The sequence below is a fragment of the Roseobacter sp. YIN89 genome (assembly GCF_057219365.1).
Map to the genome: position 1 here is coordinate 1 of NZ_JBXVVD010000006.1, position 49,329 is coordinate 49,329.

Annotated in this window: 65 protein-coding genes and 1 tRNA gene; 20 read left to right on the plus strand and 46 right to left on the minus strand. The window is 57.1% G+C overall.

Features of this window, described 5'->3' with window-relative positions; all coding sequences use genetic code 11:
- Nucleotides 1-190: 190 nt before the first annotated feature.
- A complete protein-coding gene (locus AC2D8V_RS19605) occupies nt 191-868 on the plus strand; it encodes a Pr6Pr family membrane protein (protein WP_484735297.1) in 678 nt (225 codons plus the stop codon).
- A gap of 141 nt (nt 869-1,009) precedes the next feature.
- Here the strand turns inward: AC2D8V_RS19605 and AC2D8V_RS19610 are convergent, their stop codons facing one another.
- The 5 genes from AC2D8V_RS19610 to AC2D8V_RS19630 all read right to left on the minus strand — a co-directional run bounded on the left by AC2D8V_RS19610 (nt 1,010) and on the right by AC2D8V_RS19630 (nt 5,622).
- Nucleotides 1,010-1,363, minus strand: coding sequence for a hypothetical protein (locus AC2D8V_RS19610; protein ID WP_484735298.1), 354 nt, complete (start codon nt 1,361-1,363; stop codon nt 1,010-1,012).
- 493 nt (nt 1,364-1,856) lie between these two features.
- Nucleotides 1,857-1,933 (minus strand) — tRNA-Arg (locus AC2D8V_RS19615).
- Between the two features lie 98 nt (nt 1,934-2,031).
- A complete protein-coding gene (locus tag AC2D8V_RS19620; protein WP_484735299.1) occupies nt 2,032-3,459 on the minus strand; it encodes a sensor histidine kinase in 1,428 nt (475 codons plus the stop codon).
- An 11-nt stretch (nt 3,460-3,470) separates the two neighbouring features.
- A complete protein-coding gene (locus AC2D8V_RS19625) occupies nt 3,471-4,889 on the minus strand; it encodes a dihydrolipoyl dehydrogenase family protein (protein ID WP_484735300.1) in 1,419 nt (472 codons plus the stop codon).
- 1 nt (nt 4,890) lies between these two features.
- Nucleotides 4,891-5,622, minus strand: coding sequence for a TVP38/TMEM64 family protein (locus AC2D8V_RS19630; RefSeq protein ID WP_484735301.1), 732 nt, complete (start codon nt 5,620-5,622; stop codon nt 4,891-4,893).
- A gap of 299 nt (nt 5,623-5,921) precedes the next feature.
- On the opposite strand from AC2D8V_RS19630, the gene rpmH reads away from it, so the two are divergent.
- From rpmH to yidD, 3 genes are read left to right on the plus strand one after another with little or no spacing between them, the layout of a single operon-like run.
- Nucleotides 5,922-6,056: a 50S ribosomal protein L34 gene (gene rpmH / locus AC2D8V_RS19635; protein WP_037911188.1), complete on the plus strand. Its 135-nt coding sequence runs from the start codon at nt 5,922-5,924 to the stop codon at nt 6,054-6,056.
- Nucleotides 6,057-6,083: 27 nt separating this feature from the next.
- Nucleotides 6,084-6,491 carry a ribonuclease P protein component gene (rnpA, locus tag AC2D8V_RS19640; RefSeq protein ID WP_484735353.1) on the plus strand — a complete coding sequence of 136 codons (408 nt, stop codon included), beginning with the start codon at nt 6,084-6,086 and terminating at the stop codon, nt 6,489-6,491.
- Entirely contained in the window at nt 6,488-6,718 is a 231-nt protein-coding gene (yidD, locus tag AC2D8V_RS19645; RefSeq protein WP_484735302.1) for a membrane protein insertion efficiency factor YidD, read from the plus strand. The genes rnpA and yidD overlap by 4 nt, the downstream gene beginning before the upstream one ends.
- Here the strand turns inward: yidD and AC2D8V_RS19650 are convergent.
- A complete protein-coding gene (locus AC2D8V_RS19650; protein ID WP_484735303.1) occupies nt 6,715-7,239 on the minus strand; it encodes a DUF3833 domain-containing protein in 525 nt (174 codons plus the stop codon). The two genes, yidD and AC2D8V_RS19650, sit on opposite strands and share 4 nt — an antisense overlap.
- 99 nt (nt 7,240-7,338) lie before the next feature.
- Between AC2D8V_RS19650 and ttcA the strand changes: the two genes are divergently transcribed.
- The 9 genes from ttcA (at nt 7,339) to AC2D8V_RS19695 (ending at nt 16,116) form a co-directional block, all read left to right on the plus strand.
- Nucleotides 7,339-8,163, plus strand: coding sequence for a tRNA 2-thiocytidine(32) synthetase TtcA (gene ttcA, locus AC2D8V_RS19655; RefSeq protein WP_484735304.1), 825 nt, complete (start codon nt 7,339-7,341; stop codon nt 8,161-8,163).
- 120 nt (nt 8,164-8,283) lie between these two features.
- Nucleotides 8,284-9,834 (plus strand): putative bifunctional diguanylate cyclase/phosphodiesterase, encoded by a 1,551-nt coding sequence (locus AC2D8V_RS19660; RefSeq protein ID WP_484735305.1) that lies wholly within the window; start codon nt 8,284-8,286, stop codon nt 9,832-9,834.
- A gap of 151 nt (nt 9,835-9,985) precedes the next feature.
- Nucleotides 9,986-11,806 carry a membrane protein insertase YidC gene (gene yidC, locus AC2D8V_RS19665; RefSeq protein ID WP_484735306.1) on the plus strand — a complete coding sequence of 607 codons (1,821 nt, stop codon included), beginning with the start codon at nt 9,986-9,988 and terminating at the stop codon, nt 11,804-11,806.
- Nucleotides 11,803-12,546, plus strand: a complete 744-nt coding sequence (locus AC2D8V_RS19670) for an MOSC domain-containing protein (protein ID WP_484735307.1) — start codon at nt 11,803-11,805, stop codon at nt 12,544-12,546. Before yidC ends, AC2D8V_RS19670 begins: the two co-directional genes overlap by 4 nt.
- Complete coding sequence (gene yihA, locus AC2D8V_RS19675; RefSeq protein WP_484735308.1) at nt 12,543-13,196, plus strand: ribosome biogenesis GTP-binding protein YihA/YsxC; 654 nt, start codon at nt 12,543-12,545, stop codon at nt 13,194-13,196. The genes AC2D8V_RS19670 and yihA overlap by 4 nt, the downstream gene beginning before the upstream one ends.
- A gap of 56 nt (nt 13,197-13,252) precedes the next feature.
- Nucleotides 13,253-14,116 carry an acetylglutamate kinase gene (gene argB, locus AC2D8V_RS19680; RefSeq protein ID WP_484735309.1) on the plus strand — a complete coding sequence of 288 codons (864 nt, stop codon included), beginning with the start codon at nt 13,253-13,255 and terminating at the stop codon, nt 14,114-14,116.
- A gap of 56 nt (nt 14,117-14,172) precedes the next feature.
- Nucleotides 14,173-14,967 carry a sterol desaturase family protein gene (locus AC2D8V_RS19685; RefSeq protein ID WP_484735310.1) on the plus strand — a complete coding sequence of 265 codons (795 nt, stop codon included), beginning with the start codon at nt 14,173-14,175 and terminating at the stop codon, nt 14,965-14,967.
- A complete protein-coding gene (locus tag AC2D8V_RS19690) occupies nt 14,964-15,617 on the plus strand; it encodes a ferredoxin (protein WP_484735311.1) in 654 nt (217 codons plus the stop codon). Before AC2D8V_RS19685 ends, AC2D8V_RS19690 begins: the two co-directional genes overlap by 4 nt.
- Nucleotides 15,618-15,621: 4 nt before the next feature.
- On the plus strand, nt 15,622-16,116 hold the full coding sequence (locus AC2D8V_RS19695) for a SixA phosphatase family protein (RefSeq protein ID WP_484735312.1): 495 nt from the start codon (nt 15,622-15,624) through the stop codon (nt 16,114-16,116).
- Nucleotides 16,117-16,119: 3 nt separating this feature from the next.
- Here AC2D8V_RS19695 and AC2D8V_RS19700 read toward each other — a convergent pair whose 3' ends face one another.
- From AC2D8V_RS19700 to rpsM, 13 genes are all read right to left on the minus strand, one after another.
- Nucleotides 16,120-16,887, minus strand: a complete 768-nt coding sequence (locus AC2D8V_RS19700; RefSeq protein ID WP_484735313.1) for an amino acid ABC transporter ATP-binding protein — start codon at nt 16,885-16,887, stop codon at nt 16,120-16,122.
- A 17-nt stretch (nt 16,888-16,904) separates the two neighbouring features.
- The gene (locus tag AC2D8V_RS19705; RefSeq protein ID WP_484735314.1) at nt 16,905-18,203 is read right to left on the minus strand and encodes an amino acid ABC transporter permease; all 1,299 of its coding nucleotides are present in this window, start codon (nt 18,201-18,203) and stop codon (nt 16,905-16,907) included.
- Nucleotides 18,204-18,206: 3 nt separating this feature from the next.
- Nucleotides 18,207-19,421, minus strand: a complete 1,215-nt coding sequence (locus AC2D8V_RS19710) for an amino acid ABC transporter permease (protein WP_484735315.1) — start codon at nt 19,419-19,421, stop codon at nt 18,207-18,209.
- A gap of 137 nt (nt 19,422-19,558) precedes the next feature.
- On the minus strand, nt 19,559-20,575 hold the full coding sequence (locus AC2D8V_RS19715; protein ID WP_484735316.1) for an amino acid ABC transporter substrate-binding protein: 1,017 nt from the start codon (nt 20,573-20,575) through the stop codon (nt 19,559-19,561).
- Between the two features lie 191 nt (nt 20,576-20,766).
- Nucleotides 20,767-21,483, minus strand: a complete 717-nt coding sequence (locus AC2D8V_RS19720) for an ATP12 family chaperone protein (RefSeq protein WP_484735317.1) — start codon at nt 21,481-21,483, stop codon at nt 20,767-20,769.
- Nucleotides 21,480-22,163 carry an HAD-IA family hydrolase gene (locus tag AC2D8V_RS19725; RefSeq protein WP_484735318.1) on the minus strand — a complete coding sequence of 228 codons (684 nt, stop codon included), beginning with the start codon at nt 22,161-22,163 and terminating at the stop codon, nt 21,480-21,482. The genes AC2D8V_RS19720 and AC2D8V_RS19725 overlap by 4 nt, the downstream gene beginning before the upstream one ends.
- Complete coding sequence (locus AC2D8V_RS19730) at nt 22,163-23,203, minus strand: RluA family pseudouridine synthase (protein WP_484735319.1); 1,041 nt, start codon at nt 23,201-23,203, stop codon at nt 22,163-22,165. The genes AC2D8V_RS19725 and AC2D8V_RS19730 overlap by 1 nt, the downstream gene beginning before the upstream one ends.
- A complete protein-coding gene (crcB, locus tag AC2D8V_RS19735) occupies nt 23,200-23,583 on the minus strand; it encodes a fluoride efflux transporter CrcB (protein WP_484735320.1) in 384 nt (127 codons plus the stop codon). The genes AC2D8V_RS19730 and crcB overlap by 4 nt, the downstream gene beginning before the upstream one ends.
- Nucleotides 23,584-23,614: 31 nt before the next feature.
- The gene (locus AC2D8V_RS19740; protein WP_484735321.1) at nt 23,615-24,922 is read right to left on the minus strand and encodes a replication-associated recombination protein A; all 1,308 of its coding nucleotides are present in this window, start codon (nt 24,920-24,922) and stop codon (nt 23,615-23,617) included.
- A gap of 145 nt (nt 24,923-25,067) precedes the next feature.
- Nucleotides 25,068-25,487, minus strand: a complete 420-nt coding sequence (gene rplQ, locus AC2D8V_RS19745) for a 50S ribosomal protein L17 (protein WP_484735322.1) — start codon at nt 25,485-25,487, stop codon at nt 25,068-25,070.
- 154 nt (nt 25,488-25,641) lie between these two features.
- Nucleotides 25,642-26,658 carry a DNA-directed RNA polymerase subunit alpha gene (locus AC2D8V_RS19750; RefSeq protein WP_484735323.1) on the minus strand — a complete coding sequence of 339 codons (1,017 nt, stop codon included), beginning with the start codon at nt 26,656-26,658 and terminating at the stop codon, nt 25,642-25,644.
- A gap of 112 nt (nt 26,659-26,770) precedes the next feature.
- The gene (gene rpsK, locus AC2D8V_RS19755; RefSeq protein WP_484735324.1) at nt 26,771-27,160 is read right to left on the minus strand and encodes a 30S ribosomal protein S11; all 390 of its coding nucleotides are present in this window, start codon (nt 27,158-27,160) and stop codon (nt 26,771-26,773) included.
- A 13-nt stretch (nt 27,161-27,173) separates the two neighbouring features.
- On the minus strand, nt 27,174-27,542 hold the full coding sequence (gene rpsM / locus AC2D8V_RS19760) for a 30S ribosomal protein S13 (protein ID WP_484735325.1): 369 nt from the start codon (nt 27,540-27,542) through the stop codon (nt 27,174-27,176).
- A gap of 364 nt (nt 27,543-27,906) precedes the next feature.
- Between rpsM and AC2D8V_RS19765 the strand changes: the two genes are divergently transcribed.
- On the plus strand, nt 27,907-28,890 hold the full coding sequence (locus AC2D8V_RS19765) for a DUF1194 domain-containing protein (RefSeq protein ID WP_484735326.1): 984 nt from the start codon (nt 27,907-27,909) through the stop codon (nt 28,888-28,890).
- A gap of 71 nt (nt 28,891-28,961) precedes the next feature.
- Here AC2D8V_RS19765 and AC2D8V_RS19770 read toward each other — a convergent pair whose 3' ends face one another.
- The 3 genes from AC2D8V_RS19770 to rplO all read right to left on the minus strand — a co-directional run bounded on the left by AC2D8V_RS19770 (nt 28,962) and on the right by rplO (nt 31,570).
- Nucleotides 28,962-29,606: an adenylate kinase gene (locus AC2D8V_RS19770; RefSeq protein ID WP_484735327.1), complete on the minus strand. Its 645-nt coding sequence runs from the start codon at nt 29,604-29,606 to the stop codon at nt 28,962-28,964.
- A complete protein-coding gene (secY, locus tag AC2D8V_RS19775; RefSeq protein WP_484735328.1) occupies nt 29,603-30,967 on the minus strand; it encodes a preprotein translocase subunit SecY in 1,365 nt (454 codons plus the stop codon). Before secY ends, AC2D8V_RS19770 begins: the two co-directional genes overlap by 4 nt.
- 120 nt (nt 30,968-31,087) lie before the next feature.
- Nucleotides 31,088-31,570: a 50S ribosomal protein L15 gene (rplO, locus tag AC2D8V_RS19780; RefSeq protein ID WP_484735329.1), complete on the minus strand. Its 483-nt coding sequence runs from the start codon at nt 31,568-31,570 to the stop codon at nt 31,088-31,090.
- Between the two features lie 238 nt (nt 31,571-31,808).
- Between rplO and AC2D8V_RS19785 the strand changes: the two genes are divergently transcribed.
- Nucleotides 31,809-32,477 (plus strand): hypothetical protein, encoded by a 669-nt coding sequence (locus AC2D8V_RS19785; protein ID WP_484735330.1) that lies wholly within the window; start codon nt 31,809-31,811, stop codon nt 32,475-32,477.
- A gap of 71 nt (nt 32,478-32,548) precedes the next feature.
- Here AC2D8V_RS19785 and rpmD read toward each other — a convergent pair whose 3' ends face one another.
- The 11 genes from rpmD to rpmC form a co-directional block, all read right to left on the minus strand.
- The gene (rpmD, locus tag AC2D8V_RS19790) at nt 32,549-32,737 is read right to left on the minus strand and encodes a 50S ribosomal protein L30 (protein WP_298844911.1); all 189 of its coding nucleotides are present in this window, start codon (nt 32,735-32,737) and stop codon (nt 32,549-32,551) included.
- 12 nt (nt 32,738-32,749) lie between these two features.
- The gene (gene rpsE / locus AC2D8V_RS19795) at nt 32,750-33,352 is read right to left on the minus strand and encodes a 30S ribosomal protein S5 (RefSeq protein WP_484735331.1); all 603 of its coding nucleotides are present in this window, start codon (nt 33,350-33,352) and stop codon (nt 32,750-32,752) included.
- 103 nt (nt 33,353-33,455) lie between these two features.
- Complete coding sequence (rplR, locus tag AC2D8V_RS19800) at nt 33,456-33,815, minus strand: 50S ribosomal protein L18 (RefSeq protein WP_484735332.1); 360 nt, start codon at nt 33,813-33,815, stop codon at nt 33,456-33,458.
- Nucleotides 33,816-33,827: 12 nt separating this feature from the next.
- Nucleotides 33,828-34,361: a 50S ribosomal protein L6 gene (rplF, locus tag AC2D8V_RS19805; RefSeq protein ID WP_484735333.1), complete on the minus strand. Its 534-nt coding sequence runs from the start codon at nt 34,359-34,361 to the stop codon at nt 33,828-33,830.
- An 11-nt stretch (nt 34,362-34,372) separates the two neighbouring features.
- Nucleotides 34,373-34,765, minus strand: coding sequence for a 30S ribosomal protein S8 (gene rpsH, locus AC2D8V_RS19810; protein ID WP_300033878.1), 393 nt, complete (start codon nt 34,763-34,765; stop codon nt 34,373-34,375).
- A gap of 12 nt (nt 34,766-34,777) precedes the next feature.
- Complete coding sequence (gene rpsN, locus AC2D8V_RS19815) at nt 34,778-35,083, minus strand: 30S ribosomal protein S14 (protein WP_159974573.1); 306 nt, start codon at nt 35,081-35,083, stop codon at nt 34,778-34,780.
- A gap of 16 nt (nt 35,084-35,099) precedes the next feature.
- Entirely contained in the window at nt 35,100-35,663 is a 564-nt protein-coding gene (gene rplE, locus AC2D8V_RS19820) for a 50S ribosomal protein L5 (RefSeq protein ID WP_484735334.1), read from the minus strand.
- Entirely contained in the window at nt 35,656-35,967 is a 312-nt protein-coding gene (gene rplX / locus AC2D8V_RS19825; protein ID WP_484735335.1) for a 50S ribosomal protein L24, read from the minus strand. The genes rplE and rplX overlap by 8 nt, the downstream gene beginning before the upstream one ends.
- A 2-nt stretch (nt 35,968-35,969) precedes the next feature.
- Nucleotides 35,970-36,338, minus strand: a complete 369-nt coding sequence (gene rplN / locus AC2D8V_RS19830) for a 50S ribosomal protein L14 (protein WP_011567679.1) — start codon at nt 36,336-36,338, stop codon at nt 35,970-35,972.
- A 71-nt stretch (nt 36,339-36,409) separates the two neighbouring features.
- Nucleotides 36,410-36,649 (minus strand): 30S ribosomal protein S17, encoded by a 240-nt coding sequence (gene rpsQ / locus AC2D8V_RS19835; RefSeq protein WP_484735336.1) that lies wholly within the window; start codon nt 36,647-36,649, stop codon nt 36,410-36,412.
- Nucleotides 36,650-36,660: 11 nt separating this feature from the next.
- Nucleotides 36,661-36,867: a 50S ribosomal protein L29 gene (gene rpmC, locus AC2D8V_RS19840; RefSeq protein ID WP_484735337.1), complete on the minus strand. Its 207-nt coding sequence runs from the start codon at nt 36,865-36,867 to the stop codon at nt 36,661-36,663.
- 222 nt (nt 36,868-37,089) lie between these two features.
- Here rpmC and AC2D8V_RS19845 point away from each other — a divergent pair, with 222 nt between their 5' ends.
- A complete protein-coding gene (locus AC2D8V_RS19845) occupies nt 37,090-37,689 on the plus strand; it encodes an NAD(P)H-dependent oxidoreductase (RefSeq protein WP_484735338.1) in 600 nt (199 codons plus the stop codon).
- Nucleotides 37,690-37,763: 74 nt separating this feature from the next.
- Here AC2D8V_RS19845 and AC2D8V_RS19850 read toward each other — a convergent pair whose 3' ends face one another.
- On the minus strand, nt 37,764-38,624 hold the full coding sequence (locus tag AC2D8V_RS19850) for an FkbM family methyltransferase (protein WP_484735339.1): 861 nt from the start codon (nt 38,622-38,624) through the stop codon (nt 37,764-37,766).
- A 196-nt stretch (nt 38,625-38,820) separates the two neighbouring features.
- Between AC2D8V_RS19850 and AC2D8V_RS19855 the strand changes: the two genes are divergently transcribed.
- From AC2D8V_RS19855 to AC2D8V_RS19865, 3 genes are all read left to right on the plus strand, one after another.
- A complete protein-coding gene (locus AC2D8V_RS19855) occupies nt 38,821-39,213 on the plus strand; it encodes a DUF805 domain-containing protein (RefSeq protein ID WP_484735340.1) in 393 nt (130 codons plus the stop codon).
- A gap of 466 nt (nt 39,214-39,679) precedes the next feature.
- Nucleotides 39,680-40,300: a TIGR02466 family protein gene (locus AC2D8V_RS19860; protein WP_484735341.1), complete on the plus strand. Its 621-nt coding sequence runs from the start codon at nt 39,680-39,682 to the stop codon at nt 40,298-40,300.
- A 144-nt stretch (nt 40,301-40,444) separates the two neighbouring features.
- A complete protein-coding gene (locus AC2D8V_RS19865; protein ID WP_484735342.1) occupies nt 40,445-40,969 on the plus strand; it encodes a hypothetical protein in 525 nt (174 codons plus the stop codon).
- Between the two features lie 17 nt (nt 40,970-40,986).
- Here the strand turns inward: AC2D8V_RS19865 and rplP are convergent, their stop codons facing one another.
- From rplP to rpsJ, 10 genes are all read right to left on the minus strand, one after another.
- Nucleotides 40,987-41,400: a 50S ribosomal protein L16 gene (rplP, locus tag AC2D8V_RS19870; protein ID WP_299146850.1), complete on the minus strand. Its 414-nt coding sequence runs from the start codon at nt 41,398-41,400 to the stop codon at nt 40,987-40,989.
- A gap of 13 nt (nt 41,401-41,413) precedes the next feature.
- Nucleotides 41,414-42,121, minus strand: a complete 708-nt coding sequence (gene rpsC, locus AC2D8V_RS19875) for a 30S ribosomal protein S3 (protein WP_484735343.1) — start codon at nt 42,119-42,121, stop codon at nt 41,414-41,416.
- The gene (gene rplV, locus AC2D8V_RS19880) at nt 42,121-42,501 is read right to left on the minus strand and encodes a 50S ribosomal protein L22 (RefSeq protein WP_484735344.1); all 381 of its coding nucleotides are present in this window, start codon (nt 42,499-42,501) and stop codon (nt 42,121-42,123) included. Before rplV ends, rpsC begins: the two co-directional genes overlap by 1 nt.
- Before the next feature lie 3 nt (nt 42,502-42,504).
- The gene (gene rpsS / locus AC2D8V_RS19885) at nt 42,505-42,783 is read right to left on the minus strand and encodes a 30S ribosomal protein S19 (RefSeq protein ID WP_067296663.1); all 279 of its coding nucleotides are present in this window, start codon (nt 42,781-42,783) and stop codon (nt 42,505-42,507) included.
- A gap of 3 nt (nt 42,784-42,786) precedes the next feature.
- Nucleotides 42,787-43,629 (minus strand): 50S ribosomal protein L2, encoded by an 843-nt coding sequence (gene rplB / locus AC2D8V_RS19890; protein ID WP_484735345.1) that lies wholly within the window; start codon nt 43,627-43,629, stop codon nt 42,787-42,789.
- Between the two features lie 207 nt (nt 43,630-43,836).
- Nucleotides 43,837-44,499 carry an FkbM family methyltransferase gene (locus AC2D8V_RS19895; protein ID WP_484735346.1) on the minus strand — a complete coding sequence of 221 codons (663 nt, stop codon included), beginning with the start codon at nt 44,497-44,499 and terminating at the stop codon, nt 43,837-43,839.
- Nucleotides 44,500-45,067: 568 nt separating this feature from the next.
- On the minus strand, nt 45,068-45,364 hold the full coding sequence (locus AC2D8V_RS19900) for a 50S ribosomal protein L23 (RefSeq protein WP_484735347.1): 297 nt from the start codon (nt 45,362-45,364) through the stop codon (nt 45,068-45,070).
- Entirely contained in the window at nt 45,361-45,978 is a 618-nt protein-coding gene (rplD, locus tag AC2D8V_RS19905) for a 50S ribosomal protein L4 (RefSeq protein WP_484735348.1), read from the minus strand. The genes AC2D8V_RS19900 and rplD overlap by 4 nt, the downstream gene beginning before the upstream one ends.
- Nucleotides 45,975-46,850: a 50S ribosomal protein L3 gene (gene rplC, locus AC2D8V_RS19910; protein WP_484735349.1), complete on the minus strand. Its 876-nt coding sequence runs from the start codon at nt 46,848-46,850 to the stop codon at nt 45,975-45,977. The genes rplD and rplC overlap by 4 nt, the downstream gene beginning before the upstream one ends.
- A 21-nt stretch (nt 46,851-46,871) precedes the next feature.
- Nucleotides 46,872-47,192, minus strand: a complete 321-nt coding sequence (rpsJ, locus tag AC2D8V_RS19915) for a 30S ribosomal protein S10 (RefSeq protein WP_195819727.1) — start codon at nt 47,190-47,192, stop codon at nt 46,872-46,874.
- Nucleotides 47,193-47,478: 286 nt separating this feature from the next.
- Between rpsJ and AC2D8V_RS19920 the strand changes: the two genes are divergently transcribed.
- Nucleotides 47,479-47,787: a hypothetical protein gene (locus AC2D8V_RS19920; protein ID WP_484735350.1), complete on the plus strand. Its 309-nt coding sequence runs from the start codon at nt 47,479-47,481 to the stop codon at nt 47,785-47,787.
- A gap of 1 nt (nt 47,788) precedes the next feature.
- Here AC2D8V_RS19920 and AC2D8V_RS19925 read toward each other — a convergent pair whose 3' ends face one another.
- Together AC2D8V_RS19925 and AC2D8V_RS19930 are read right to left on the minus strand one after the other, a co-directional pair.
- Nucleotides 47,789-48,445 (minus strand): L,D-transpeptidase, encoded by a 657-nt coding sequence (locus AC2D8V_RS19925; protein ID WP_484735351.1) that lies wholly within the window; start codon nt 48,443-48,445, stop codon nt 47,789-47,791.
- A gap of 260 nt (nt 48,446-48,705) precedes the next feature.
- Nucleotides 48,706-49,329, minus strand: a 624-nt coding sequence (locus AC2D8V_RS19930) for an EF-Tu C-terminal domain-related protein (protein ID WP_484735352.1), incomplete at its 5' end; no start/stop codon positions are given.

Sequence of the window (49,329 nt, forward strand, 5' to 3'; positions counted from 1 at the left end):
TTTTTATCAGATACTGAACACCTGCTTTGTGAGGTGTTTTGCTTGATTTGTACCTTGGCGAACGGATGCTTACCGCTACAAAGCAGCCATCTGAGAAAAACGGTCGAATGACCGCATCGAGCCCAAAGCGGCAGCTGTTAGAAAGCTTGTTGGAAGACGTTCCCAGGAGTATTTTCGGCAATGATGTGCAATGTCATTAACAGAACGCAAGTCGATGATCCGAGGTCATATTCGAACAAACAGTTATAGTTTCGCAGCCCGGGCAACTGCCGCATTCATCATGGTGATCACGGCGGTAACCCTCGTGCTGCGGGTTACAATAAAGGCAAGTGAGACATCCAATCTCAGCGACGCCCTGTCATATCTTTCTCAGTTCTTCACAATACTCACCAATGTTCTTGTTCTCGTGTCTATGGTGGCGGTGACGTTGGGTGTCAGCGTTGCGCCGCGTTTTGTCATGGCCCTTACCACTGCGATCATCGGTGCGAGTTTGGTCTACTACGTTGTGCTGTCTGATTTGGTGGAGCTTTCTCGCCTCGGCCTGATCGCCGATCACGGAGTTCACGCGATCGTGCCGGCGCTTACTGTTTTGTGGTGGTTACTGTTTTCCCCGAAGGTACAGTTGAGTTTTTCGACGGCTCTTACATGGATCGCTTGGCCGCTCGCCTACTGCGCGTACATATTGCTCAGGGCCCATTGGTCCGGTTTTTACCCATACCCGTTTGTGGACCTGCCTGAAATTGGCCTCGCTGGTCTTATCAGGAATGTTCTGACCTTGGGTGCAGTATTCATCGCAATTGGGCTTTTCTTGAGTCTGCTCGCTTCGCTATTGTCAAATCTCACGAACAAACGGCCGACATCGGCGTGACGATAGCTTGGACTTTGTCGCTATTTAGAAATCTCGCCGAAACCCAATAAGCAGTGCGTTTGAACCCCCGTCTGGCTTGAGCGTATCGTAGCCGTTCGAACGATGGTGCAGACGTGCGAACAGGTTGGTACCGGGTTTGAGTTAGGCAAACTCGATTTCAAGGTAGTAATACAGAAGATCGCGGCGCGACGTGCCATCATAGTTTTTGCGCTCAAGATCTGAAATCTCAGAGTAGCGCGAATATCCAAAGCCCAAAGCGAAACTATCAAATGCGTCCCACCAACTGTTTTCCGGATGGTACCGAAGGGAGACGGGCACGACAATTTCGTAAAATCCCTGGTCGCCAAAATGCGCGTTCGCCTGAACCTCAATACCATATGAGAAACGGCTGTCGGCAATTTGTCGGTCGTATCCGATTATAAGACCAACGAGGTAATTATCGACAAAGCGGACACTAGCTGGGTTCAAAGCTTCGGCGGTCCGGTCATCGGTCATGACGCCTGTTTGCAGAGCCCAGGACCATGTGCCATCCCGGTCCGTGTCAGCTGCAGCGGTGCCAACAGAAATGAAGATAGGCCAGAAAAATCTGGTTAGCTTTGTCAGCACATCACCCCACAAGTCTTTTGTTTTCCTCTCGGTACGGTCTCGGGATACCTTGCACAACTACGATATCACGGCTGCGGCAATCCTGACTTCGCAGGCAGCGGTTTCATGTTAACGGCACGCCTGCAACTTGTGTCAACTTCACTTCTGCGAAGAATGTCAGTTTTGTCCGCACAGCGGGAGTAGGCCGATTTTCCGCCAGCGTCCGCTTTTGACGTTAGCAGTCGTTCAAATCCGAAGAAACCAATCCACAACACGATTAAGCGAAGAACAGCATTCCGTCAAATTCCTACTAATTCCAGAGCCACATGGGGGATATGCTGGGGGATTTAAAATTAGTGAATGTAATAAAATTAATATATTACAATAATTTACGTAGCGTCAGTGGCGGACCGAGGAGGATTCGAACCCCCGACCCCTTGATTCGTAGTCAAGTACTCTATCCAGCTGAGCTATCGGTCCACTGAGGGCGGGGTTTAGTGCTGTGGCGCAGGTTATGCAAGTCAAAATAGCACGGGTCGGGTCGGAAAAGCGCGCTTATCCGTTTACGCACCCGATGGTTACCCCACAGCGACAGTCTGGGTTGGCACGGTGCCGCCTGCCGCCAGGGTCCCGTCGCCCTTTGGCAGACGGATGGAAAACTTCGTTCCCGCCGGACCCGTTTCGCTCAGCTCAAGCGTACCACCATGCCCGCGCACCAATTCAGCCGAAATGGCCAGCCCAAGGCCGGAGCCGCCTTTTCGCGCCCCTCCTTGAAATGGCGTAAACAAAAATTCCTGCGCCTTGGGCGGCAAACCGGGCCCGGTGTCAGAGACGTTGATCCACCATGCGTCATCATCCTCATCGGCCTGAATACAGATCTCGCCCGGCTTGTCATGCGCCATCAACGCCTGCCGGGCGTTCCGCAAAAGGTTGGATAAGACGCGATAGAGCTGTTCGGGATCCGCGCGCACTGTCATCGGAACCGGCACGTCGCAGCTAAAGCAGATGTCGTGATCGCCCACAGCAAGGCGCTCGCTCTCGACGACTTCCTCAATGAGGTCGTGGAGTAAAAGCATGGTCAATGTAGGGCTCGGTTCTTCTGCCTTGCCAAAAGCCAGCGTGCTTTCGCACAGATGCACAGCACGGGTAATAGACCCGACAAGCTTGGGCGCCATGCGTTTAACGGTCGGGTCCTCGCTCATTTCGATCCGGTCGGTAAACAGCTGGGCGGATGTCAGGATATTCCGCAAATCGTGGCTGATTTTGCTCACCGCGCTGCCAAGCTGTGCCAGCCGGTCTTTCTGGCGCAGCGCCTGCGTCAGGTCGGTTTCAAGCGTTTGCAGCGCTTCCTCTGCCTCGCGCAGTTCTGTCACACTGGCAGAAGGCTGGATGATCCGGCGGGCATCTTCAGGGGCTGCGGCATAGTTTTGCATCTGGCGCACGACCTCTTTGATCGGCTTTAACAGCAGTGCCCGCATGGCGAGAAACAGCAAGAACGCGGTAATGATGGAAATCACCGCAGACAGGATCAGAATCCGGATACCGTAGTCGATCATCGCCATACGCAGCGGCGCGGTGTCCATCGTGATCTCGATCAGCAGCCCAGCATCTCGCACTGGTGCGCCGATCACACGGATCAACTGATTTTCAGTGGAGACAAGACGCATCATCGCGTCGCGGATCAGCACAAGCGCGCTGTTGTCCCGCATGTCGAATGTGGCTTCTATCGGCTGCGGCATCGGCGAAGAGAGCATCAACTGCCGGACCTCGTCACGTCGCAACACGACGTTGAAAACACCTGCGTTCTCCAAAAGCTCCTGCTCAAGCTCGCTGTCGATCATATCGTCAGCCAGCAGAGCCAGCGACGCGATCTGGGCCCGTTCGAGCCGGTTCGTCATGTAGTCTTCGCGAAACCGAGCAATGGACGGTACAAATATCAGGACTTCCGCGATCATCACGAAGATGGTCGTCAGGATCAACAGCCGGCCTGAAAGCGAGTTAAACATAACTTAGGTTTTCACGGGATGAAGCGTTGAACAAGCCCAACGAGTTTTTTCACTGTCGGGTTTTCGAAAAGCCTAGGACTGAAATAGGCGCCGGCTGCACGCTTGTTGATCTCTCCGATGGTTGGATATGGCGCAACCATTGCAGCGATTTCGCTCATCTTCATCCTGTTGGCCAGTGCAAGCGCCCAAAGGTTGATCAACTCCCCGGCCTGATACCCGACAATAGAAGCACCGACCGGCCTCCCTTTCACCACCATCACCTTGATAAAGCCCTTGTCTTTGCGTTCGGCAATGGCGCGGTCATTGTGATTGAAGTGAAAGCGCACCACTTCCAGTTTGTCGCCATGCGCCTCTTTCGCCTGTGCCTCGGTGAGACCGACCTGTGCAAGTTCGGGATCGGTATAAGTCGCCCAAGGGATGTGCGCCGTCTTTGCCTTTGAGGGAAGCGCAAAAAGCATCGAACGGATGATCACACCCGCATGGTAACCCGCCACGTGAGTGAACTGCATCCCACCTGCCACGTCACCAATTGCGTACACACGCCGGTTCGTCGTGCGTAAACTGGCATCGGTTTCGATCCCCGTTTTTGTCGTGGCAATGCCGGCTTTGTCGAGGTCAAGCTTTTCGATGTTGCTTTTACGCCCGACCGCCATCAGCAAATGCGTGCCGTGAATACTGCGACCGTCTTTGGTGACGACCTCAATGGCGCCTGCCTTGCCCCTGACCTCGGCAGCTTGCGCGTTCTCTTGGATTACCACGCCTTCATCGCGCAAATGGTCCAAAACGACTGCAGCAAGTTCAGGGTCATCTTTGCCCAGCGCCCTGTCGCCTTCGATGACAGTGACCTTGCTGCCCAGTCGAATGTGCGCTTGCGCCATTTCCATACCAATTGGCCCACCGCCTACGATTAGCAGGTGCTCAGGCTTTTCCCGCAGATCGAACAAAGTCTCGTTGGTTTCGAAAGGTACCGTGTCCAACCCCGGAATTGCGGGGACAAGGGGCGATGAACCTGTCGCGATCACGATCCGGCGCGCCGAAATTACCGTGTTACCTGCTTGCACCTGGTTGGGTGAGACGAACCGGCCGAATTCGCGAATGACGTTCACGCCGAGCCCCTCGAAACGCTCTTGGCTGTCTACTGGGGCAATCTGCGCGATGACGCCCTTTACATGGTCTTTGGCGGCGGCGTAATCCGCATCGCCGGGCGCGTTAGCGATCCCGTATTTTTCTGCATGGCGCTGACCATAAGCCGCCTTGCCGCTGGCAATCAGCGCCTTGGAGGGCACACAGCCATAGTTGAGACAGTCACCCCCCATCTTATGGCCTTCAAGCAGGACGACATCCGCGCCCATCTGCGACGCGCCCGCCGCCACAGATAGCCCACCCGACCCTGCGCCGATGACGAGGATGTCCGTTTTTATGGAATTCATCTCAGAACTCTTTCTTACCGGTGATCGCCTTGACCGCCACGGGCATCAGGGACAACGCGCAAAGCGCGATGATGGGCAACAGGAACTTGGGTTCAAAGATAATGCCGAGGTTAGGTGTCTCTCCAAGCGCAAAAACTTCACCTAGTCCGGCACCCACCGACGAGTAAACGAGCGATCCGGGAATGATCCCCAGAAATGTGGAGATGACATATCGATAGAGCGGAACGGATAAGAACGCCGGTACGAGGTTCGCTACGAAAAATGGTACCGCAGGCACGAGCCGAATGAAAAAGAGCATTGACCACTGGTTCTCATCCAGACCCTTTTTGATTTTGCCGACCTTTCCCTCGGAGGCATCCATTTTCTCGCGTAGCCTGTCTCCAAGCCCGTGGCGCGCCGCCAGAAAAATCAGCGTGGCACCAATTGTGGCACCGGTCACACTCAGCAGAGAGCCACCAAATGTACCAAACAGAAACCCGCCTGTCAGGGTTGCGACCAACGCGCCGGGCAGTGAAAAAGCAACGATAACGACATAGCCCACGACGAACACAAGAACGGTGGCAGCAATATTGGCATCCCGAAAAGCGATGAGCGTCTCGCGATTGTCACGCAGCGCTTCAAAGCTGATGTAGTCTTTCAGCGTGAAAGCACCGATTGCCGCGACAACGAGGATCAGCGCCAGTGGCAACCGGCTCGCCCACGTCGGTTTGGGATTTTGCGTCATTTCGGTCATCAGTGTCGCCTTTCACAGCACGCGTTTCAATTCTTTAGTAAATGACGCCTTCGATCTGACGGCGATAGGGCGATCACGCGTGCTTGATCGTGCGTGACACCAAACTGGAGATTTGTGGGTCAACGCGCGACAAGTTGAAACATATCCCCGAATTCCGAAAGAAATGTTGCAAATACGCCGTTTTTACGTCGCGTGGGGTTTGACTTGCGTGTCGAGGGGCTTTAGAGCACAGTCCTCGAATATGACCCGGCACCGTGCGATTCCGCGCGCAAGCCGATGTTTAGATGGAGCACGGAGCGATGAAACGCACCTATCAACCTTCCAACCTCGTGCGCAAACGGCGCCACGGGTTCCGCGCGCGCATGGCCACCAAGGCAGGCCGCAAGATCATCAACGCACGTCGCGCGCAGGGCCGGAAGTCTCTCAGCGCCTGATCGCGCTTTTTCGGTTGCTATGACATGATGCCGCCGCACGCGTCCCCAGACGGTACAACCACCGACGGGAGAACGCCTGCGGCGGCTTCTTTGCGTTTGTCCGTGTTGCGCAAACGAAGCGATTTTCTGCGCGTGTCACGCGGACGACGGGTGGTCACACCCGGTTTTATTTTGCAGGCCCATCCGGCCCCCTCCCAGATTTCAGACCAGTTGCGGATAGGTTTCACCTGTTCGAAAAAGGTCGGCAAAGCCGTTGCACGCAATCGCGCAAAAAGGCGGCTGCGCGAAATCGCGCGGTTAATTCTGCCACAGCACGGTGTCCACGGCACCGATTACGTTCTGGTAGGGCGCAAAGACACAACGGGAACACTCCCTTTTACACAGCTACAAGCCGACCTGAAGCGCGCTGTCACCAAGTTGGCAAAGCGCGAATGAGCATCCTTGCACGGATTATGGCGCTGCCGGTGCACGCCTATCGCTTGTTGTTCAGCCCGTGGGTCGGGCACAACTGCAGATACCAGCCCACCTGTAGTGTCTACGCGCTCGAAGCACTCAAAGAACACGGCGGGCTCAAGGGAGGATGGTTGGCCACCAGGCGCATATGCCGGTGTCATCCTTGGGGCGGTGACGGTTATGACCCGGTGCCAGAACGGAAAGACTAACGCTTTTCAAACGTGATAATCACTTCGCCAATGTCCACACCAAATCGCTTCATATACGCTCGGTTCAGCACCCTAGTATCACTCAACTGCCACATCCAGTCATCAAAAGTGACCTGCAAAGTACCATCAGGCACCGGCAAATCGATCTTGTAGCGCCAGTTGAATGTGTCACCGCGCTCTTCTCCGGTGGCCACGCCAATTACCCCCGGCGCTGTGCCCTGCCACGTTTGAGGCCCGGTTTTCTGCAGCGTCCAGATGCGTTGCTCCGTCGTCATGTCTTCATAGATAAAATCTTCGACAAGCCGCAGCGTTTGCCCGTCCCATGACCCGTCTATTGTCACGTCAAATCGACGCCGGACAGTGCCGAAAACATCCTGAAATTGTCCCTGTGCCACGACGCGCCCATCGAAAAATTCTTCTAGGTTGAACTCGCTGTCCGAAAGCTTGGGATCATCCAGAGCCGGCTTGCCGACGCAGCCCGACAGTACACATACCAGCGCCAAGGCGAAAAAACGTAGCATCTTGCATCCTCCATTATGTTCTTTTTACGCGTAGCCAAGGCTTTTGGTTCATCGCCGCCGCCCGTATAGAGAAACAGATAAACTCTTCACGGTAGTCACATGCTCGATTCCTCGGACGATATTCATCCCCTGTTTAACGGAGCACCAAAAACGACAGAGTTCCGCAAATTGCGCAAACGCGTCGTGCGCGGCGTGCGCGAGGCGATTGAACAATACGGGATGATCGAGAAAGATGCCCGTTGGCTGGTTTGTCTCTCCGGTGGCAAGGACAGTTATACGCTACTCGCAATCCTTTACGAACTGAAATGGCGCGGCCTTTTGCCGGTCGATATTCTCGCCTGCAATCTCGATCAGGGCCAACCCGGCTTTCCGGCAACTGTGCTGCCGGCATTTCTGGAAAAAATGCAGGTGCCGCATCGGATCGAATATCAGGACACCTATTCAGTCGTGATGGATAAGATACCGCAGGGCCGCACGTTTTGCGCGCTGTGTTCGCGTCTGCGGCGCGGCCACCTATACCGGATCGCCCGCGAGGAAGGATGCTCGGCCGTGGTGCTGGGCCATCACCGCGACGATATTCTGGAAACGTTTTTTATGAACCTGTTCCATGGTGGACGGCTCGCAACAATGCCCCCAAAACTGGTCAATGAAGAAGGCGATCTGTTTGTCTACCGCCCGCTTGCTCATATCGCCGAAGAGGATTGCGAAAAATTTGCCAATGCAATGCATTACCCGATCATACCGTGCGATCTATGTGGCAGTCAGGACGGATTGCAGCGCCAGCAGGTCAAAGCGATCCTTGACGGGTGGGAAAAAAACAGCCCCGGGCGGCGTCAGGTGATGTTCCGTGCATTGATGAATGCGCGGCCCTCACATCTGCTGGACCCCAAGCTTTTTGATTTCCAAGACCTTAGCCGAAAGTAGCTCTAGTTTTAGAAAATTGCCGCGCGCTTAATCCTGCAGCATTAACCGCGAAAAAATACCCCAGAGCTAGATCAATGGTTGGTCTTTGTGATTTTGACTGGTCATTTCTGGGAATTCCTCATGCTGCCATGGATCCGCACGGCGTGCGCGCGCATAAATTCGAAGTTCGCATATGCAACCAATCACCCGGCGCTTTTGGGTAGCCTCCCGGCAATCTGCTTACTGCTGTACTGGACACTTGGCGAAACCGCGCTGATCGCCTGCGCGGTTGTGTTCCCCGTCATTGCCATGGTGATTGGCGGTCAGCGACCCAAGGTGCATGACAGCGCCATAAGCCGTGCCGCCACCGTCAGCTTGCTACAGCGCGACGCATTCAGGACGATCGCTTCGGACTATTTTGCGACCGCGCGCGAAAATGGGTTGCGCAGCGCCTGTTTCGTGTTGGAACTCGATGGCTTCGAGGAATTTCAAGAACGCCATGGACAAAGCGCATCTGACAAGGTGATCCGGACAACAGGCCAACGTCTGCTGGCGTGCATGCGGGATGATGATGCCGTGGCGCAGACGGCCGATGACAGGTTTTCGCTGTGCATCGCGCCGACCAAGAGGCTGGACCTCGAACTATGCTTGCAAGTGTGCGCGCGCGTTCAAGCTGCATTGGAAGAACCCGTTGCTATTGATGGCACATCGGTTTTCGTTTCTGCCTCAATCGGGTTTTGCCAGATTTCCAAAGTTGTGGATCAGGATGCAGCCGCGTGGACCCACGCTGCAGGTGTTGCGCTACGACACGCGCAGAGCAATGGCGCGAAATCGATACGCGCTTATTCCGAAGAGATGAGGCGCAAGTCGCAAACTCGCGCACAGGTGCGCGAAGAGGTCGGCACCGCGCTGGAAAACGGGCAAATCCAGCCGTGGTTCCAGCCGCAGATTTCAACCGACACCGGCCTTGTCACCGGGTTCGAAGCCTTGGCGCGATGGCACCACCCAGACCATGGCATGGTGCCGCCGGCGTCTTTCCTACCCGCAATTGAACAAGCCGGGATGCTTGAGCGTTTGGCCGAGATCATGATGTTCCACGCCTTTTCTGCCGTTAAGGCATGGGATGCGGCGGGGCTCGACATTCCGCAGGTCGGGGTAAACTTTGCCGGGCCGGAGTTGAACAATCCAAAACTCGTTGACAAGGTCAAATGGGAGCTTGATCGGTTTGAGCTTGCGCCAGAACGGCTTGCAGTGGAAATTTTGGAAACAGTGGTCGCCGGCGCACCCGAAGACACAACAACACGCAATATCAAAATGCTTGGCGAGATGGGCTGCCGGATTGATCTGGACGACTTTGGCACAGGGCAGGCTTCGATTGCGTCGATCAGACGCTTTGCCGTCAGCCGCATCAAAATTGACCGCTCGTTTGTGATCAAGGCGGATCGCGATCCCGAACAGCAGCGCATCATAAGCGCAATCCTGACAATGGCTGAAAGGCTGAACGTCGAGACGCTTGCCGAAGGCGTAGAGACAGTTGGCGAGCACGCACTGCTTGCTCAACTCGGGTGTTCGCATGTTCAGGGGTTTGGCATTGCCCGACCCATGCCATTCGACAAAACCATCGACTGGGTCCGCGCACATAATGCTAAGCTCGAAACGACGCCGAATATCCTCGGATCGCGATTTGGCTGAACGGCGCAAAGGCCCTGATCCTCGCATCTTCGCGCTTTCGCGCGCGACCAAGCGCTGCATACACGCCGAATTGGTTGGAATCTGCTTGACCTTTTGCCCCACACTCTGTTGAACCCTCGCTGATATTAACGACAACCGGGTGGCGGTCCATATGGACGATCAGAACAAGAACCTCATTCTTGCAACAGCACTCAGCTTTTTGGTGATCCTGATATGGTTCGTACTGTTTCCGCCGCCGGAACCTGAAACACCTTTGGGCGTCGAAACCACAAGTGACCTGACGGCTCCGGCCACAACGGAATCATTGCCATCGGTGACCGAAGAGGCCCCTGCAAGCGTGACCGCCAGCACCGATGCAGGCGAAGAGGCAATCGCGAACGCCCCGCGCGTTGACATCTCCACCGACCGCCTGCGCGGGTCAATCTCATTGCTCGGCGGACGTATCGACGATCTGGCGCTCAAGGATTACCGCGAAACGCAGGAAGACGGCGCAGAAATCGTCACAATGCTGTCCCCTGTCGGTACGGATGCACCTTATTACGCACTTTATGGCTGGGCCGCTGGTTCGGGCCTTAACCCTGCCGCAGTACCCGGCCCCAACACCGAGTGGACGCAAACAGGCGGAGATGTGCTAAGTGTGGACGCACCCGTGACGCTGACTTGGGACAATGGTGCGGGGCTTGTGTTTACGCGCCAGGTTGCCGTGGACGAAGACTACCTGTTCACGATCACGCAATCGGTCGCCAATACGTCCGACCAAGCGGTGAGCATGGCACCATACGGTATCCTTGCACGTCATGGCCAACCAGAGGACCTGAAAAACTTCTTCATCCTGCATGAAGGTGTCGTCGGGATGGCAGATGGCGAATTGGCCGAAATCGACTGGGACGATATGCCGGACTTCACCTTTCAAGAGCGCGAAGGCGCCCGCGCAGAGGTTATCCAAGTTCAGCAAAACGGCTGGATCGGGTTTACAGATCACTTCTGGATGTCGACGCTGATCCCCGCGCCTGGAAGTGCATTCAAATCGGTCGCCAAGTATGACGAGCGCCGCGACATCTATCAGACAGAGACGGTGCTGCCGGCACAAACGGTGGCACCCGGCACCAGCATTACCGCGACAACACAACTTTTTGCAGGCGCCAAAGAATGGGAAACCATCCGCAATTATCAAAGCGATGGTGTGGACCGGTTCATCGACAGCATCGACTGGGGTTGGTTCTTTTTCCTGACAAAACCGATTTTCTGGCTGCTTCACTACCTTAACGCCCTGATCGGCAACATGGGCTGGGCGATTATCGGTCTTACCCTGATCATCAAGGCGATCCTGCTGCCGCTGGCATACAAATCCTACGTATCCATGGCCAAGATGAAAGAGCTTCAGCCGCAAATGGAAAAGCTCAAGGAAGAAGCAGGCGAAGACCGCCAGAAGATGCAACAGGGCATGATGGAGCTATACAAACGGGAAAAAGTGAACCCCGCTGCCGGTTGTCTTCCCATCCTTCTGCAGATTCCGATCTTCTTCTCACTCTACAAGGTGATTTTTGTAACGATCGAACTGCGCCACGCGGCGTTCTTTGGGCCGTTTCAAGATCTCAGCGCGCCGGATCCAACATCCATCATGAACCTGTTTGGCCTGTTGCCATTCGACGGACCTGAACCGCAATCGATCATGGCGCTGATCTTTATTGGTATCTTGCCGCTTCTGCTGGGCATTTCCATGTGGCTGCAGCAAAAGCTGAACCCGGCACCAACCGATCCGACGCAACAAATGATTTTTGCGTGGATGCCATGGGTCTTTATGTTCATGCTGGGCGGCTTTGCCAGCGGCCTTGTGGTGTACTGGATTGCCAACAACACGATCACCTTTGCGCAGCAGTACGCGATCATGCGCAGCCAAGGGTATAAACCGGACGTGTTTGGAAACATCAAGACCAGCTTTACACGGAAATCCAAGTCGGAAACGGAATGACCCGCCTGACCGCGATTTTGCGTTACCCGCTGAAAAGTCACGGACGCGAAGCATTGGACAGCGTGGCGCTGCAAGCCGGCCAGTCAATTCCTTTCGACCGCCAGTGGGCCGTCGCTCACGAGGGTTCGCGCGCGACCGGTACGACATGGTCACCCTGTCAGCAATTTGTGCGCGTGGCAGGGGCGCCGCAGTTGGCTGCAATCACTTCAAAGCTTGATGAGGCTTCCAACACGCTCACCCTGCGACATCCTGCATGCCCGCCTCTGACCTTTAACCCCGATACCGAGGTAGATGCTTTTCTAAGATGGGTAAAACCATTGGTGCCGCAACATCGGGCACAGCCGGCGCGCGTTGTGCGTTTGGCGGGGCATAGAGGATTTACAGATAGCGCATTTCCGTCGGTGACCCTGTGCAATCTCGCATCACACCGCGCAGTCGAAGAAAAGGCGGGCCGAACACTGTCGACAGACCGCTGGCGCGGCAATTTCTGGTTTGACACCGGCACGGCATGGGAAGAATTTGACTGGATCGGGCGCGACATCGAAATTGGCGGGGCTAAACTGCGGGTAACCGAGCGCACTGAGCGCTGCATGACCACTGCCGCCAACCCCGAAACAGGTGAACGCGACGCTGATATTCTGGGTGTGCTGGAGCAACTGGGGCATCAGGATTTTTCTGTGCTGGCCGAAGTTGTATCGCCCGGCGTGGTCGCACCAGAGGACGAGGTCAGACTGCTGTGAGCACCCTACCATTCCCTATCGTGGACGATCCTGACCCGCAGACGCTCGAACGTGGACGGTTGTTGTTTGCAGGCGAAACAGAGTTCGTAAAGGGTGTCGTTGCCATGAGCGGTTTGCCGCCGGCGGACCGGATGGAGGTATGTTTTGCCGGACGCTCCAACGTGGGCAAGTCCAGCCTGATCAATGCGCTGACCGGGCGCAAGGGATTGGCACGCGCGTCGAATACGCCGGGGCGGACACAAGAGATCAACTATTTCACAGCTGGCGATACGCATTACCTCGTCGACCTGCCTGGGTATGGCTTTGCCAATGCGCCTGTGCCTGTGGTGGAAAAATGGCAGCGCCTGCTCAAGCAATATCTGTCCGGCAGACAGACTCTGCGAAGGGCATTTGTGCTGATTGACGCGCGTCACGGTGTGAAGACAGTTGACGAAGAAATCCTCAACCTTCTTGACGGGGCCGCCGTCACTTTTCAGGTCGTGCTGACCAAAGCCGACAAGGTCAAGGAAAACGAACGCGCCAAAATCTTGGATCAGGTGCGCGCAAAACTCTCCACGCATCCTGCGGCGTTTCCCGAACTGGTTGTAACCTCCAGTGAAAAAGGCTGGGGTATCCCGGCCTTGCGATCCATAATCGCGACACTGGAGTAACGCCCCTTGCGCCCGGGCAGGACGCACCGCATAACCTTGAAACCCTTAGGCTCAAGATGAAGACACAAGACATGAACCGCAACTGGATCGGCACCGCCAGCACCCTGAACAAGGCCCTGCCCTACTTGCAGCGGTATTCTGACGCCACTGTGGTCATCAAACTTGGCGGTCACGCCATGGGCAGTGACGAGGCGATGGACGAGTTCGCGCGCGATGTCGTGCTGATGCGGCAGGTCGGTGTGAACCCCGTCGTCGTTCACGGCGGTGGCCCCATGATTAACGCGATGCTGGACCGGTTGCAGATCAAATCAGAGTTCGTCAACGGCAAGCGGGTCACGGACGAGGCTACCATGGACGTCGTGGAAATGGTGCTCAGCGGTTTGGTGAACAAGCGGATTGTGCAGGCGATCAATGGTCAGGGCGGGCGCGCGATCGGGCTTTCAGGAAAAGACGCGCAGCTCATTACCTGCTCGCAGACAAATCCCGATCTGGGCTTTGTTGGCACGCCGGAAGAGGTAAACCCGCGGGTTTTGCGCGATCTGACGGAAAAGGAATATATCCCGGTCATTGCACCGCTTGGCACGGGGCGCGGCGGTGAGACTTTCAACATCAACGGCGATACTGCCGCCGGGGCTGTCGCAGCGGCGCTCAAGGCAGACCGGCTGCTGTTGCTCACGGACGTGGCAGGGGTGAAAAATGCGGCTGGCGATGTCGTAACAGAATTGAGCGCCACGCAAATCCGAGAGATGACAGCGGATGGCACGATCGCAGGCGGTATGATCCCCAAAACCGAAACCGCTCTGGCCGCCATCGACGGGGGCGTACGCGCAGCCGTAATCCTTGACGGACGGGCACCCAATGCCTGCCTGCTCGAATTATTTACGGAACACGGGGCAGGATCGATCATCCGCGCAGGTTAACGCAGATGTGTTACGCTACGGCTTGCTCTGGTGTGCTTGCCACCTAAATTAAGCCTATGGAAAACGAAGCTCTTATTCGTCTGGGTGTCTTTTTGGGCCTCTTTGCCGTTCTGGCAAGTCTTGAGGCATTTGCACCCAGACGCGTGCGGTCACAGCCCCGCAGAAGCCGCTGGGTGACGAACTGGGGGGTTACCCTGCTCAATACGGCAACCCTGCGCCTGATGGCCTTTGCGTTGCCTCTGCTGGCGGTAGGTGCCGCTCTGGACGCCGAAGCACAGGGATGGGGCCTTTTCAACCTGCTTGGGCTGCCCCTGTGGCTCGAAATCGTTGTGGTCGTCCTGATTTTCGATTTCGCAATCTGGTTGCAGCACCTGATTACCCACAAGATACCGATCCTGTGGCGGTTACACCGTGTACACCACGCAGACGTCGATATGGACGTGACAACGGCCATCCGCTTTCATCCGGTGGAAATTGCGCTGTCCATGCTTCTCAAGATAGGCCTGGTTTACCTGCTTGGGCCCGCCGCTGTTGCCGTCGTACTGTTCGAGATCATTCTTAACGGTACAGCGATGTTCAATCATTCGAACCTTGCCCTGCCCGGATGGCTTGACCGCCCTTTGCGCAAGGTGCTCGTCACCCCTGATATGCACCGCGTCCACCACTCGGTGCACAGACACGAACATGACAGCAACTACGGGTTTTCCCTGTCGGTCTGGGACCGCATCTTTGGCACATACATAGCACAGCCCCAAGCCGGCCACGACGACATGCAAGTCGGGCTGCAGTGGCAGGATGACCGACCCAGCAGGCTTGGCTGGTCCCTCGCACTGCCGTTCGCACGCAAGTGACCTCTTATGCTACCCTCGAAGCTGAAGCGCAGGCGCGCCACCTAACCATAGCGGGCGGATTTCACCCCAAAGAAGACGACAAGGTACCCGCAGGCTGCAGAACGCTGTTGCTGCTCAGCCCGCATGAGCCTGGCTTCTGGCAAGCCTTCACCGCCTCGCCTGAACGGCACGCGGACCAGCCGGATCCCATGGACAGGTGGTCTCGGCGTGTCATTACCGAACTGGGGCACGCCGTGAATGCCACTGCTCTGTTTCCTTTTGGCGGGCCACCCTATCTGCCGTTTTTCTCGTGGGCAACGCGCACCGGCCGTGTCCATGCCTCCCCTATCATGCTGCTGGTGCATGATACGGCAGGTATGTTTGTTTCGTTCCGCGGCGCGCTTGCGCTGTCAGAGCACATCGCTCTGCCCGATGCACCGCCCAGCCCCTGCCTGACCTGTGCGGATCAGCCATGCCGGTCGGCCTGCCCGGTAGGCGCGTTTGACGGTAACGGCTATGATGTACCAGCGTGCAAAAGCTTTCTTGGTACAGACGCCGGACAAGACTGCATGGGCAACGGCTGTCGTGCGCGACGTGTTTGTCCCGTGTCGCGCGCGTATCCCCGTCTGGCAGAGCAATCGGCATTTCATATGTCGGCATTCAAAGGGTAACACGATGCTTCGCCTGATCCTGATGCGCCATGCAAAATCCGACTGGTCCTATGCCGGTCTGGACGACCATGCCCGCCCGCTTAACAAACGCGGGCGCACCTCTGCTGCGGCTTTGGGCAACTGGTTGCGACATAACGAGTACATACCAGACCACGTCTTGTGCTCATCGGCAGAGCGCACAGGAGAGACGCTGCTAGGCCTTGGTCTCGAGCCTCAAACAGAAACACGCTTTATCCGCGGCCTATATCTGGCAACATCCGACGCGATGATGGAGATCTTGCAATCAGCGAACGGATCCTGCGTCATCATGCTCGGGCATAATCCGGGCATCTGCGATCTGGCACACAGGCTTGTGACGACAGCCCCCTCACATGACCGCTTTGAAGATTACCCTACGGGCGCGACGCTGGTGTGCGATTTCGATGCAGACAGCTGGAACGAAATCGGCTGGCACAGTGGCCAGCCGATCGATTTTGTCATTCCCAGAGAGTTGACGTAAGCGTCAGTGACCCAGAATCTGGCTCAGGAAGAGCTGTGTCCTCGGGCTTTGCGGATTGCTGAAGAACTCTTCGGGTTCATTCTGTTCAACGATTTGTCCGGCATCCATAAAGATGACGCGGTTCGCAACCTGACGGGCGAAGCCCATCTCGTGGGTCACGCAGAGCATCGTCATACCCTCTTCGGCCAGTTCGATCATGGTGTCGAGCACCTCTTTGATCATCTCAGGGTCAAGCGCCGAGGTCGGTTCGTCAAAGAGCATGATGCGTGGTTTCATGCAGAGCGAACGCGCGATGGCAACCCGCTGTTGCTGACCGCCAGAAAGCTGTCCCGGATACTTGTTCGCCTGATCGGGGATTTTTACCTTCTCAAGGAAATGCATCGCGGTTTCTTCGGCTTCCTTCTTGGGTGTCTTGCGTACCCAGATGGGTGCCAGCGTGCAGTTCTCAAGGATCGTCAAATGCGGAAAGAGATTGAAGTGCTGAAAGCACATGCCAACCTCTGACCGGATTTTGTCGATGTTCTTGAGGTCGGACGACAGCAACGTGCCGTCGACTTCGATCGTTCCCTGCTGGTGCTCTTCCAACGCATTGATGCATCGGATCAGCGTCGATTTACCCGAACCGGACGGACCACAGATAACGATCCGCTCGCCCCGGAAAACGGTCAGGTCGATGTCACGCAGCACGTGAAATGACCCGTACCACTTGTTCATCTTTGCGATTGTGATTGCGACCTCGTCAGAGACCTTCATTTGTGTAGCTTCAGCCATGTGTCAGGCCTCCTTGATTAGCGGTGGTCGGTCGCAAGGCGACGTTCGAGCCATTGTGAGTATTGCGAGATGCCGTAGCAGACGACAAAGAAGAGCAAGGCAGCAAAGCCGAGCAACTCCCAGTAAACGCCGTTCCACTCGGTCGAGGCGAGGATCGGACCACGGATCATACCAAGGATGTCGAACATCGAGATGACCGACACCAGCGTTGTATCCTTGAACAGACCCACAGCGATGTTGACGATACCCGGGATCGAGATCTTCAACGCCTGAGGCAAGATGATCAGGCGGGTCGCCTGCGCATAGTCGAGCCCTAGGCTGTCCGCCCCTTCGTACTGGCCTTTCGGCAGCGCGGCGAGGCCGCCCCGGATCACCTCAGCGATATAAGCCGCCGAGAACATCGTGATCATGATTACAACCCGCAGGAACAGGTCGACTGTCGATTCAGGCGGGAAGAAATAGGCCAGCATCACCGACGCCACGAAAAGCAGCGTGATCAGCGGCACCCCGCGGATGAATTCGATAAAGACGACACAGACCCCCTTAATCAACGGCATTGAGGACTGGCGCCCGAGCGCCAAGGCGATACCCAGAGGAACCGAAAGCGATACGCAAGTAACACCCAGCATCATGTTGAGCATGAAGCCGCCAAGATCCCGTGACGGTACCGGACCCAGCATCGCGTTCTCGTTGGCGCTCTCCGAAATCAGGAAGCCGCCAAGCCACCAAGCCACTACTGCCGCTGCGATGCCGCCAAAGAAACCTGCCGCAAAGCTTTTGGTCACAAGCCGCTGATAAACAAGTACGCCAATCGCTACACCGGCAAATGCGATCACCGGAACAAGGATGGTCCCGCCCCATATCAGGTAGTAAGCGATAAACGGATACACCGCAGTGAAGGCCAGCATCTTGCGAGGCAAGTCGAAGAACAACACAGGTGCAGCAGCAACGCCCAGCAAAACAAACGCCAGCGTTGGCCGCCAGTAGTACTCAGTTGGGTATTTAAACCCGAACAAAAGCTGGTTCCACCGCTCGGTCAGTACCGAGAAACAGGCGCCTGTCGCGCCGTCAAGAATTTCGCGGCATTCCGCAAGGCTCGACGTGCTCCAGATACCGTTGAGGATCCATGGCAGCGTACCAGCAAGGATCAGATAGATTACGTACAGGGCCGCCACGGTCAGCAAGGCATTTGCCGGCGTCGCGAACAGGTTGTCCTTGGCCCATTTTATCGGGCCGGCAGCGGACGACGGCGGCTCTTTTGGGGGGAGTTCTTCCGTGCGAACGAAGGCGACGGAGTGTGCATGAGTATCCGACATGGCTTAGCGCTCCTTCAGTTTCACAGAGTTGTTGTAAACATTCATCACGGCCGAGATGCTCAGCGAAATCGTGAGATAGAACAGCATCAGCAACAGCACGCATTCGATCGCGCGACCCGTCTGGTTCAGCGTGATCCCACCAAGCGTCGCGGTGATGTCCGCGTAGCCAACAGCAATGGCAAGCGACGAGTTCTTTGTGATGTTGAGGTACTGCGAAATCAACGGCGGAATGATCACGCGCAGCGCTTGCGGCAGGACAACGAGATTCATGATCCGGCCGGGGCGCAAACCAAGTGCACCAGCAGCTTCCGTCTGTCCCTTTGACACCGCCTGAATGCCCGCACGGACGTTCTCTGCGATGAAAGCGCCGGTATAGATCGAGAGTGCGAACCACAGCGCGATCAGGGGCGCGCCAATCTGAATGCCGCCCCGGAAGTTGAACCCGCCAAGTTCCGGCACATCAAGCCCGATAGGACGTCCCATGACAAAGAACATCACGATGGTCGGCAAAAACAGGATCGCCAGCGTGGGCCACCCCATGGGCAGCAGACGACCCGTGTCGTACAACAGTTTGGTTGCATAACGTCGATAGGCGACGGCACCGATGACAGAGGCCACAAAGGTAAGAACCACCACAATGGAACCTGGCCCCCAGACGGGTGCGGGAATGTAGACACCACGGTTGGTAAAGGCGAACAGGCCCAGCAGCATCGTCGCTTCGGGCTCATCCCCACGGAACGCCCGCGGCGCCGGCATCACAGCGGTCATGATCGTGAAAATGATAATGATCCAGATCAGCACCGGAATGTTGCGGAAGATTTCCACGTAAAAGGCCATCAGCTTTGACACCAGCCAGTTGTTCGACAAGCGCAAAACACCGGCGATAACCCCAAAGAACGTCGCCGTCACACAGGCAAGGAAGGCAACCAGCAAGGTGTTAAGGACGCCGACAATTGCGGCGCGTGCATGAGATGACTGGCTGTCGTATTCGATCAGCGTCTGATTGATGTCATACCCAGCGGGATCCCCGAGGAAATCATATGCGATGTTCAGACCCGCGGCGCGCAAGTTCTGAAGCAGGTTGTTGCCCAGATACATGATCGACAAGGCGAGCAGGATCGCGGCAATCGCCTGAAAGGTCATCGACCGGTAGCGGGTATCGTTCAGCAGCATGGATAGCCGGAACGTCTCCCGTGGTGGGTCCGTTATCGTTGTCATGGATTGTTCCCCGTGTTCCGGCCTGTTGGTTTTCTCCGGGCGCTTGCTGCGCCTCTGTTGGCCGGGTTTTTTGCTGGTGTGCGTGTTTTATGAAGAAAGGGCGCAGGAGTTACCCTGCGCCCTTCCCTCTAAGCTTCTTAGCGGAACGGAGGCGAGTAGATCAGGCCGCCGTCTGTCCACTGGGCGTTGAGCCCGCGGGACAGCGCGATCGGTGTTTCTTCACCGATGTTCTTGGCGAAGATCTCGCCGTAGTTACCTTGGCTTGCGATCGCACGCATCGCCCAGTCAGCGTCGAGGCCGAGCATCTCGCCCAGTGTGCCCTCGGTACCCAGCAGACGCTTGACCTCTGGGTTGTTGGACCCGGTGGACATTTCGGACACGTTTGCAGATGTCACGCCCAGTTCTTCGGCTGTGATCAATGCGTTCAGAGTCCAGCGTACCACGTCACCCCATTCATCGTCGCCGTGGCGTACGAGTGGGCCCAGAGGCTCTTTGGAGATGATTTCTGGCAGCAGAACGTGGTCGCCTGGTGCTTCGAACGTTGCACGTGTCGCGGCCAGACCGGACGCGTCAGTTGTGTAAACGTCACATGCGCCAGCAAGATACTGCTGCTGCGCTTCAGCGTTTGTTTCGATTGGCACGGGCTCGTAGTTGATGTTGTTCGCGCGGAAGAAGTCCGCGAGGTTCAACTCTGTTGTTGTACCTGTCTGGATGCAGACAGTCGCGCCGTCGAGGTCTTTCGCGGAGGAAACGCCTAGCCCTTTTGGCACCATGAAGCCCTGACCGTCGTAGTAGTTCACACCAACAAATGTGAACTTGAGGTCAACGTCGCGGGAGAACGTCCATGTAGTGTTACGTGCCAGCATGTCGATTTCACCGGATGCCAGCGCCGTAAAGCGTGTCTTACCGGTGGTCGGTACAAATTCGACCGCCGATGGATCGTTCAGAACCGCTGCGGCGACCGCGCGGCAGACCGACACGTCAAAGCCGTTCCATTCGCCGTTTGCATCTGGCGCAGCAAAACCGACAAGACCAGTGGTCACACCACAGTTCAGCTTGCCGCGTGCTTTGATATCATCCAGCGTACCGGCTGCCGCTGCGCCAGCCGCCAAGCCAGCAACTGTCAGCGCGCCGAGAAATACTGATTTTTTCATTTTTTACCTCTTCCTGATTGTCCACCCCGTCCTCGGGGCGGTTGGACCGGATTTTTCCGGTACTCATGAGGGGGGCGTTGTGCTCCCCAAGTGGGGCACATACTGTTAAGAAAAGCGCTCCAAGGTCAAGAGGATCAATACTGTTTCATCCTCGCCAAACCGGATGAATCGATCAAAATCTGTGCAGGCGCCTATTTTAAAACCGTAGACAGATCAAATACCTGCTTTGCATGAATAAATGCGGCACGCTTCACTTTTGCGGCGGCTTCGGCCTCTTCATCCTTGCCCCACTCTTCAGCCTGCCAGATTTCATCCAAACGCGAAATTTCCCACAAGGCCTCTGTCTGCTTTGCATTTCTGGCCGCGCAAAGTGCGAGAATCAGTGAACCGGACAGGCTGACGAGGTCGTGAAACCCCGCCATCTGGAAGTTGTTGAGCGCGTGCACTTCCTGCGATAGACGCGCCAGAGCGCTTTGGTCTTGCGGCACATGCATCACACCGTTGCGCGGCTCCAGCCGCGCTCCGTAGGTCTCTTCCGCCCATGCCAACAAAGGGTCCCATTGGTCCCGCTGCCGCGATACCAGAGCCTCCGGGTGGGTCGCCCGGTAACACAAAAGATCGCTGTCCCCATAGGCTGCAAGCATGTCTGCAACCTCTGCATGCTGTACCGCAACCTTGTCGAGCGCGGCATTGGCGCTGCGTGTGAATGGCATGCTCAGAGGATTGATACGCTCTTGCTGTTGATCCCACTCTTGCGCGATGGCATCAGCAAAGGCCTGCGTTGGCACCCGCAGCGCCCGCTTTGCCGGCGTTTTGACCGGGCGCGCATCAAGAAGAATGCCAAAGCCATCCTCTTGCTCATCAACACACACCTCTTTCCAGAACCGTTTAGCCTGCCATTCGCTCATGTTTCGATACTCCAATGTGTCGACAACAACGGCAGGAGGGCGGCGAAGCTGTCGATGATCTGACCTGCTGCGTACAACGCGTTGACCGGATGGTATCCCCAATTCACGCCGATCCCGTGTACGCCCGCAGCCTTTGCCATCTCCATGTCGAACGAGGTGTCCCCGACCATAACCGTGTCGGCAGGCTCTGTGCCCGCTTCGCGCATCGCTTCCAAAATCATGGACGGATGCGGCTTTGACGGATGGAAATCAGCCACTTGCCGGGTGACAAAAAACGGCTCTAGCGCGTGTGCCTCTATCAGCTTGTCCAGACCCCGTTTCGATTTGCCTGTTGCCACGCCGATCAGAATATCCGGTACGGCTTGCAGTGCGTGCAGCGTTTCCAACGCACCGGGGTAAAGCGGGCTGGACTGGGCAGCACCGGTCCGGGCACGCATGGCCACATAGGCGTCCTTGTAGCCTTCGACCAACCTTTTGAGCACAGCACTATCTGCCTGCGGTGCCAGACGCGCGATGGCCACATCCAATGACAAACCCACAATTCCCAATATTGCGTCACGCGACGGTGGCGCCAGACTTTCCGCCGCAAAAGCCGAGGTCATCGCCGCGAGAATATCACCTTGGCTATCGACCAAAGTGCCATCGACATCAAAAATAACCAGCCGCAGCCTGTCGCTCATCAAAGGGCCTCGAACGGGTCTTCAGCGGCAAGGTCTTCGGTCCACCCGAAGGTCTCCCAGCTTTGCGCCATATGCTCTGGCATGTCCGCTGTCACAGTGATCTCTTTACGCGTCTCTGGGTGTTCGAAACGCATCATCCGCGCATGCAGATGCAGCTTTTTCGAGATAATGCCGCCAAGCTGAGCGCCCCAACCATCACCGAGGTTTTCCTGCCCCGAGCCCCCGTATTTGCCATCACCGATAATCGGATGGCCAATCTCTGCCATATGCGCGCGCAACTGGTGCGTGCGTCCGGTAATCGGCTCCATGGCAACCCATGCGGCGCGTGCGCCAACGCGGTAGAGCGTAGCATAGAGCGTATGCGCGCGTTTGGCCCCTACCGTATCGTTCATGTCTCTCGGGTGCACGGCAATCATCTTTTCGCCCTCGCCACCGCGCCCGCGTCCTGCCGCCTTGACCAGACCAAAGCGGATTTCACCGAGGTAGGGAGTGGGCACACCGGCCACAAGCGCCCAATAAATCTTGCGGGTTTCCTTGTGCCGCATCGACGCGGTCAGCGCCTTGGCTGCCTGCCGGGTGCGCGCCAACAACAAAACCCCAGAGGTGTCCTTATCCAGCCTGTGTACCAGCCGAGGCTTGTCCTCCGCATCAAAACGCAGTGCTTCGGCCAACCCGTCAACGTGGCGTGTCTGACCAGAACCACCCTGCGTCGGTAGGCCTGCAGGTTTGTTAATCGCGATCACGTGGTCATCTTTGTAGATTACACAATCACGGATCATTTTAGCGTCCGCTGACGATACACGCACCGCCGTCCGCGGCGCCGGCGCTGCGGCATCGGGAAGCGGCGGTATCCTTACCTCTTGTCCGGCCTCAACCCGCGTCGATCCCTTGACCCGACCGCCATCTACGCGGATTTCGCCTTTTCTGCACATTTTCTCAATCCGGCCCTGAGGGATGTGCGGAAAATGCTGTCGAAACCATCGGTCAAGCCGCTGGTCCGCATCGTCAACTTTGACAGTCACTGTCTGAACTCGGCTCATGCCAGAACCCCGCGCATTAGCCAAAGGCCGGCCATCAGCCCCGCGATCGATAATCCCACTGACAGGCAAACATAAAGCGCGGCCTGCCCTACGGCACCACGCTCCATCAGGGTCACAGTCTCAAGCGAAAACGCAGAAAACGTCGTAAAACCGCCCAGCAAACCTGTCATCACAAACGGGTTGTAATGCGTCAGCCCTCGCTGTGCGGCCAGAACCACAAAAACACCCATTAAAAACGACCCCAAGACATTGGCAGACAAGATCGCCACTGGGAACGAAACAGGCGCACCGAAAAACCGGTAGAGTCCAACCCCCCACAAAAAGCGCAGGCCGGCGCCCAAGGCCCCCCCGGAGGCTACAATGATCAACGTCTTTATCATGTTCGGTCCTTTTCGCACGGCGCCGGAATTGTCAAGATTCGCGCTTGGCCCGCAGCCGCGCGAAATAGTCCAGCCGTTTGCGCAAATCGCGCTCAAAACCCCGTTCCACAGGCTGGTAGAGTTCGGGTCGCGTCATATCCTCTGGAAAATAATTCTGACCGGAAAAGCCGTCTTCGGCATCATGGTCATAGGCATATCCATCGCCATAACCCTGATCTTTCATCATCGCAGTAGGCGCGTTCAGAATATGCTTCGGTGGCGGCGACGATCCGGTTTTTTTGGCGGCACGCCGCGCGCCCTTGTAGGCCGCGTAGCCCGCGTTTGATTTGGGAGCCAATGCCAAATAGACGACAGCTTGCGCCAGCGCCAACTCTCCTTCCGGGCTCCCCAGTCGCTCAAACGTTTGCCAACTCTGCAAGCACACCGCCTGCGCCTGCGGATCAGCCAGACCGATATCTTCTACGGCCATCCGGGTCAGTCGCCGCGCCAGATAGCGTGGGTCTTCTCCACCTTCGAGCATCCGCGCAAACCAGTAGAGTGCAGCATCCGGATCAGAGCCGCGCACCGATTTGTGCAGTGCAGAAATCAGGTTGTAATGCGCATCCCCCGATTTGTCGTATTGGGCCGCGCGTTTCATCAATCGCGCGCCCAGGCCAGCCGCATCCAGCGGTGCATCAAGCTGCCATGCGGCAATCTGTTCTATCAGATTAAGCAAGGCACGCCCGTCGCCATCAGCCATCTCCAACAAGGCCGCGCGCCCCCCGGTGTCCAAAGGCAGAGACAAACCCAGTTCCGCCTCGGCACGCTGCGCAAGGAGCTCCAGTTCATCAGCGTCCAACCGCGTCAGTACCAGAACCTGCGCCCGGCTGAGCACGGCGGCATTCAGCTCGAAAGAGGGATTTTCCGTCGTAGCACCTACAAGCAGGATGGTGCCATCCTCCATATGCGGCAAAAACCCGTCCTGCTGCGCCTTGTTGAAACGGTGTATCTCGTCCACGAACAGCAGGGTTCCCTGCCCGTTCTGACGCCTGATCTTGGCCGCATCAAAAGTCTTGCGCAGTTCCGGGACACCCGAAAAAATCGCGCTGATCTGAACAAAATGCAGATCTGTTTCATGCGCCAGCAGCCGTGCGATGGTCGTCTTGCCCACACCCGGCGGCCCCCAGAAGACAAGCGAAGACAGCGCGCCGGATTTCAACATCACGCTCAATGGCGCTTGCGGACCCAGAACTCCTTGCTGCCCGATCACATCCGCCAGATGCGTTGGCCGCAATCTGTCTGCAAGAGGACGATGAGCCTCGGGCACTGGCGCGGCTTGCTCTGCAAATAAATCGCTCATTTCTTTCCCATCTTGAAACCTGACCTGCGCCTGTGGATCGGAAGGAAGCGCCAGTTTCATTGACTTCAAAATATCCCCGCCGGAGGCATAAAAAAAGGCCCCTGCCTCAAACAGAGACAGGGGCCCGCCATCCGAATGCGGATGTTTATTCTTCGGCAGCTTCCTCAGCGGCAAGGCGCGCCTTGTCTCCAGCGCCCTTGGCGTCACGATCACGATCAACAAATTCGATGATCGCCATTGGTGCCATATCGCCATAGCGGAAGCCCGCCTTCAAAACGCGTACGTACCCGCCTTGGCGGTCTTTATAGCGAGGGCCCAGAACATCAAACAGTTTGTTGACATACTGGTCCTGCTTCAGCTTTGCCGCCGCCTGACGGCGAGCGTGCAAATCTCCGCGCTTTGCCAGTGTGATCATCTTTTCGATGATCGGGCGCAGTTCTTTCGCCTTTGGCAGGGTTGTCTTGATTTGCTCATGTTCAATGAGCGAGCCGGCCATGTTCGCCCAGAGTGCCTTGCGGTGCTCATGTGTGCGGTTCAGGCGGCGGTATCCACGTGCGTGACGCATAATTTATCTCCTTTAGTGCCCTCTACGGGCGGTTTTGCTTTGTCTGTCCGGGTGATGCGTGTCACCCGGCTCTCCTTGGGGCGCGCTGGCCCATTTCGTCCCCGCAACTGCGGGCATTTTGGGCGGCGAGCGCCGCCCGACAAAGACGCCGACCTTAGAAAGCGTCTTCGAATTTCTTTGCCAGATCTTCGATGTTGTCCGGTGGCCAGTCTTCGACATCCATGCCGAGGTGCAGACCCATGCCGGAAAGCACTTCCTTGATCTCGTTCAACGACTTGCGGCCAAAGTTCGGCGTGCGCAGCATTTCTGCCTCGGTTTTCTGGATCAGATCGCCGATGTACACGATGTTGTCGTTCTTCAGGCAGTTCGCGGAACGTACAGAAAGCTCCAACTCGTCTACCTTCTTCAACAGCAGCGGGTTGAATTCCAGCCCATCGTCCTCATCCGCGCGGGATGCCGACTCAGGCTCGTCAAAGTTCACAAAGATGCCCAACTGATCCTGCAGGATGCGCGCTGCGAATGCCACCGCATCATCCGGCGTGATGGAACCGTCAGTTTCCACCTTCATGGTCAGCTTGTCATAATCCAGCACCTGGCCTTCACGGGTCGGCTGAACATCGTAGCTCACCTTTTTCACTGGCGAATAGATCGCATCGATCGGAATAAGGCCGATCGGCGCATCTTCCGGCTTGTTCTTCTCCGCAGAGACGTACCCTTTGCCCTGATTAACCGTAAGCTCCATGTAGACGTCCGCACCGTCGTCGAGGTGGCACACCACATGATCGCGGTTCAGGATTTCGATACCCGCGGATTCAGAAATGTCACCGGCTGTGACAACACCCGGACCCTTGGCCGAAATCGACAGGCGCTTTGGCCCTTCGACTTCCATGCGCAGGCTGACGCCTTTGAGGTTGAGGATGATGTCAGTAACATCTTCGCGCACACCTGCGACAGACGAAAACTCGTGCAACACGTTGTCGATCTGCACAGATGTGATCGCCGCACCTTGCAGTGAGCTCATAAGCACACGGCGCAGCGCGTTACCCATTGTCAGACCAAAGCCGCGCTCAAGCGGTTCAGCCGTGACCGTCGCCTGACGCGCGGGGTCATTGCCGGGTTTGACGTCCAGTTGCTGGGGCTTGATCAATTCGGCCCAATTCTTGTGGATCATGCGTCCCTCCATTCTTGTCTAAGCTCCATGTCCTAAAAGCAAAGACGCTCGAGGTTTCAAAAAGCGGATGGGGGCCGTGCAAGACAGCACAGCCCCGAAAGATTTTATTCGATTAAACGCGGCGGCGCTTTGGCGGGCGGCAACCGTTGTGCGCCATCGGTGTCACGTCGCGAATCGACGTGATGTTGAAGCCTGCAGCCGCGAGGGCACGCAGAGCACTTTCACGACCCGAACCTGGGCCCTGCACTTCGACTTCCAGTGTTTTTACACCGTGTTCCTGCGCCTTGCGGCCCGCATCCTCTGCAGCCATCTGTGCCGCGTAAGGAGTGGATTTCCGCGAGCCTTTGAACCCCATGGTACCGGCAGACGACCAGGAGATCGCGTTGCCTTGCACATCAGAGATCAGGATCTTGGTGTTGTTGAACGAAGAATTCACGTGGGCAACGCCCGCTGCGATATTCTTGGAGGCCTTACGTTTTGTACGCGTCTTTTCACGAGCCATTGGTCAGACCTCCTTATTTCTTCTTACCGGCAATGGCCTTTGCAGGGCCCTTGCGTGTACGTGCGTTTGTGTGCGTGCGCTGACCGCGGACCGGCAGGTTACGACGGTGGCGCAGACCGCGGTAGCAACCAAGGTCCATCAACCGCTTGACGTTCATCTGCACTTCACGGCGCAGGTCGCCTTCGACGGTGTAGTTCGCATCAATGTGCTCGCGCACAGCCAGAACTTCGGAGTCAGATAGTTCGTTGACCCGGCGGGTCGGATCAATGCCAACCGCTTCGCAGATTGCTTTTGCCGAGGTATTGCCGATACCGGTGATATATGTGAGGGCGATTGGAACCCGCTTTGCAGTCGGGATATTTACGCCGGCGATACGTGCCACGTGTACAATTCCTTTTCGTTGCGGGTCCGTAACGCCAGACCCTTTTTTCACAACGTAAGCCCGAAGCGTTTTACGGCGACGGGCGTCAGCTGATCAGGTGATCTTGCCATCCGGGTGCGACCCATCCGACAATTGATTCTCTATCGAGATGACGCTGGTTATGGGCATTTCGAGGCGACGTCAACCCATCCATGAAAGCCACCCGCGTACACGCTCAATTTTTAGGCGAATTGGCTGCTCTGCGCAATGCTGCACTGCGGCGTATTGGCGCGCAACCCAGAGACGTTATGAGGAAATGAACCAGACCCTGCCTAAGCTCAGAGATCAAAACCGTGGGAGGAGGTCGCCTTGAAAGGAGATGCCAATGTGCCTGCCCCCAACCCTGATCGTGCTGATGCGCTCGGTCACCATTTCGTTTGCCGCCCTCTGTCTCATCACTCAAACGCTGCCCGGCTTTGCAGGTGAACCGCCCGCGCCACGCTATTCGGGCATTCACTATGACGTCAGCGATCCGCTACGTGTCGATGTCGCGCTGGTTCTGGCCGTTGACGTCTCCTCTTCTATTGAACGTGGCGAACGGCTGTTCCAGCGCCGGGCCTACGCACAAGCGCTGTCTGATCCGCGCGTGGCCAACATGGCTCTGGGCGGCGGTGCGGGCCGCGTTGCCATCGCATACATGGAATGGAGCGGACACCGCTTTCAGCGCGTGCATCTCCCGATGCGGGTTCTCAGCTCGGCGGCTGAACTAAGGGCCTTTGCCGAAGACATCCTCTCTATTCCGGATCGTGACCTCGACCCGATGTACGCACAACCCACCGCAGTCGGCGATGCACTCATCGCGGCTGAAACGGTCATGGCCTCGCTCCCCGTACCCGCACGTGACTACGTAATCGACATCTCCGGCGACGGCGTGGTCAATGATGGCACCGCCGTGCGCGATGTGCGTAACCGCCTACTCGCAATGGGGCTGACACTCAACGGCCTTCCGATCGAAGTGCGCCGCACAGTGCCCGTCTTCGAAGACTTTCAGCATAACGATGTCGCACGGTTTTACGCCGATTGTGTGATCGGCGGCCCCGGCGCGTTCCACGTGGTCGCGCGCGGCTTTGCAGATGTCCGCGAAACGCTGATCATGAAACTCATGCTCGAAATGGCCGCCATGCCAGCAGGTCAGAAACACCGCATTGCCACAGCTTGGAATACCCGGGCCGCCCCCTCGCCCGCCCGGCTCCTGCCCGCAATGACGCTGGAACTGGCACCGTCACAGGCACCCGCAGCACCAGTCTCACGCAGCAACTGCGGCGAACCTCAGTACAACGCGAAAAACCCGTTTCAGATAATCCCGTAAAGGCATTCGTTTGCGCCGCAGCATCGCATTCCGGTCGCAATCGCCGTGTGACGGCGCGACCGAGCCCAAACTCACGCGTCGAGAACAGCCTTAATCTCAGCGCCGACGCCTTCCATGGTGCCCAGACCGTCAACCCGGCTAAGCATACCCTTTGCGTAATAATACCCGATCAGCGGTGACGTCTGCTTGTAGTACTCCATCAGGCGCGTCTTGAGGCTTTCCTCATTGTCATCTGCCCGGCGCTTGAACTCGGTGCCACCGCAATTGGTGCACTTGCCGTCCGCCGGGATGGGCTTGGTGTTGTCGTTATAGACCTCACCGCACATCGCACAGGTAGAGCGCGCCACGATGCGCGCGACAAGCGCACTATCGTCAACACGCATTTCAATCACCTTGTCGAGGCTCTGACCTTCGGCTTCCAACAACTCGCCCAGTGCATCTGCCTGCGCCAGCGTCCGGGGAAACCCGTCAAAAATGAAACCGTTTGCTTTGACTGTCTCCAGTTTTTCACGGATCAACCCGATGACGATCTCGTCCGTGACCAGAGCACCACGCGCCATAACATCGGCCACAACCTTGCCCATCTCGGTACCGCTGTCCTTGGCCTCGCGCAGCATATCGCCTGTGCTCAGCTGAACCATTCCGCGCTCTTCGACAAGCGTGCGCGCTTGGGTTCCTTTGCCGGCGCCCGGAGGCCCCAATAGTATAATATTCATCGCCGTACCGGGCTCCGTTTCTTGCGGGCCTTGCCACTCTTGCCGCGGAGCTGCGACTTTTCAAGAAGGCCTTCATATTGATGCGCCAGCAAATGGCTTTGAACCTGCTGGATCGTATCCATCGTCACCGAGACCACGATCAACACAGACGTGCCGCCGAAGTAGAACGGAATGGCAAACTGCCCGCGCAGGATTTCTGGCAGCAAACACACCAGGGCGAGATAGCCAGAACCGAGAACCAGAATGCGGTTGACCACATATTCGAGGTACTCGGAAGTCTTCTTGCCGGGACGGATGCCGGGAATAAAGCCGTTCTGGTTCTTCAGGTTGTCGGCAACGTCATCCGGCTTGAAGCTGACATTGAACGTATAGAAGTAGGTGAAGAACACGATCATCAGCGTAAAGAAACCAAGATAAAGCGGCTGACCCGGCCCGAAGTTGGCCAGAAGCCATGACATGATCGGGTTTGTCGAGTTGCCAGAGAAGGTGCTGATCGTAACCGGCAACAACAGCAGCGACGAGGCAAAGATCGCCGGGATAACACCCGCTGGGTTGACTTTGACCGGCAGGTGGCTCGACCCGCCGTCATAAACCTTCATACCCACCTGACGACGCGGGTACTGGATGTGGATTTTGCGCAAGGCGCGCTCCATGAACACCACAAACATGATCGTGGTAATGACCATAACGATCACACCGATAATCACCGCAGGGCTGATCGCACCCGACCGGCCGGAGGCAAAGAACTGTGCCAGAGCGGCAGGAACTTCGGCAATAATACCCACGAAGATAATCAGCGAGATACCGTTACCAATTCCGCGTGCGGTGATCTGTTCACCAAGCCACATCAGGAACATGGTGCCGCCAACAAGGGTAATTACGCAGGACGCCCGAAAGAAAAATCCAGGATCCGTAACGATGTCGCCGGCTTCAAGGCTGACCGCAAGCCCGTAGGCCTGCAGCGTCGCCAAAGCGACCGTACCAAAACGCGTATATTGGTTGATCTTTTTGCGGCCCTGTTCCCCTTCTTTTTTCAGCTGCTCCAGCTTGGGCACCATCGCTGTCAAAAGCTGAACGATGATCGATGCCGAAATGTAGGGCATAATTCCGAGGGCAAAGATGCCCATCCGCCCAAGAGCACCGCCAGTAAACATCGACACCATGCCGCCGATACCCTGACCTGCCTGCTCCATAAACTCGCGCAGCGCCAATCCATCGATCCCGGGAACCGGAATAAACGTACCCAGACGATATACGATCAGCAAGCCAAGCGTGAAAAGGATGCGATTGCGTAGATCAGTGGCCTTACCCAGTGCGGACCAACTGGTGTTGGCGGCCATGTTCTCGACAGCAGAAACCATTGAGGGCTCTCTTTCGTAACAATTACGCCGCCCGGGCCGTTTTCCGGCGGGGCGGCGTTATGGAAAACTCAATCGACTATGTAAGCGGCGTTGACGCCGCTCACAAGACCGATCTTGGGCTTACGCGTCTGACGTTTCCGCGACAGGTGCCGCAACAGTCAGGCTACCGCCCGCTTTCTCGACAGCAGCCACCGCGGATTTGGACGCGCCGGTTACTTCAATGTTCAGCTTGGCGGATACGTCACCCTTGGCAAGCACACGTACGCCATCAAGTTTGCGACGCACCAGACCGCTCTCGACGAGCACGTCTTCGGTGATTGTGTTCTTGGCGTCGATTTTCTTGGCATCCACGAATTTCTGGATCAGGCCGAGGTTCACGACAGCATAGGATTTGCGGTTCGGCTTGTTAAAGCCACGCTTTGGCAGGCGTTGGTACAGCGGCATCTGGCCGCCTTCATAGCCGTTGATCGCCACACCGGAACGGGATTTCTGACCCTTGATACCACGGCCACCCATTTTACCCATGCCAGAGCCTGGGCCACGGCCTACGCGCTTGCGCTTTTTGGTCGCGCCTTCGTTGTCGGAAAGTTCATGCAGTTTCATTGTCGCTTCTCCTTATGCCGGAAATACCCCCCAGCGACGGGAGCGGGCAAACACGGCGTTTCGATTCTTTGCATGGCTGGTGCCACCGGGCGCGGATACACGCCCTGTACAGATTATTCAAGTCCCGCCAACGCCCTTTAGGCGATTAACCATCGCGCGCGCGATTTCTTGACATAGGTTAACAAAGGGTTAATTTTTCCCCTATTGTTCACGTTTTTATAGTTTTTGGAGGGTGCCGATGCTTCGCTTCGCCGTTACTGCCCTATTCGCCCTGTTTGCGCCCATGAGCGCCGTGGCCACGACACTAACCTATTCCGGCACCGTCCTCACTGACGCCGAATACGCATGGCGCGTGCTCGACAGCGTAAGCTATGGCAGCGCGGACACTCTGGCAGAACAAGGGTTTGAGCGCCGCGATGACATAAAACTACAGATTATCATTCCCGATGCTTTGTTAGCCAACGAGCAGTATGTGTATTGGAGCGATGGCGCGTCTGACACGATCAGAGCAGGGTTCGTCAGCCCGGAAACCCCAGGCGGCATCAGCCTGCTACAACACCGATATATGGGCGGCTGGAGCTTTAGGTTCGAAACCGACAGCCACGGCGCGCTGAGCGAGTGGCAGTTCCGCTATTCGATGTACAACTCCGACACAGTGAGCTTCGCCATTTCCGATCAGGGAGATGACATCTTTGCGGAGTTGGAAAAAGCAACCTGGGAGGACGGCAAATACGTCTGCTGCGCAGGTTTCGACGAACGTATCTCGGGTAGCTACGATGCGGGAACCTGGCAAGCTGATCCGCCTGCCAAAGTGGTCAATACCCCCTTGCCGGCATCAGCGCTGCTCGTACTCGGCGGCCTGGCAGCCTTGGGCGGCCTGAAATGGCGGCGTCGTACCCGCCCCTAATGCCCCGCCTAACAAAAAACGCGCCGAGTAACTTACCCGACGCGTTTTAAGAACGATCACAAAACTCGGGCTCAGCCCTTTTCCTCGATGATCTCCACCATGTGAGGGATCGAGTTGATCATGCCGCGCACAGAAGGTGTGTCCTCCAACTCGCGGGTTTTGTGCATTTTGTTCAGGCCCAGACCGATCAGAGTCGCACGCTGCTTTGCAGGGCGGCGGATCGGAGAGCCGATTTGCTTGATGACGATTGTTTTTGCCATGTCCCGTTCTCCTTACGCGTCTGCCGCCGCCGCTTCGGACGGGCTGTTGTGCGCGACATCAGTCTGTTCTTCAACAACGTCACGCTTCGGCAGGATATCCGCCACTTTCTTGCCGCGACGCTGCGCGACGGACCGTGGGGACGCTTCTTTTCTCAGACCGTCCATAGTGGCACGGATCATGTTGTACGGGTTCTGCGAGCCGATGGACTTGGAGACAACGTCTTTGACGCCAAGCATTTCAAACACAGCACGCATCGGGCCACCTGCGATGATCCCGGTACCTTCAGGTGCGGTGCGCATCACGACCTTGCCTGCACCCCAACGACCATTCATATCGTGGTGCAGTGTGCGACCCTCGCGCAGTGGCACGCGGATCATCTGGCGCTTGGCCTGCTCTGTAGCCTTGCGGATCGCCTCAGGCACCTCTTTGGCTTTACCTTTGCCAAAGCCTACGCGGCCCTTCTGGTCACCCACAACCACGAGGGCTGCGAAACCAAAGCGCTTACCACCTTTGACGGTCTTGGAAACACGGTTGATTGCGACCAGACGGTCTGCAAATTCCGGTGCTTCGTCACGATCGCGGCGTGGGCCGCGACGATTTTCACGTTCTGCCATGAGAACTTCCTTTTCATGTTGGGCAAGCGCCCGGTTGTCTCAATCCCAGTGGGCACAGGGCCCCCGGATCATCGAGGGCGCCCGTCAAGGCGCCCTGCAGGTCTTAGATTTTCAAACCACCTTCACGCGCGGCGTCGGCAACTGCCTTGACCTTGCCATGAAAGAGGAAACCGCCACGGTCGAAATAAGCTTCTTCGACACCGGCTTTTTTCGCGCGTTCCGCAATCGCTGCACCCACTTTCGCGGCTGCCTCGACGTTGTTTTTGCCAACAACGCCCAGATCTTTCTCCAGCGTGGAGGCGGACGCGAGTGTCTTGCCCGCTACATCGTCGATCAACTGAACGCTGATGTTCTTGTTGGAGCGGTGAACCGAAAGGCGAACGCGACCTGCGTTGACCTTGCGAAGTTTGTTCCGAACGCGCAGGCGGCGTTTGATGAACAGTTGTCTTTTGCTGTTTGCCATCTTGTGCGTTCCTTACTTCTTCTTGCCTTCCTTGCGGAAGATGAACTCGCCCTTGTAGCGGATACCTTTGCCTTTGTAAGGCTCCGGCTTGCGCCACTGGCGGATATTCGCGGCAACCTGACCAACAAGCTGTTCGTCAATGCCTTCCACAATGATTTCGGTTTGCTTTGGCGCGGTAACAGTCACACCCTCTGGTGCGGTGTAATCCACGTCATGGCTGAGACCAAGGTTCAGCTTCAGCGTGTTGCCCTGCATTTGCGCACGGTAACCAACGCCCTGAATCTCAAGCTCTTTCTTGAAGCCTTCGGTCACGCCGGTCACGCAGTTCTGAATCTGCGTGCGGGACATGCCCCACTGCTGACGGGCGCGCTTGGACTTGCCGCGCGGCGTCACAGTGATCACGTTGTCCTCAACCGCGAGGTCCACATCGTCCGTTGCATTGAACGACCGCACACCCTTGGGGCCTTTGACTTCGATCGACTGACCCGAGACGGACGCTGTCACGCCAGAGGGCAGCTCAACCGGTTTTTTACCAATACGAGACATCTACAATCTCCTTAGAATACGGTGCAGAGCACTTCGCCGCCAACATTGGCGCTGCGTGCAGCCTGGTCCGACATCACACCCTTGGGGGTGGAGACAATCGACACGCCAAGGCCCTGACGGACAACGGGGATGTCATTGACGCCCATGTACACGCGGCGACCGGGCTTGGAGACCCGCTTCAGCTCGCGAATGACAGGTTCGCCTTCGTAGTACTTGAGGCTGATCTCGATAGCCGGATGGCCGTCAGCGCCCGTGGTTTTCTCGTACCCGCGGATGTAGCCTTCATCTGCCAGCACATCCAGCACCCATGCACGCAGCTTGGACGCTGGTGTCATGACGGTGGATTTGCCGCGCATCTGCGAGTTACGGATACGGGTGAGCATATCTGCGATAGGATCGTTCATCTCATACCCTCCTTACCAGCTCGACTTGACCATGCCGGGGATCTGGCCCTGAGAGCCGAGATCGCGCAGCGCGATACGAGAGATTTTCAGTTTGCGGTAGTACGCGTGTGGACGACCGGTCAACTGGCAGCGGTTGTGCAAACGCACGGCGCTGGAGTTGCGCGGCAGTTTCGCCAGCTTCAGCGAAGCGCGGAAACGCTCTTCCATCGGCTTTTCCTGGTCGTTGATGATCGCCTTCAGTTCCGCACGCTTTGCCGCGTACTTTGCCACCAGCCGTTCACGCTTCTTTTCGCGTGCAATCATGGATTTCTTAGCCATATCTCTTTCCTCCCGATCAGCTGTTGAAAGGCATGTTGAAAGCTTTCAACAGGCTCTTTGCTTCAGCGTCGGTTTTCGCCGTTGTGGCGATGATGATGTCCATTCCCCAGTTCTCGTCGATCTTGTCAAAGTCGATTTCTGGGAACACGAGGTGCTCCTTCAGGCCCATGGCATAGTTGCCACGACCGTCAAAGGATTTGCCGGAAACGCCGCGGAAGTCGCGGACGCGGGGCAGAGCAATCGTGATCAGACGATCAAGGAATTCATACATGCGGTCGCCGCGAAGGGTCACTTTTGCACCCAGTGGCATGTCCTCACGCACCCGGAAACCCGCAATGGATTTCTTGGCCGTGGTGGTCAGCGCCTTCTGGCCGGCGATCAACGTCAGATCCTCGACAGCGGATTTCGCTTTCTTGCTGTCACGGACAGCTTCGGCGCCGCAGCCGATGTTCAGGACGATCTTGTCCAGACGCGGGATCTGCATGTCGTTCTTGTAGCCGAACTCTTCTTTCAGCGCAGCGCGGATAGTTTCGCGGTAGGCTGTTTTCAGGCGCGGTGTGTAGGTTGCGGAATCAAGCATCGATCACGTCTCCCGTGGTCTTGGCAAAGCGCACTTTCTTGTCGCCATCCATCTTAAAGCCAACGCGTGTGGCTTTGCCGTTGGCATCCACATAGGCGATGTTGCTCAGATCAACAGGCATTGCCTTGGGGATACGGCCGCCTTGGGTTGTTTGGGACTGACGTGTAGCGCGGATCGAAATGTTGATACCGTCGACAATAGCTTTGCCTGCCTTCGGATCGACAGAAGTGATCGTGCCGGTCTTGCCCTTGTCCTTGCCTGCCAGAACGATGACCTTGTCACCTTTTTTCAGTTTAGCAGCCATGATTACAGCACCTCCGGAGCGAGCGAGATGATTTTCATGAAGTTCTTGGCGCGCAGCTCACGCACAACCGGGCCAAAGATACGCGTACCGATCGGCTCGTTGTTGTTGTTGAGGATAACGGCGGCGTTGCGATCAAAACGGATCGCTGTACCATCTTCGCGACGTACTTCTTTGGCAGTGCGCACAACGACGGCCTTACGGACATCGCCTTTTTTCACACGACCACGCGGAATGGCTTCCTTGACCGACACGACAATGATGTCGCCGACGGATGCGTATTTACGCTTGGAACCACCCAGTACCTTGATGCACTGAACACGGCGCGCGCCGCTATTGTCAGCAACATCCAGATTTGTCTGCATCTGGATCATTTGGTTTCTCCCGACCTATGGGGGGCCGATGCGTGGCCTTGTCCCCAGGGTTTCGAATAAAGGTTCGTACCTTAGGCCTCAGCGGCCTCCAGCACTTCCCAACGTTTGGTTTTCGACTTGGGCGCGCATTCGATGATGCGGACCGAGTCACCTACTTTGAAGGTGTTGTTCTCATCGTGCGCCCGATACTTCTTGGACTTACGAATGGTCTTTTTCAGAACCGGGTGCGTAAAGCGGCGCTCTACGTTCACGGTCACTGTTTGTGCGTTGGCATCAGATGTAACGACGCCCTGCAGGATACGCTTTGGCATAAGGGCTCTCCTTACTCGGATGCGGCAGCGGCGGCTGCCTTCTGGTTCAGTACAGTCTTGACGCGGGCCGCGTTACGGCGCGCCTTGCGCAGTTGTGCTGGGTTTTCCAGCTGGCCAGTGGCCTGTTGGAAACGCAGGTTGAACTGCTCTTTCTTCAGGTTTGCCAGCTCTTCACGCAGCTGGTCTGGCGTTTTGTCATGCAATTCTTTGGCGTTCATCGCCCTTTTCCTTTCAACATCACGAGTAGGCCGCCAGAAGCGTCACCCTGATTCCCGTGGAGTTCATGATGAGAGGGCCGTATAGGGGGCTTCTCAGCCCATGGCAACCCTTTTTCCGCGCCATCAGGCACGCCCTTAAAGGCAGAGCAGATATTTCGCTTGACCTCAACCATGCTTGAGCAGGCAACATTGCCGCGACCCTGCCCGAAAGCGGATACTCGCATGCACATACTAACAGTTCTTGACCACCCCAACCCCGCCTCATTTACCACAGCGGCAGCCCGGCGCTTTATGGCCGGTGCCGAGGCTGCAGGACATACCACCGAACTTGCTGACCTGCACGCCGAAGGCTTTGATCCAAGGTGGACCATGGCAGATGTACTAAGCAACGATGGCGCTGCCCCGGCCCCAGACATCAAAGGCGAACAGGCACGCATCGAACGCGCGGACGCCATCTGCCTTGCCTTTCCGCTGTTCTGGTGGGGCATGCCCGCCATGATGAAAGGATGGACCGACCGTGTTTGGACGTGGGGCTGGGCTTACAATCAGCTGGACGACCCCGACCGCTCGGCCCAGCGCAACCGAAGCGCTGTCTTGCTCGTCTGCGCCGGGGCGCGCTCGGATGAAATGGAAGCATCCGGCTACACCGCCGCACTAGAGACCGTCTGGACTGCCGGAACCTTTGGATATTTTGGCTTCGCACCGCGCCGGTTGGAAATCCTCCACGGCACAACCGGCTCCGAAGCACGGCGCACGGCCTTGCTCAACCGCGCCTACCAGACCGGTCAACACCTCCCGCCCCCGGACCCGGCCCGCACATAGTATATCACCTTGCTCGAAAAACTCCGGGGGAGGCCCCAACGGGGCCGGGGGCAGAGCCCCCGAATACGATCGCCCTACTGCACCGGCAAGGGAGTTGTTGTCGCAATAAAGAGAGCATGATTTTCGCCCGAAACATGCGCGCGCGGTTCCAGCTTCCGCGCTCGTTTGACATCTTCGGGCAGCAAGACGGCCATGAGCCCACTATTCAACCGCCACCCCCGTGCCGCCAACCACGCAGCCAGCGGGTGGCTGGGAACCAGCCCGTAGAAATACGCGTACCCTGCCGCACGCAACGCCTTTTCCACCACCTCACCCAATGCCGGGTCCTTCCGAAACAGCCCCTCGGTTGCCAGCACCGGGCCATGGGCCTTTAGCGTTTCGCACGCACCGCGCAGCACATTGGCCTCATGCCCTTCGACGTCAATTTTGATAAAATCGATACGGTCGATACCATGCTTCCCACAAAAGCTGTCCAGCGTGTCGACAGGAATTGAAAAATCGGCGTCCTCTTCGGTGTCCACGATTGCTGAGGCACCCAGGTTCACGTTGTCCTGTCGGAACCAAAGCGTGCCCTGCTGATCTGACAAGCCCATCTGATGCCGCTCGACAGATGTCCCCATCGTGTTGACCGCCAGCAGCGCATGCACCACCGGGTTCGGTTCAAACGCGATCACCCGTTCAAAGTGCTGCGCGAAAAAGCACGCGTGATTTCCGATATTGGCGCCGATATCAAGACAAACCGGCGCATCTTTCAGATGTCCGAACACCTCACGCGTCAATACATCCAACTGGTGCTTTTCATAGATGCCCTTGGTGATGACTTCGGTGCTCACATAGTCACCCAAAAATACGGCACGCAAATGCGGCGCATGACCTGCGCGCCGAAACCGCTTCATCCAATGCCGGACCAAAACCCGGTAAAGTCGTGATGCCATGAAACGGCCCCCTGCTCTGCCTGACGCCTTTTTTGAGGCAAGCCGTTGCGCCCCGCAAGCCCCGACCGTCTGCGAGGTCGGCGAAACCGCTCCCTCCGGTTCTTGGCAACCTGTTCTGAACCGCGATCGCCCTGAGGAAAGCAGGTTGCGCGGAAAGGCATCTTGGGTATCGTGGGCCCAGCCAAGGGAGGCGGATATGGAAAAAATGTCACTTGCCGTGCGCACGGTTCTGTCCAAATACGCAACGTTTGAAGGCCGCGCCTCGCGGGCCGAATTCTGGTGGTGGGGCCTTGCAGTGCTGCTGCTGCAACTGGCAACGCAGCTTATCGACGGTTTCCTGATCGGTCCGATGCTCGGGTTCGACGCGGGTGCCGAAAACGCAGGACAACCCCTGAGCCTTCTGGTGTCGCTTGCTCTGTTACTGCCGGCTCTCGCCGTGGCTGTCCGTCGTCTTCACGATACCGGACGCTCGGGCTGGTGGTTGCTCATCGGCCTCGTCCCCCTCATCGGTGCGCTGGTGCTGCTTTGGTTCTACATTCAGCCAAGCGACGACGCCAACGAATGGGGTCCACCCAATCCTCTCTATTAGGCGTCCGGAAACGGGGACAGGACGGAAAATGCTCCTTCAGGTGGTGGCCGTTTCACGCGCGTGTCGATACGAACACGGCCGCACTTGTTGGCAACACCCACTCCGAAGTCTGAGTGAATACGCGTCACGACTGCCGCGCAAGCGTTGGTGTTGTTGCCAATCTGCTCTGCGTTGCACGACGATCTGTCAAAGGGCCACAATCACAGCACCGGTCGAGACAGAAGACACCTGCCGCGCCGCACCGGCAAATAGCCACCGCGCCATCGCCTGCGTGACCGGTACCTAAATCGTGGTCGGGTCCTCGCAAGACGCAGACAGGGTGGGTATCCGCAAAGCCACCACACGTCTTTCACCTCAGCCGTTCAGGCACCAGGCGGACAAAGACGCCTGTTTCGGCCTCTGGCGGTGCTGCACAAAGGGCGCGGGCTCCCTTAACACCTTCGGTTGCTTGAGTTAGACAGACGCCATGAGCACCATAGAATCCCTTTTCGTAACCCCTTTGTATCGCGCCCGTCTTGATGAAGAAGGCGCGCCTGTTGACCCGTCCGAGCTTGAAGCCTCTTGCTGGTCGATTGCCGAGGATGACGAAGCGGGTCAGGACTGGTGCGACGAAAACGGCTATCCGGGCTACACCTCTTATGCGTCGCTGACCGATCTGCCCTACAGATTTCCGATCTTTGCAGATCTCGTCAAAACGCTCGACGCGCATGTCGCTGCATTTGCCAAAGAACTGCATTTCGATCTGGACGCGCGCAAGCTGGCACTGGAAGACATCTGGATCAACATCCTGCCACATGGCGGCACGCACAGCTCACATATCCACCCGCATTCTGTGATCAGCGGGACGACTTATGTCGCCGTGCCGGATGGAGCCTCCTCAATCAAATTTGAAGATCCCCGCCTGCCCATGATGATGGCGGCTCCGCCACGGCTCAAAACCGCGCCGACCGGTCTCAAGACTTTTCACTACGAAAAACCAAAGGCGGGCGACCTGCTCTTGTGGGAAAGCTGGTTGCGTCATGAAGTTCCGGTGAACATGTCCGAAGATGAACGCATCAGCGTAAGTTTCAACTATAGCTGGCAGTAAGCGGGAAACCTCCTGTCAAGATAGATTTTCCTGTTATTACATTGGCATAATATTGCCTATGGGTGCAGCACCGGATCTTTTCCCTACTTTCGGTCCTGCATTTGCGTAGCGTTGCCGAAATGACTTGAGTACGGGCGTCGGACTATGAAGACAGCGCAACCATCGGCCCGCGATATTTGCGAAAAGATGCTGGTCCTCACCGGCGCGGCATTAAAGACAGGCGATTTCGAGCTTTTCGCGCGATGTTTTACCTACCCGCAGGAACTACAGACATTTGTCGGCCGCCGGTCTTTGCTTAACGAAAACGACCTGCGCGACGTGTTTGGCGCTGTGCGCACCTTTTATCTCAAGAACGGCGTAACAGATCTCTCGCGCCGCTGCGTTGAAGCGGCGTTCAAGACTCCCGATACGATCCAAACAGTCTATGAAACGAGACTGGTGAGCGGCACGACGATTATCAGGGAGGCTTTCCCCGTCTTCAGCACACTGGTGCGTATTGATGACGAGTGGAAGATTGCCGGAACCAGCTACGCTTTGCCGAATTCGGTCAAAGCAGACGACGATTTTCTCAGCCGCCTCACGCCCAAAACGCGCGAAGCGCTTGTGTCCAACTCAGCGAAGTCACAAGAAGAAACCCCCGCCAAGAATCTTGACGGGGGTCCTGATTAATACGCTGAAGCGTCGGGTTACCAGTCTTCGCGGACAACAACCCGTGTTTTGATTGGCAGCTTCATGGCTGCCAGACGCAGCGCTTCACGCGCGATGTCATCGTTGACGCCGTCGATTTCAAACATCACACGACCCGGTTTGACCTTTGCTGCCCAACGGTCGACAGAGCCTTTACCTTTACCCATCCGAACCTCGATTGGTTTGGCTGTGACAGGCACGTCCGGGAAAATCCGGATCCAAACCCGGCCCTGACGTTTCATGTGACGTGTCATCGCGCGGCGAGCAGCCTCGATCTGACGTGCAGTGACCCGCTCGGGCTCAAGGGCTTTCAAACCATAGGTGCCAAAGTTCAGGTCGGACCCGCCCTTTGCCAGACCCTTGATGGAGCCTTTGAACTGTTTGCGGAACTTAGTGCGTTTTGGTTGAAGCATCTGTCATTCCCCCTTAACGACGACCGCCGGCACCGCGCGGTGCAGGGCCATCCTGGAGTTCTTGTGCTTTACGGTCACGCGCGGCAGGATCGTGCTCCATGATCTCACCTTTGAAGATCCAGGTCTTGATCCCGATGATGCCATAGGCAGTCGTGGCTTCCACGTGTGCGTAATCGATGTCGGCGCGCAGCGTGTGCAGCGGCACACGGCCTTCACGGTACCATTCGGTCCGTGCGATCTCTGCACCACCCAGACGGCCCGCAACGTTAACGCGGATACCAAGCGCACCCATACGCATCGCGTTCTGAACCGCGCGCTTCATCGCACGGCGGAAAGACACACGGCGTTCAAGCTGCTGTGCAATGCTCTCACCGACAAGTTGCGCGTCCAGTTCAGGCTTGCGCACTTCAACGATGTTGAGATGCAGTTCGCTGTCTGTCATCTTGGCGATCTTCTGGCGCAGACCTTCAATGTCCGCACCTTTCTTGCCGATGATAACACCGGGGCGTGCTGTGTGGATCGTAACGCGGCACTTGCGGTGCGGACGTTCGATGATCACACGGGCAACACCCGCCTGCTTGCACTCTTCCTTGATAAAATCGCGGATACGAAGGTCTTCCAGCAGAAGATCACCGTAGTCCTTGGTGTCGGCATACCAGCGGCTGTCCCAGGTGCGGTTCACCTGCAGGCGCATGCCAATCGGATTGACTTTGTTACCCATTAGGCTTGCTCCTCTACCTGACGTACCTTGATCGTGATTTCCGAAAACGGCTTGATGATCTTACCGAAACGGCCACGGGCCCGAGGGCGACCGCGCTTCATGGTCAGGTTCTTGCCTACATAGGCTTCCGCCACGATCAGCTCGTCCACGTCCAGATTGTGGTTGTTCTCGGCGTTGGCGATGGCGGACTGAAGGCATTTCTTCACGTCCTGAGCGATCCGCTTTTTGGAGAACGTCAGATCGGTCAAAGCACGATCAACTTTCTTTCCACGGATCATCGCGGCGACGAGGTTCAGTTTCTGTGGCGAAGTCCGGAGCATGCGCAGTTTTGCCATTGCTTCGTTGTCAGCCACGCGGCGGGGATTTTTATCCTTGCTCATGACTTACTTCCGCTTCGCTTTTTTGTCTGCAGCGTGACCATAATACGTCCGAGTTGGCGAGTACTCGCCAAACTTCTGACCGATCATGTCTTCAGACACGTTGACAGGGATATGCTTGTGGCCGTTGTAGACGCCAAACGTCAGGCCCACGAACTGGGGCAGGATCGTCGAGCGGCGCGACCAGATTTTGATCACTTCGTTGCGACCGCTTTCGCGGGACGCCTCGGCCTTTTTCAACACATAGCTGTCGACAAAAGGACCTTTCCAAACAGAGCGTGACATAAATTAGCGCCCCTTCTTCTTGGCGTGCCGCGAGCGCAGGATGAGCTTGCTGGACGCTTTGTTTTTGTTGCGGGTCTTGGCACCCTTGGTTGGCTTGCCCCAAGGTGTAACCGGATGGCGACCACCGGATGTCCGGCCTTCACCACCACCGTGCGGGTGGTCGATCGGGTTCATCACGACGCCACGTACAGAAGGACGGATGCCCTTGTGACGCATGCGGCCTGCTTTACCGTAGTTCTGGTTCGAGTTGTCAGGGTTCGACACGGCACCAACAGTTGCCATGCATTCCTGACGCACAAGACGCAGCTCGCCAGAGCTCAGGCGAATTTGTGCGTAGCCACCGTCACGGCCTACGAACTGGGCGTAGGTCCCCGCAGCACGGGCAATTTGCCCGCCTTTGCCAGGCTTCATTTCGATGTTGTGGACGATCGTACCGATAGGCATGCCCGCGAAAGGCATTGCGTTACCCGGTTTGATGTCTGCTTTCGCGCTTGCCACGACGCTGTCACCGACCGCGAGACGCTGTGGTGCCAGAATATACGCCTGCTCGCCGTCTTCGTATTTCACGAGGGCGATAAACGCTGTGCGGTTAGGGTCGTATTCGATGCGTTCGACCGTAGCCGTCACATCCATCTTGTTGCGCTTAAAGTCAACGATCCGGTAGAGGCGTTTCGCCCCGCCGCCTTTGCGGCGCATCGTGATCCGTCCGGTGTTGTTCCGTCCGCCGTTCTTGGTCAAGCCTTCTGTGAGGGCTTTGACCGGACGGCCTTTCCAGAGCTCCGAACGGTCGATCAGTACCAGCCCACGCTGGCCCGGCGTCGTCGGTTTGTACGACTTGAGTGCCATGTTGTCTGTCTTCCGTTTGCTAACAGCGGCGGTCAAAAGACCCCGCCTATGTGGTTGTAGGCCCCCGTAGGTGCCCGGGTTGAATAGTCGCGAACGACCAAAAGCATCGGCCCCGGACGAATCCGGGGCCTAGCCGATGCGCTTCCTTAGGGGATGCGCCAAATAGGGTCAAGGCTCAGGGCGGCAAAAAAGCAGCGCCGCGGTCTACTAAGACGCTCCGGCTGCGCGAATGAAAATATCACCGACCGGAGCAGCATCCGGCGCATCCAGCTTGGCGCGAAAAGTCTGGGGATCGAGCCAGCGGTCATGAAGCAGCACAACTTCGTCCACCACGGCAAAATTGTACTCCACAGCGCCCAGTTTCTCCACCCGATCGAGGCAGGCAAGTGCGTTGTCTTTCTCTACCGAATGATATTCGAATTCGATGAGCGGCAGCGGCTGTGACAGGCCCGCGAATACCTCTTTCTCAAACCCCTCGACGTCGATCTTGCAAAACGACGGCACACCGAATTCGGCGATGAGGTCATCAAGTGTCGTGATCTCGACCATGCGGGTTTCCATTTCTCCATCGCCGAATTTGAGCGCATGCCAGTCGCCGCGCAGGCTGCCCGTGGCAGAGGTACCGCGAAAACTCAGCTCGGCCTGCCCCGGCTCTGCTCCCACAGCTTTGGCTACGATGTCGCATGTTCCGGATTTACCGATGGTCTTGTTCAGATAGGCGACGCAATGCGGATTGGGCTCCAACGAGATCACCCGCGCCCCGTTTGCCAGGAATATTTCTGACTTCTGGCCGAGGTTCGTGCCGATGTCGAACACCAGATCACCGGACGAGATGAACTGGCCATAAAACGCCAGCTCGCGTTTTTTCATGCGGGCAACTTCCGGACTGACCGACCGAAAGACCGCCCGGGCCACGCCGAAAAGTCCAAGAGACTTCAAAATGCGTTTTGCTTGATTTTTCAAAGTGTCCGATCCCATGCGCTTGCAGAACGGCGCCGCCGCTCGCTTGTTTCCACACCCTAGCCATTTTGCGCGGCACTACGCCACTGCCGATCGGGCACAAACCGCTAAAACCTGCGTGATCCAGCCTGCGAAAGGAACGGCCGATGGTGAATTTGCCCTCGCGCAGTAAAGAATTTTGACGGGACTGTTCCCTCGGCAACGGCGCACATCCCCGCGCGGAGACAATACTGGTTTCCGCTCACGCGCCGGCTGTTTTTGGCGCGTAAAACCCGACAGCCCCGTGCTTTTCTCAAGCCGCTCTTGGCCGGTGATCCCGCGGCTACTCTGAGGTGGACGCCGACTGCTGGAGTGGAACAGAGCGGCATCTGCCATGACGGCACACATCTTTTTCGGTCGCAAAACAATAAACAGGTGCCAAAGAAAAACCCCGGCCTGTTGCCAGACCGGGGTTTTCAATTTCCAAACGTAGACCGGATCAGAGACCGGTGGATACGTCGATCGTGTTGCCTTCTTCCAGCGTCACGTAGGCCTTCTTGACGTCCTTGCGCTTGCCAAGTTGGCCGCGGAAACGCTTGACCTTGCCTTTTGTGATCGTGGTGTTGACGGCCTTGACCTTAACACCAAAGAGCGCCTCGACGGCCTCTTTGATCTGTGGCTTGTTGCTGTCCATGGACACCTCGAAAACAACGGCGTTGTTTTCGGATGTCATGGTCGCTTTTTCCGTGATGACCGGCTTGCGGATCACGTCGTAGTGTTCTGCCTTGGCACTCATTTCAGACGAGCCTCCAGTGCTTCGACACCCGCCTTGGTGATCACCAGCGTGTCACGCTTGAGGATGTCATATACGTTTGCGCCCATTGTAGGTAGGATATCCAGACCTTCAATGTTACGCGCGGCTTGGGCAAAGTTCTCGTTGACCTCTGCACCGTCGATGACCAGAGCGCGTTTCCAGCCGAGGTTTGCAACCTGCTTGGCCAGTGCGGCGGTCTTGCCCTCTGCGGCAGCGTCCTCGAGGATCACCAGCGCGCCCTCTTTTGCCTTGGCAGACAGCGCGTGCTTGAGACCCAGCTTGCGGAACTTCTTGGTCAGGTCGTGACCGTGGCTGCGCGGGGTTGGGCCCTTGTAGATACCACCCTTGCGGAAGATCGGTGCACCACGGTCACCGTGACGTGCGCCACCGGTACCCTTTTGGCGATAGATCTTCTTGGTCGAGTAGCTCACTTCAGAGCGTGTCTTAACCTTGTGCGTGCCCTGCTGTGCGTTGTTGCGCTGCCAGCGCACGACGCGGTGCAGAATGTCGGCACGCGGCTCGAGACCGAACAGCGCCTCGTCCAGCTCTACCGAGCCGGATTTCTTGCCGTCGAGTTTGATGACATCGAGTTTCATGCGTCACCTTCTTTCTTCTCTTCGCCGTCGTCGCCGGGTTCAGCGGCTTTGTCGGCTTCGATTTCGGCTTCGGCTGCCTTCAGCGCTTCGGCTTCTGCGGCGGCCTGCTCTTCGGCAAGACGCTGTGCTTCGGCTTCGGCCTCTGCGGCGGCTGCGGCGGCTGCTTCTTCAGCGGCCTTCGCGGCTTCTTCAGCGGCAGACTTCAGCGCGGCGGGCAGAATGGCATTGTCAGGAAACGGCTTTTTGACCGCGTCTTTGACAGTCACCCAGCCACCTTTGGAGCCCGGAACAGCGCCCTTGACCATGATCAGGCCACGGTCGGTGTCGGTGCGGACAACCTGCAGGTTCTGCGTGGTAACACGGGCAGCACCCATGTGACCGGCCATCTTCTTGCCTTTGAAAACCTTGCCGGGATCCTGACACTGACCTGTGGAGCCGTGCGAACGGTGCGAAATCGACACACCGTGCGAGGCGCGCAAGCCACCGAAGTTGTGGCGCTTCATCGCACCGGCAAAACCTTTACCGATGGAGGTGCCCGCAACGTCTACGAACTGGCCCTCAAAGTAATGGTCGGCGATGATCTCTTCGCCCACGCCGATCAGGTTCTCTTCGTCTACGCGGAACTCAGCGACCTTGCGCTTGGGTTCAACCTTTGCCGCAGCAAAGTGGCCGCGCATCGCCTGGCTGGTGCGCTTTGCCTTGGCAACGCCCGCGCCAAGCTGAACAGCGGTGTAACCGTCTTTCTCAACGGTACGCTGTGCAACAACCTGAAGTTTGTCGAGTTGAAGAACGGTAACAGGGATCTGCTTGCCGTCTTCCATGAACAGCCGGGTCATACCGACTTTTTTTGCAATAACGCCTGAGCGCAACATGATGATTACCCTCCCTGACGATTATGATTGCAGCTTGATTTCGACATCAACACCAGCCGCGAGGTCGAGCTTCATCAGCGCGTCAACGGTCTGGGGTGTCGGATCAACGATGTCCAAGAGACGCTTGTGCGTACGGATCTCGAACTGGTCACGGGATTTCTTGTCAACGTGCGGGCCACGCAGAACGGTGAATTTTTCAATTTTGTTCGGCAGCGGGATCGGGCCGCGAACAGATGCACCGGTACGCTTGGCAGTGTTGACGATTTCTTGTGTGGAGGCATCCAGCACGCGGTAGTCAAACGCCTTGAGGCGGATGCGGATGTTTTGGCTTTGAACGGCCATATGCATCACCCTTTATATTAGGGTCCAGATCGGAGAGGAGGATGGGCGCTCATCGCACACCCTCGTCGCGTCTTTTATCAACTGAGAAGGGCGCGCCGAGACGCACCCTTTCAGAACATCGCAGCGTTTAGGCGGTTGCGTCACAAAAGGCAATGGCTTTGTGGCTTTTTTTGCGGCTACGCCCAAACTGGCTGCCGGCACCCGACGCCCCTCCCTTGTGTTTACGCGCAACACAGCCGCATCGATACTGGCTGGACGGGCCGCAAAACTTGCATATCACCCATCCGTGGCAGAAAAAGAAGCTGCAGTTTTAATGAAAGAGGTGTTTGTCGTGATCAAAAAGCTCTGCATGCTGGCAGGGGTGAGCGTAGCGCTCGCTGCCTGTACCGACACCAGTGCGACGACCAGCAGCGCAATCGTTGACCTACCGGAGAGCGTTGTCGCCATGGCGGCCCCGAATCAAGACCTCTCCTCTGTGAGAATTCTCGAAGAAGACGGCTGCTATTGGTATAGCCATCGCGGCCCTGTAGAGACGACCCTCCTGCCGCTGCGCAACGTCGAAGGCCGCCCCATCTGCACCCGCGCGCAGACCTGAGTCAGCTGCTGGCGGTCACGTAGCTTTCGGCAGGATAGAGGTACGCCGTCGATCCGGTCTGAACCTCGTCGTACAGGCCATTGATATGTGCCATCACCATGCGCACGCAGCCCGAACTTGCGCGCCCGCCGATCGAACGCGGATAGGGCGTGCCGTGGATACGCAGGTAGGTGTCGCGGTTTCCTTCGTAAAGGTAAAGCGCTCTGGACCCCAACGGGTTGTCCGGCCCACCCGGCACACCATCGGCAAATTCGGCATAGGAGTCCGGATCGCGTTCGATCATCGCCTTGGTCGGCGTCCATTTCGGCCATTTTGCCTTGCGACGGATCTTGTAGGTGCCCGCCTCATAGAGATTTCCGCGCGCAATCGCGACGCCATAGCGCATGGCGGTGCCGTCGTTCTTGACATGATAGAGGTAGCGCGCGACCGCATCGACGTGGATGTCACCCGGCTTGAGACCCGCGTTCGCCTGAACCCGTGTGGGCAAGAGGCGGGGGTGCAGACCCCACGGATTTGACACCTCAGGCACGTAGCCTGCAGGGGTCACACGCGAATCCCAGCTGTCCCAGTTTCCTGGCGTTGCCTGCGCCACAGAAGGCACAAGGGCAGCCGAGAACAGCGCCGTCGAAGTCTGAATGAAATGTCTACGCGTCAGCATCTTGAAAGCTCCGGTTTACAAAAGAACGCACCATGAAAGTAAAGATTCCCACAGCATTATGGCATTTTTCAGCCCGCGGCGGTGAATCACATGTTTGTGCGCGGATAGCAGATCATTATGTCACAACGGTTTCGCAAGGGTTCACAGCGCAGTTTTCACCACGCATCCGGCCGATAAAATGATTGAAAAAGGCCGCCCCTTTTTGTGGGGCGGCCTTTGGTGTTTTGCCGGTGTTGGCCTCGCGCGCGGCGGGCGCGACCTTACTCGGTGATTTTGGACACAACGCCCGCGCCAACGGTGCGGCCGCCTTCGCGGATCGCAAAGCGCAGACCGTCTTCCATCGCGATCGGCGCGATCAGCTCAACGCCAAAGGACACGTTGTCGCCGGGCATAACCATCTCGGTGCCTTCTTTCAGCTGTACCGTGCCGGTCACGTCCGTTGTCCGGAAGTAGAACTGCGGGCGGTAGTTCGCGAAAAACGGCGTGTGACGGCCACCCTCTTCCTTGGTCAGGATGTAGGCTTCGGCTTCGAACTTGGTGTGCGGGGTCACAGAACCCGGCTTGCACAGTACCTGACCGCGCTCAACACCTTCACGGTCGATACCGCGCAGCAGGGCGCCGATGTTGTCGCCTGCTTCACCACGGTCCAGCAGCTTGCGGAACATCTCGACACCGGTGCAGGTGGTCTTCTGGGTGTCGCGGATGCCCACGATTTCGATCTCGTCGCCAACGTTGATCACGCCGCGCTCAACACGACCCGTCACAACCGTACCACGACCGGAGATCGAGAACACGTCCTCAACCGGCATCAGGAACGGCTGGTCAACCGCGCGCTCCGGCGTCGGGATGTACTCGTCCACAGCCGCCATCAGCTCTTTGATCTT

Excerpts from the sequence above, each read along its gene's own strand:
- AC2D8V_RS19855 (WP_484735340.1), top strand. The coding sequence starts at position 38,821 with ATGGAAAAAATGTCACTTGCCGTGCGCACGGTTCTGTCCAAATACGCA.
- rplR (WP_484735332.1), bottom strand. The coding sequence starts at position 33,815 with ATGGCAAACAGCAAAAGACAACTGTTCATCAAACGCCGCCTGCGCGTT.
- rplQ (WP_484735322.1), bottom strand. The coding sequence starts at position 25,487 with ATGCGTCACGCACGTGGATACCGCCGCCTGAACCGCACACATGAGCAC.
- rplX (WP_484735335.1), bottom strand. The coding sequence starts at position 35,967 with ATGGCTGCTAAACTGAAAAAAGGTGACAAGGTCATCGTTCTGGCAGGC.
- secY (WP_484735328.1), bottom strand. The coding sequence starts at position 30,967 with ATGGTTTCTGCTGTCGAGAACATGGCCGCCAACACCAGTTGGTCCGCA.
- AC2D8V_RS19865 (WP_484735342.1), top strand. The coding sequence starts at position 40,445 with ATGAAGACAGCGCAACCATCGGCCCGCGATATTTGCGAAAAGATGCTG.
- AC2D8V_RS19605 (WP_484735297.1), top strand. The coding sequence starts at position 191 with ATGTCATTAACAGAACGCAAGTCGATGATCCGAGGTCATATTCGAACA.
- rplF (WP_484735333.1), bottom strand. The coding sequence starts at position 34,361 with ATGTCTCGTATTGGTAAAAAACCGGTTGAGCTGCCCTCTGGCGTGACA.
- AC2D8V_RS19620 (WP_484735299.1), bottom strand. The coding sequence starts at position 3,459 with ATGTTTAACTCGCTTTCAGGCCGGCTGTTGATCCTGACGACCATCTTC.
- rpmC (WP_484735337.1), bottom strand. The coding sequence starts at position 36,867 with ATGAACGCCAAAGAATTGCATGACAAAACGCCAGACCAGCTGCGTGAA.
- AC2D8V_RS19710 (WP_484735315.1), bottom strand. The coding sequence starts at position 19,421 with ATGACAACGATAACGGACCCACCACGGGAGACGTTCCGGCTATCCATG.
- AC2D8V_RS19725 (WP_484735318.1), bottom strand. The coding sequence starts at position 22,163 with ATGAGCGACAGGCTGCGGCTGGTTATTTTTGATGTCGATGGCACTTTG.
- rpsQ (WP_484735336.1), bottom strand. The coding sequence starts at position 36,649 with ATGCCAAAGCGTATCCTGCAGGGCGTCGTTACATCTGATGCCAACGCA.
- rplC (WP_484735349.1), bottom strand. The coding sequence starts at position 46,850 with ATGTTGCGCTCAGGCGTTATTGCAAAAAAAGTCGGTATGACCCGGCTG.
- rplN (WP_011567679.1), bottom strand. The coding sequence starts at position 36,338 with ATGATCCAGATGCAGACAAATCTGGATGTTGCTGACAATAGCGGCGCG.
- AC2D8V_RS19925 (WP_484735351.1), bottom strand. The coding sequence starts at position 48,445 with ATGCTGACGCGTAGACATTTCATTCAGACTTCGACGGCGCTGTTCTCG.
- AC2D8V_RS19705 (WP_484735314.1), bottom strand. The coding sequence starts at position 18,203 with ATGTCGGATACTCATGCACACTCCGTCGCCTTCGTTCGCACGGAAGAA.
- AC2D8V_RS19685 (WP_484735310.1), top strand. The coding sequence starts at position 14,173 with ATGGAAAACGAAGCTCTTATTCGTCTGGGTGTCTTTTTGGGCCTCTTT.
- AC2D8V_RS19650 (WP_484735303.1), bottom strand. The coding sequence starts at position 7,239 with ATGCTACGTTTTTTCGCCTTGGCGCTGGTATGTGTACTGTCGGGCTGC.
- rnpA (WP_484735353.1), top strand. The coding sequence starts at position 6,084 with ATGCCGCCGCACGCGTCCCCAGACGGTACAACCACCGACGGGAGAACG.
- yidC (WP_484735306.1), top strand. The coding sequence starts at position 9,986 with ATGGACGATCAGAACAAGAACCTCATTCTTGCAACAGCACTCAGCTTT.
- rplD (WP_484735348.1), bottom strand. The coding sequence starts at position 45,978 with ATGAAACTCGATGTCATCAAACTCGACGGCAAGAAATCCGGCTCGGTA.
- rpmD (WP_298844911.1), bottom strand. The coding sequence starts at position 32,737 with ATGGCAAAAACAATCGTCATCAAGCAAATCGGCTCTCCGATCCGCCGC.
- AC2D8V_RS19715 (WP_484735316.1), bottom strand. The coding sequence starts at position 20,575 with ATGAAAAAATCAGTATTTCTCGGCGCGCTGACAGTTGCTGGCTTGGCG.
- AC2D8V_RS19670 (WP_484735307.1), top strand. The coding sequence starts at position 11,803 with ATGACCCGCCTGACCGCGATTTTGCGTTACCCGCTGAAAAGTCACGGA.
- AC2D8V_RS19785 (WP_484735330.1), top strand. The coding sequence starts at position 31,809 with ATGCTTCGCTTCGCCGTTACTGCCCTATTCGCCCTGTTTGCGCCCATG.
- AC2D8V_RS19630 (WP_484735301.1), bottom strand. The coding sequence starts at position 5,622 with ATGACCGAAATGACGCAAAATCCCAAACCGACGTGGGCGAGCCGGTTG.
- rpsK (WP_484735324.1), bottom strand. The coding sequence starts at position 27,160 with ATGGCTCGTGAAAAGACGCGTACAAAACGTAAGGCCTCCAAGAATATC.
- AC2D8V_RS19845 (WP_484735338.1), top strand. The coding sequence starts at position 37,090 with ATGCACATACTAACAGTTCTTGACCACCCCAACCCCGCCTCATTTACC.
- AC2D8V_RS19770 (WP_484735327.1), bottom strand. The coding sequence starts at position 29,606 with ATGAATATTATACTATTGGGGCCTCCGGGCGCCGGCAAAGGAACCCAA.
- rpsC (WP_484735343.1), bottom strand. The coding sequence starts at position 42,121 with ATGGGTAACAAAGTCAATCCGATTGGCATGCGCCTGCAGGTGAACCGC.
- rpsE (WP_484735331.1), bottom strand. The coding sequence starts at position 33,352 with ATGGCAGAACGTGAAAATCGTCGCGGCCCACGCCGCGATCGTGACGAA.
- AC2D8V_RS19730 (WP_484735319.1), bottom strand. The coding sequence starts at position 23,203 with ATGAGCCGAGTTCAGACAGTGACTGTCAAAGTTGACGATGCGGACCAG.
- rplO (WP_484735329.1), bottom strand. The coding sequence starts at position 31,570 with ATGAAACTGCATGAACTTTCCGACAACGAAGGCGCGACCAAAAAGCGC.
- AC2D8V_RS19740 (WP_484735321.1), bottom strand. The coding sequence starts at position 24,922 with ATGAGCGATTTATTTGCAGAGCAAGCCGCGCCAGTGCCCGAGGCTCAT.
- rpmH (WP_037911188.1), top strand. The coding sequence starts at position 5,922 with ATGAAACGCACCTATCAACCTTCCAACCTCGTGCGCAAACGGCGCCAC.
- AC2D8V_RS19610 (WP_484735298.1), bottom strand. The coding sequence starts at position 1,363 with ATGACCGATGACCGGACCGCCGAAGCTTTGAACCCAGCTAGTGTCCGC.
- AC2D8V_RS19660 (WP_484735305.1), top strand. The coding sequence starts at position 8,284 with ATGCTGCCATGGATCCGCACGGCGTGCGCGCGCATAAATTCGAAGTTC.
- rplP (WP_299146850.1), bottom strand. The coding sequence starts at position 41,400 with ATGCTTCAACCAAAACGCACTAAGTTCCGCAAACAGTTCAAAGGCTCC.
- rpsS (WP_067296663.1), bottom strand. The coding sequence starts at position 42,783 with ATGTCACGCTCTGTTTGGAAAGGTCCTTTTGTCGACAGCTATGTGTTG.
- ttcA (WP_484735304.1), top strand. The coding sequence starts at position 7,339 with ATGCTCGATTCCTCGGACGATATTCATCCCCTGTTTAACGGAGCACCA.
- AC2D8V_RS19625 (WP_484735300.1), bottom strand. The coding sequence starts at position 4,889 with ATGAATTCCATAAAAACGGACATCCTCGTCATCGGCGCAGGGTCGGGT.
- rplV (WP_484735344.1), bottom strand. The coding sequence starts at position 42,501 with ATGAGCAAGGATAAAAATCCCCGCCGCGTGGCTGACAACGAAGCAATG.
- rpsH (WP_300033878.1), bottom strand. The coding sequence starts at position 34,765 with ATGAACGATCCTATCGCAGATATGCTCACCCGTATCCGTAACTCGCAG.
- rplB (WP_484735345.1), bottom strand. The coding sequence starts at position 43,629 with ATGGCACTCAAGTCGTACAAACCGACGACGCCGGGCCAGCGTGGGCTG.
- AC2D8V_RS19700 (WP_484735313.1), bottom strand. The coding sequence starts at position 16,887 with ATGGCTGAAGCTACACAAATGAAGGTCTCTGACGAGGTCGCAATCACA.
- AC2D8V_RS19900 (WP_484735347.1), bottom strand. The coding sequence starts at position 45,364 with ATGAGTGCCAAGGCAGAACACTACGACGTGATCCGCAAGCCGGTCATC.
- AC2D8V_RS19765 (WP_484735326.1), top strand. The coding sequence starts at position 27,907 with ATGTGCCTGCCCCCAACCCTGATCGTGCTGATGCGCTCGGTCACCATT.
- AC2D8V_RS19895 (WP_484735346.1), bottom strand. The coding sequence starts at position 44,499 with ATGAAAAAACGCGAGCTGGCGTTTTATGGCCAGTTCATCTCGTCCGGT.
- argB (WP_484735309.1), top strand. The coding sequence starts at position 13,253 with ATGAAGACACAAGACATGAACCGCAACTGGATCGGCACCGCCAGCACC.
- rpsN (WP_159974573.1), bottom strand. The coding sequence starts at position 35,083 with ATGGCTAAGAAATCCATGATTGCACGCGAAAAGAAGCGTGAACGGCTG.
- AC2D8V_RS19720 (WP_484735317.1), bottom strand. The coding sequence starts at position 21,483 with ATGAGCGAATGGCAGGCTAAACGGTTCTGGAAAGAGGTGTGTGTTGAT.
- rplE (WP_484735334.1), bottom strand. The coding sequence starts at position 35,663 with ATGCTTGATTCCGCAACCTACACACCGCGCCTGAAAACAGCCTACCGC.
- AC2D8V_RS19850 (WP_484735339.1), bottom strand. The coding sequence starts at position 38,624 with ATGGCATCACGACTTTACCGGGTTTTGGTCCGGCATTGGATGAAGCGG.
- crcB (WP_484735320.1), bottom strand. The coding sequence starts at position 23,583 with ATGATAAAGACGTTGATCATTGTAGCCTCCGGGGGGGCCTTGGGCGCC.
- AC2D8V_RS19860 (WP_484735341.1), top strand. The coding sequence starts at position 39,680 with ATGAGCACCATAGAATCCCTTTTCGTAACCCCTTTGTATCGCGCCCGT.
- yidD (WP_484735302.1), top strand. The coding sequence starts at position 6,488 with ATGAGCATCCTTGCACGGATTATGGCGCTGCCGGTGCACGCCTATCGC.
- AC2D8V_RS19750 (WP_484735323.1), bottom strand. The coding sequence starts at position 26,658 with ATGATCCACAAGAATTGGGCCGAATTGATCAAGCCCCAGCAACTGGAC.
- AC2D8V_RS19695 (WP_484735312.1), top strand. The coding sequence starts at position 15,622 with ATGCTTCGCCTGATCCTGATGCGCCATGCAAAATCCGACTGGTCCTAT.
- rpsJ (WP_195819727.1), bottom strand. The coding sequence starts at position 47,192 with ATGGCCGTTCAAAGCCAAAACATCCGCATCCGCCTCAAGGCGTTTGAC.